This window comes from Microbacterium wangyouchuni, assembly GCF_051546305.1.
Taxonomy (GTDB): Bacteria; Actinomycetota; Actinomycetes; order Actinomycetales; family Microbacteriaceae; genus Microbacterium.
Map to the genome: position 1 here is coordinate 229247 of NZ_JBPTMA010000004.1, position 55655 is coordinate 284901.

A 55655-nucleotide genomic window follows, 5' to 3' on the forward strand; every position below is an offset into this window, starting at 1 on the left:
GCGGCGATCCTCGCATCGCTCGTCGACAGTCCCATCGACCTGGCATCCGACGGGACCGGCAGAGTGCAGCTGTGGCCGCACCGCAACGGCACCGACGCGATGTTCCTCGCGCTCCTGCAGCGCACTATGAGCTAGGAGAATGACCCCATGAGCCTTCCCTCGGCCCCGCGCATCAACCCCAGCATCCTGTCCGCGGACTTCGTCAATATGCAGGCGGATCTGGAGCGCATCGCATCCGCTGATTTCGTGCACGTCGATGTCATGGACAATCACTTCGTGCCCAATCTGACATTCGGGACGCAGATGGTGGAACGTATTCAAGCGACGAGCCCGGTGCCGCTGGATGTTCATCTCATGATCTCGGATGCCGATCGTTGGGCGCCGGGGTACGCCGAGCTGGGCGCAGCCAGCGTCACCTTCCATCTGGAAGCAACGGCCCGTCCAGTGGAACTTGCCCGACGCCTCCGTGAGATCGGCTCCCGCGCCGGGGTCGCCATCAAACCGGACACTGCCGGTGACAGCCTCTACGAGATCATGGATGAGTTTGATCAGATCCTCGTGATGACTGTCGAACCCGGTTTCGGCGGTCAGGGCTTCCTGTCTTCGACGATGCCGAAGCTGCGTGCGCTGGTCGAGGAAGCTCGGCGGCGCAACTCGACGGTCTGGTTCCAGGTCGACGGCGGCATATCACTCGACACGATTGCGCAGGCAGCCGAGGCGGGCGCCGACACATTCGTCGCGGGATCTGCCGTATTCGGTGCCGAGAACATCGAAGCGGCCATCCACGGGCTTCGAGAGCGTGCGCGAGCCGCTAGCCTGGAATCGTGAAGACTTTCGACGAGCTGTTCGCTGAGCTCAGCGTCAAGGCCGAGACCCGCCCAACCGGATCCGGAACCGTCGCCGAGCTCGACGGCGGTGTACACACGATCGGCAAGAAGATCGTAGAAGAGGCAGCCGAGGTATGGATGGCTGCCGAGTACGAATCAAACGATGAAACTGCCGAGGAGATCTCGCAGCTGCTTTATCACCTGCAGGTGATGATGATCGCGAAGGGACTGAGCCTTCAGGATGTCTACCGACATCTGTGAAGCGTTCCCGACCCTTCCCCTCTGATCTGAAAGCGCCCCATGCTTCGTATTGCTGTCCCCAACAAGGGCTCACTGTCTGAGACCGCCGCCGAGATGCTCGCCGAAGCCGGTTATGCCGGCCGCCGTGATTCCAAGACTCTCCACCTCGTCGACGCACCCAACGGCGTTGAGTTCTTCTTCCTCCGCCCACGTGACATCGCCACGTACGTGGCATCGGGTGCGCTCGATGTGGGCATCACTGGCCGTGACCTGCTGCGCGATGTCCCCCAGCAGGCCCGGGAGATCCAAGAACTCGGATTCGCGCGGTCGACCTTCCGTTTCGCTGCTCCCAGCGGGCAGTACTCCACGATCGAGGAGCTTTCGGGAGCGCGCATCGCCTCCGCCTATCCCGGTCTGGTGGACCGCTTCCTGCGCGAGCACGGCATCGAGGCCACCCTGGTGTCGCTCGATGGGGCCGTAGAGTCCGCTGTGCGCTTGGGCGTTGCCGATGCGATCGCCGATGTCGTGGAGACGGGCACCACCCTGCGGCAGGCGGGGCTGGAGATCTTCGGTCCGGTCATCATCGAATCCGAAGCCGTTCTCATCAGCCGTCCCGGCGACGCGGAGGGAACCGACAAACTACTGCGTCGACTGCGCGGTGTAATCGTCGCACGACGGTATGCACTTCTGGACTACGTGCTTCCGGTCGAACTGCTCGAAAAAGCCGTTGCGATCGCTCCGGGCCGCGAGTCGCCGACGATTTCGCCGCTGAAGGACGATTCCATGGTGGCCGTGCGTGTGATGATCCCGCAGAAGGGCATCAACGGTGTGATGGATGATCTGTACGCTCTGGGCGCCAGAGCGCTGCTGGTCACCGCGATCCACGCTGCGAGGCTCTGATGACTCTCACCAGCCGAGTGATCCCATGCCTCGATGTTGCAGCAGGTCGCGTCGTCAAAGGCGTGAACTTCGAGAACCTGCGCGACATGGGCGATCCTGTCGAACTCGCGGCGCACTACGCTGCGCAGGGAGCCGACGAGATCACCTTCCTCGATGTCACCGCCACGGTCGATGAGCGCGCGACCACCTATGACGTCGTTCAGCGCACCGCCGAACAGGTTTTCGTTCCGCTCACCGTTGGTGGGGGCATTCGCAGCGTTGAAGACGTCGCCCGGCTGCAGGGCGTTGGCGCAGACAAGATCGGTGTCAACTCAGCCGCGATCGCGCGACCGGATCTGATCGGCGAGATCGCGGATCGTTTCGGCTCGCAGGTGCTCGTACTCTCGCTGGACATCAAAAGATCGACGACTACGGCATCCGGCTTCATGATCACCACCCATGGCGGACGCACGGCGACAACGCTGGACGCACTGGACTGGGCACGTGAGGCGATCGAGCGCGGTGCCGGTGAACTGCTGGTCAACTCCATCGACGCCGACGGCACCCGCGACGGCTTCGATCTCGAGTTGGTGCGCCTGATGCGTGAAGTCTCGTCGGTTCCCGTGATCGCTTCCGGCGGCGCGGGCGCTGTCACCGACTTCGCGCCCGCGATCAAGGCCGGTGCGGATGCTGTGCTGGCCGCGAGTGTCTTTCACTCTGGGGCGTTCACCATCGGTGACGTCAAGGCCGCTATGCGCGCTGAGGGGATTCTGGTTCGAGACGCGGCATCTAGCGAGCGGGGCGATGCTGATGACTGATCTGGAAGCGCGTATCGCCCAGGTGGTGTGGAACGCCGACGGCTTGGCGCCCGCGATCGTGCAGCAGTGGGACACGCGTGAGGTTCTCATGCTGGCTTGGCTGGATGCTGAGGCTCTTCGGCGCACTCTGACTACCGGTCGCGTCACCTACTGGTCCCGCTCACGGCAGGAATACTGGCGCAAGGGCGATACCTCAGGCCACGTGCAGCAGGTGCGCGAAGCGCGTCTGGATTGCGACGGTGACGCCATCCTGCTGCTCGTCGAGCAGATCGGACCCGCGTGCCACACCGGAACACGCACATGCTTCGATGCGAACGACCTCGAAGCTGTCGCCTTTTCCGCTGAACAGGCGGAGTCAGGCACCCCAGAATGAACGCGGTCAAGCGCGGCCGCAGCACCGCGGCCATCGGATTTCTGCTCGCGGGCGGCATCGGAATCATCTCGTCTACGCAGACCTGGCTGACACTCCAGCGCTCCGATGGCGGTGAGCCGATTCTGATCCCCGGTGCGGATGCTCTCGCGCTGCTGGCACCTCTGAGTCTTGCCGTGCTCGCGCTCGGCGCGGCGCTGGCCATCGCCGGAGTGGTGCTGCGCTATGTCTTTGCGGCCATTGCGCTGCTCGCCGGAGGCTTTCTGACCTGGTGGACGGCCGAGATCCTCATCGAGGCGCCCGAGGCCGCGTACGCTCCGACGGTGACTGAGACCACGGGCCTTGCCGGCGGAACAGCCGTTGCCGACGTCATCCAAACGCTCTCTCCATCTCTGTGGCCGTGGGCTGCTCTGATCGGATGGGTGCTGTTGATAGCCACCGCGCTGTTCGTGCTGTCGACGGCGAGGCGGTGGAAGAGCGGGGGCAAGCGCTACCGCACCGACACCGTTCACGACGCTGAGGGCACCGTTGATGCCATTGACTCCTGGGATGACCTGTCGCGCGGGACAGACCCCACCCAGTGACCCGGATAGACTGATTGCAATACCCCATGACTGCCTCGGAGGAGAACATGACCAACCCCATTGCTGACCCCGGCCACGGACACTCGCCTGCGGCTTGGACCGCTGTGGTGGTCATGCTGATCGGCGTCGCGGCCGGCACGGTAGCGTTCTGCTTCGAAGCGCCGCTGTTTGTGTGGATCTCGGTCGGCATCATCGTCGTCGGCGCTCTTCTCGGCCCGATTCTGGCGAAAGCCGGATGGGGAGTGAACGGACCCAAGTACTCGCCGAAGGGCCACTGATGGTCCTCGCCGACCTGACGGCCGGCGCAGTTCAGGACGCTGAGCGTCGTGCGCTGACACGCCCCCTCGCCGAGGTCGAAAAGGCCGCGCTCGCGCGCCCAGCGGCCAGGGATGCGCTGGCCGCACTCGCTCCGGCAGAACGCGTCAAGATCATCGCCGAGGTGAAGCGCGCGAGTCCTTCTCGCGGTGCTCTCGCCGAGATCCCGGATCCTGCGCACCAGGCGGGCCTCTACGAGCTCGGTGGCGCCTCGGCGATCAGCGTGCTCACCGAAGAGCGCCGTTTCGGCGGAAGCCTGGCCGACCTCGTGGCCGTCACCGATCGCGTCTCGGTTCCGGTACTGCGCAAAGACTTCATCGCCACCCCGTATCAGGTGCTCGAAGCGCGCGCGGCGGGGGCCGATCTCGCCCTGCTGATCGTTGCAGGTCTGGAGCCGAAGGTGCTGCAGCAGCTCTACACGCTGATCACGGAACTCGGGATGACCCCGCTGGTGGAGACCCATTCGGCAGAGGAGCTCGAAGCAGCGATCGACCTGGGCGCAGCACTCATCGGAGTGAACGCTCGCAATCTCAAGACGCTGGAGCTGGACCGCGACCTGTTCAGCACTCTGGTGGACCGGATTCCTGCGGATGCTGTGAAGATCGCTGAGTCTGCTGTGCTCGAGCCCGCCGACGTCGCGCGCTACCGCTCTGCAGGAGCAGACGTGGTGCTGATCGGCGAAGCGCTGGTGACCGGGGACCCGGTCGCCACCCTGAAGAGTTTCCTGGAGGTGGGATGAGCCTGCGCGACCAGCCGGGTCCGTTCTTCGGCGAGTTCGGCGGCCGGTACATGCCGGAGTCGCTCATCGCAGCGATCGATGAACTGACCGTGGCCTACGAAGAAGCCATCGCTGACGAGGCGTTTCGTGCAGAGCTCGCCGGACTGCTGGGCAGCTACGCTGGCCGGCCCTCGGCGCTGACCGAGGTGCAGCGCTTCGCGGCCCATGCCGGCGGCGCACGGGTGTTCCTCAAGCGTGAAGATCTGAACCACACCGGCAGCCACAAGATCAACAACGTGCTCGGTCAGGCGCTGCTCACCAAGCGCTTGGGCAAGACACGCGTGATCGCCGAGACCGGAGCCGGTCAGCACGGTGTCGCCACAGCGACAGCGGCAGCGCTGTTCGGCCTGGACTGCACGATCTACATGGGCGAGGTCGACACCGAGCGTCAGGCATTGAACGTTGCGCGCATGCGTCTGCTGGGTGCCGAGGTCGTTTCCGTCACCACCGGTTCGCGCACCCTCAAGGATGCGATCAACGACGCGTACCGCGACTGGGTCGCCACCGTCGAGACCACCAACTACATCTTCGGTACCGCCGCCGGTCCCCACCCGTTCCCCGCGATGGTGCGTGACTTCCAGAAGATCATCGGAGAAGAGGCCCGCCAGCAGCTGCTGGACGAGGTCGGTCGTCTGCCTGACGCCGTCGTGGCGTGCGTGGGCGGCGGATCGAACGCGATCGGTATGTTTGACGCTTTCCTGGATGACGAGAACGTGAAGCTCTACGGTGTGGAAGCTGCCGGTGACGGCGTGGAAACCGACAGGCATGCGGCCTCGATCGAACGTGGTCGTCCGGGCGTGCTGCACGGTGCACGTACGTACCTGCTGCAGGATGAGGACGGCCAGACGATCGAGTCCCACTCGATCTCGGCGGGCTTGGACTATCCCGGCGTCGGCCCCGAGCACTCCTGGCTCGCCGATATCGGCCGTGCGGAGTACATTCCCGCAACCGATGATGAGGCGATGCAGGCGCTACGACTTCTGAGTCGCACCGAGGGCATCATCCCGGCGATTGAATCGGCCCATGCACTGGCCGGCGCGCTTCGGTTGGGTGCAGAACTCGGGCCGGATGCGATCATCGCGGTGTGCCTGTCCGGACGCGGCGACAAAGACATGGATACGGCCGCGCGCTACTTCGATCTGTATGACAGCGCCGCCGGTATGGAGACTGCCCGATGAGTCGTATCGAACGCGCCCTGCAAAAGGCTCAGGATGCTGGACGCGGTGCGTTCATCGGCTACCTGCCGGTTGGTTTCCCGGATCTTGAGACCAGCATCCAGGCCGCGATCACACTCGCTGAGAACGGCGCCGACGTCATCGAACTCGGTCCGCCCTACAGCGACCCGGTGATGGACGGACCAATCATCCAGGAAGCCACCCGCAGCGCCCTGGCAGCGGGTTTCAGAACCCGCGACCTGTTCACTGCGGTGAAGGCCATCGCGGCGGCCACTGATGTGCCCGTCGTGGTGATGACCTATTGGAACCCGATCGTGCAGTACGGCATCGACCGCTACGCCGATGACCTTCTGGCGGCCGGCGGTGCGGGGATCATCACTCCAGACATCACGCCAGAAGCGGCAGGGGAGTGGATCGCCGCCAGCGAACGCACCGGTCTGGATCGGATCTTCCTGGCAGCCCCCACCTCCACCGACGAACGCCTCGAGCTCGTCGTGAAGTCCTCGACCGGATTCATTTACACGGTCTCCACCATGGGCATCACGGGCGAGCGTGCGCAACTCGATAAGGCAGCGCGCACGCTGGTCAGCCGCCTGCGCACGCACGGCGCGACTCGCGCCTGTGTCGGCATCGGCATCTCCACCGCCGACCAGATCGCGGACGTCGTCGACTACGCCGACGGCGCGATCGTTGGAACCGCCCTCGTACGCGCTCTGCGCGACGGGGGACTGGATGCCCTGGCCGACGTCACCAAAACCCTCACCGCCGGCACTTCGTCGGCGGCCACCTCACACGGGAACTAGAATCGCACTCATGTCCCTCGCGCTCCACACAGCCTTCACCGGCGTGCTCACCAGCATCCCGAGCCCCGCTGTCAGCTACATCGACCTCGGTCCGCTGCGGATTCACTTCTACGCGCTGTGCATCATCGCCGGCATCGTGGTGGCCACGCTTCTGACTAATAACAGGCTGACCCGGCGTGGAGCAGAGCCGTGGGTTGTCATCGACATCGCGATCCTCGCCGTTCCGCTGGCGATCATCGGCGCGCGCATCTTCCACGTGCTCACGCATCCGAACTTCTACTTCGGAGAAGGCAAGAACACCTGGAATCCCTTGGAGCCGGGTTCGGTCTGGGCGATCTGGGAGGGCGGTATCGCCATCTTCGGTGCGCTTCTGGGCGGTGCCGTCGGCGCATACCTCGGCTGCAAGTGGACCGGCATCCGGTTCTGGACGTTCGCTGACGCTCTCGCGCCCGGCTTGCTGCTGGCACAGGCGATGGGTCGTTTCGGCAACTGGTTCAACCACGAACTGTTCGGCCTTCCCACCGATCTTCCCTGGGGCCTGGAGATCGAATCGGACAATGTAGCCTTCCCTCCCGGCCTTGCCGAGGGCACGCTATTCCACCCGACGTTCCTCTATGAGGTCATCTGGAACGTGCTCGGCGTCTTCTTCCTGCTGTGGATCGGTCACAAGCTCAGCCTGCAGTGGGGCAAGGTCTTCGCGATCTACCTCATCTGGTACAGCGCCGGCCGCATCCTCTGGGAATCGATTCGTATCGACCCGAGCGAGATCATCCTGGGTCTGCGCAGCAACGTGTGGGCAGCGATTCTCAGCGTCGTCGTCGGTATCGTCATCCTGATCGTGCAGAGCCGCCGTCACACCGGACGTGAGGCATCGCCGTACGTCCCCGGACGGGGCCGGAAGGATGCCGACGCTGTTGTAGAATCGCAGAACAATCTCGACGACTTCGTCGATGTGAGCGAGCCTCCCGTCGAAGTTTCCACCGGAGCCACCGCCACAAGCACCGCTCCCTGAGTGAGGGAAGCTCCCGAAGCCTCACTCGCCGAGTAAGGAATCCACTGCACTGAACGAGCGGGCCAACGTCGTCCCCAGTGTCACTTGAGTATCTGAGGACGGTACAGGTGTACTTTCAACCTCCCTATGGCGCATCAGGCGCTTACCCCCCGAAGCAGGGCATGTACAACCCGGCATTCGAAAAGGATGCCTGCGGCCTAGCCATGGTCGCAACGCTCCGCGGAAGCGCGGGGCACGACATCATCCAGTTAGCACTAGAGGCCTTACGCAACCTCGAGCACCGCGGCGCTATCGGTTCCGACTCCGGAACGGGCGACGGGGCAGGCATCCTCACGCAGATGCCAGATGCGTTCCTCCGCGAAGTTACCGACTTCGATCTTCCCGCCGCAGGCGAGTACGCCGCAGGCCTCACCTTCTTGCCGTTGCACGCCGCAGAGCGCCGCACCCAGAAGGCGGGCGTTGAGAAGATCGCTCGCGAAGAGGGCCTCACGGTGCTGGGCTGGCGAGTGGTTCCCACCGCCAACCAGAACCTCGGCAAGCTCGCCGACGAAGCGCGTCCTGCGTTCGAGCAGCTCTTCGTCGCCACGAATCCTGCTCCCGCGGATCAGCAGCGACTCTCCGGTATCGCGCTGGATCGCGCCGCGTATCGGCTTCGCAAGCGCGCGGGTCATGAGCTCGGGGCGTATTTCGTTTCCCTGTCCAGCCGAACCATCGGCTACAAGGGAATGGTCACCACCCTTCAGCTCGAGCCGTTTTACCCGGATCTGCAGGACGAGCGGTTCGCCTCGGAGCTTGCGGTTGTGCACTCCCGCTACTCGACGAACACTTTCCCGTCGTGGCCGCTGGCGCAGCCGCTGCGGATGCTGGCGCACAACGGCGAGATCAACACCGTCGGCGGCAACCGCAATTGGATGCGTGCACGACAGTCCCAGCTCGAATCGGAGCTGCTCGGAAACATTCGCCCGCTGCTGCCCATCTGCACCCCCGGAGCCAGCGACTCGGCATCCTTCGACGAGGTCCTGGAACTGCTGACTCTCACCGGCCGCAGCCTGCCCCACGCGATCATGATGATGGTGCCGGAGGCCTATGAGAAGCAGACGGACATCGCGCCGGACCTGCGCGCCTTCTACGAGTACCACTCCAATCACATGGAGCCCTGGGACGGCCCCGCCGCTCTCATCTTCACCGACGGCACACTGGTCGGCGCAACCCTTGATCGCAACGGGTTGCGCCCGGGCCGTTGGACCGAGACGACGGACGGGCTGGTCGTGATCGGCTCCGAGACCGGCGTCCTGGAGTTCGAGCCGGAGCGCATCAAGCGCCGCGGACGGTTGCAGCCGGGCAAGATGTTCCTTGTCGATACCGATGCCGGGCGGATCATCGAGGACGAGGAGATCAAGCACGACCTTGCGACGATGCATCCGTGGCAGGAATGGCTCGATCAGGGCACCGTGCGGCTAGCGGAACTTCCCGAGCGCGAACACATCGTGCACCCGCCGGCATCCATCACTCGGCGCCAGCGCACATTCGGCTACACCGAAGAAGAAGTGCGCATTCTGCTCACGCCGATGGGACAGCACGGCGCAGAGCCTTTGGGCGCGATGGGATCTGACACACCGATCGCCGTGCTCAGCGAGCGTCCGCGTCTGCTGTTCGACTACTTCACCCAGCAGTTCGCCCAGGTGACGAACCCGCCGCTGGATTCGATCCGGGAAGAGGTCGTCACCAGCCTTCGGCTCGGGCTCGGCCCGGAGCGGAACCTGCTGAGCTGGGGTCCGGAGCACACCCGTACCGTCACCCTCGATTTCCCGGTGATCGATAACGACGAACTGGCGAAGATCCGCTATATCGACCGGGCACTGCCGAATCGCTCGGCCGTCACGATCAGTGGCCTTTATCATTTCGACGCTGGCGCTCATACGATGCAGGAACGGCTCACCCAGATGTGTGCCGAGGTCGACGACGCGATCGCCAGCGGGGCCGAATTCATCATTCTTTCCGATCGGGACTCGAACAAGGACCTCGTCCCGATCCCGTCGCTGCTCATGGTCTCGGCGATCCATCACCATCTAATCCGGCGCGAGAACCGCATGAAGGTCGGCCTGATCGTCGAAGCAGGCGATGTGCGTGAGGTGCATCATGTGGCGACCCTGATGGGCTATGGGGCCTCCGCGGTGAACCCGTACCTGGCGATGGAAACTGTCGAGCATCTGGTTCGTACCGGCTTCATCACCGGGATCACCCCGGAGACGGCGGTCCGCAACCTGATCTACGCGCTCGGCAAGGGCGTTTTGAAGATCATGTCCAAGATGGGCATCTCCACGATCTCGTCGTACTCGGGCGCTCAGGTGTTCGAAGCAGTTGGTCTCGGCCAGGAGTTCGTCGACGCGTACTTCACCGGAACCGAGACCAAACTCGGCGGCATCGACATCGAAGACGTGTTCGCGGAGAATCAGGCCCGTCACGACTATGCATATCCGGAGGACGCGGCAGCGCGTGCACATGAGCGTCTGTGGACCGGTGGGGAGTACCAGTGGCGACGTGACGGCTCGCCTCACCTGTTCAACCCCGAGACGGTGTTCCGACTGCAGCACTCCACGCGTAATCGGCGATACGACATCTTCCGCGAATACACCAAGCTCGTTGATGACCAGGCTGCTGAGCTGAAGACGCTGCGCGGGCTGTTCCGGCTGCGTCAGGGAGCGCACCCTGCTGTGCCACTGGATGAGGTCGAATCCGTGAGTTCGATCGTGAAGCGATTCTCGACCGGCGCAATGAGCTACGGCTCTATCTCACGCGAAGCACATGAGACCCTGGCCATCGCCATGAACAGTATCGGCGGCAAGTCGAACACCGGTGAAGGCGGCGAGGACGTCGATCGGCTGCTGGATACTGAACGACGCAGTTCTATCAAGCAGGTTGCATCCGGTCGGTTCGGCGTGACGAGTCTGTATCTGACGAAGTCCGACGATATCCAGATCAAGCTCGCACAGGGTGCGAAGCCCGGCGAAGGCGGGCAATTGCCACCGGGCAAGGTCTACCCTTGGGTTGCGCGGACGCGTCATGCCACCGCGGGAGTCGGTCTCATTTCGCCGCCACCGCACCATGACATCTACTCGATCGAAGATCTGAAGCAGCTCATTTTCGATCTGAAACGCGCGAACCCCGGGGCGCGGATCCACACCAAGCTCGTGAGCCAATCCGGCATCGGTGCGGTTTCCGCCGGTGTCGCGAAGGCGCTCAGCGATGTCATCCTGGTTTCCGGACACGACGGCGGGACGGGAGCGAGTCCGCTGAATTCGCTGAAACACGCGGGGACACCCTGGGAGTTGGGCCTCGCTGAAACTCAGCAGACACTCATGCTCAACGGCATGCGCGATCGCGTTGTGGTGCAGGTTGATGGACAGCTCAAAACCGGACGCGACGTCATCATCGGTGCACTGTTGGGTGCGGAGGAATTCGGATTCGCAACCGCTCCGCTGGTCGTCAGCGGATGCATCATGATGCGCGTATGTCATTTGGACACCTGTCCAGTGGGCGTCGCGACGCAGAACCCGGCGTTGCGCGAGCGTTTCACGGGTAAACCGGAATTCGTCGTCAATTTCATGGAGTTCATCGCTGAAGAGGTGCGCGAGATCCTCGCCGAACTCGGTTTCCGTTCGCTTGATGAGATCATCGGCCGCGCCGACCTCATCGAGGCGAATGCGGCGATAGCTCACTGGAAAGCGGACGGTTTGGATCTTTCACCGATCCTGGAAGGACCGGAGTTCCCCGCATCCGAGCCTCGTCGGAGTGGACGCCCGCAAGAGCACGAACTCGATAAGCACTTTGATGTTCAGCTCATAGCGATGGCGAAGGATGCTCTCGAGGAGAAGGCTCCGGTCGTCGCCGCATTGCCAATTCGCAACACTGAGCGCGCCGTCGGCACCATGCTCGGTCATGAGGTGACCGCCCGGTTCGGCGCAGCGGGACTGCCGCGCGAGACGATCGATGTGACCCTGCACGGCACCGCTGGGCAGTCACTCGGCGCTTTCCTGCCTGCAGGAATCATCCTCCGACTCGAGGGCGACGCGAATGACTACGTGGGCAAAGGCTTGTCCGGAGGCGATATCGTCGTTCGCCCACCGCGCAGCTCGAGCTATGCCCCGCATGAGAATGTGATCGCCGGCAACGTCATCGGCTACGGCGCGACTTCGGGAGCGATGTTTATCTCCGGAGTCGTAGGGGAGCGGTTCCTGGTGCGAAACTCCGGTGCGACCGCGGTCGTCGAAGGAGTCGGCGACCACGCCTTGGAATACATGACCGGTGGTGTAGCCGTGATTCTGGGAAACACCGGGCGCAACCTCGGCGCCGGGATGTCCGGCGGTGTGGCTTATGTTCACGCGCTGCGTACCGAGAACGTCAACCAGCAGTCTCAGGAAAGCGGAGAACTGCAGCTGCGAGAGCTCGACCGGGCGGATCTCGAAGTACTGCGCGGCCTGCTCGCCGAGCATGCCGAGCGTACCGAGTCTCCATTGGCTCAGCGGATGCTGGACGGCTTCGATGTCGTGGCATCCGAATTCGTAAAAGTACTGCCGCGTGACTTCGCGGCGGTGCAGTCCATGCGCCAGGAAGCAGAGGCAGCCGGTATCGATCCGGATGGCGACGCAGTCTGGAGCCGGATCCTGGAGGTGACCGGTGGCTGATCCCAAGGGCTTTCTGAAGGTGACGGAGCGCGAGCTGCCAGCACGGCGCCCCGTTCCGGTTCGCATCATGGATTGGAAAGAGGTCTACGAGCCGGGGGAGACGGCGGTGCTGCGCCGTCAGGCAGGCCGCTGCATGGACTGCGGTGTGCCGTTCTGTCACCAGGGGTGCCCGCTCGGCAATCTCATTCCCGAGTGGAACGATCTGACTTGGCGCGGCGAGGATCGTTCGGCTATCGAACGCCTCCACGCGACGAACAACTTTCCCGAGTTCACGGGCCGGCTGTGTCCTGCACCGTGCGAAAGCGCATGCGTGCTGGGAATCAACCAACCCGCGGTGACCATCAAGCAGGTCGAGGTCTCGATCATCGACAACGCTTTCAACAGAGGGTGGGTGGAGCCGCAGCCGCCTGAGCGACTCACCGGGAAGACCGTCGCTGTCGTCGGCTCGGGCCCGGCGGGGCTCGCGGCCGCTCAGCAGTTGACGCGGGCCGGACACACGGTTGCTGTCTTTGAGAGGGACGACCGTATCGGCGGGCTGCTGCGGTACGGCATCCCGGACTTCAAGATGGAGAAGTCTCACGTCGAGGCCCGCCTGCATCAGATGCAGGAAGAGGGCACCCGCTTCCGCGCCGGAGTGGAGATCGGCCGGGACATCAGTTGGGCGGATCTGCGGGCACGTTATGACGCCGTGGTGATCGCCACCGGTTCGACGGTGCCACGCGATCTACCGTTGCCGGGGCGTGATCTGGACGGTGTGCACTTCGCGATGGAGTACCTCGTGGAGTCGAACCATGCCGTTGCCGGTGACACGGTGACGGATCAGATCACGGCCAAGGGCAAGCACGTCATCGTCATCGGCGGCGGAGATACCGGTGCTGACTGCATCGGAACCGCGCACCGGCAGGGGGCATTGAGCGTCACGAATTTGGCCATCGGCACGCAACCCGGCACCGAACGGCCCGATCATCAGCCCTGGCCGATGATGCCGAACATCTTCGAGGTGCAGTCCGCGCATGAAGAAGGCGGTGAACGTCACTACCTGGCATCCACTGTCGAGTTCCTCGCGAACGCGGCCGGCGAGGTGCGTGCGTTGCGCGTCGCTGAAACCGAGTACGTCGACGGCAAGCGTGTGCCCAAGAGCGGTACGGAGCGTGAGATCCCGGCGGACTTGATCCTGATCGCGATGGGATTCACCGGTCCCGAACACGATCTGTTCACCGATGAGCTGCGGCCAGAGGTGACGGCATCGGGTGGCTTCGAGCGCGATGGGGCGTACGCGTCTACGATTCCCGGCGTTTTCGTCGCCGGTGACGCTGGCCGCGGCCAGTCGCTCATCGTGTGGGCGATTGCTGAAGGGCGGGCTGCGGCAGCAAGTGTCGACCGGTTCCTGATGGGGGAGTCGGTATTGCCGTCGCCCGTTATGCCGAATGATGTCGCGATCGGCCTGCAGCCCGCGTAGGCTGGCTAAGGCAACGTCGCCAGTTCTGTTCCCTCACCTCTTACCCTGGAGAATTACTTGAGACGCGCGAAAATAGTCGCCACGCTGGGCCCGGCAACTTCAAGCTATGAAAATGTTCGAGCCATCATCGAAGCAGGAGTCGACGTTGCTCGACTGAACCTCAGCCACGGTGACTACTCGGTTCACGACGCCAACTACGCGAACGTTCGTCGCGCGGCGGATGACGCGGGCAAGGCTGTAGCGGTTCTCGTCGACCTTCAGGGTCCGAAGATCCGTCTCGGCAAGTTCGAGGGCGGCCCGTACGACCTCGCTGAGGGTGACATCTTCAAGATCACCACGGAAGACATCGTCGGAAACCGCGAGATCTGCGGAACCACCTTCAAGGGTCTCCCGAACGACGTCAAGCCCGGCGACTTCTTGCTCATCGATGATGGCAAGGTGCGCGTCGAGGTCGTCGAGACCGATGGCACGGTCGTGACCACCAAGGTGATCGTCGCCGGTCCCGTCTCTAACAACAAGGGCATCAACCTGCCCGGTGTCGCTGTCAACGTTCCCGCGCTGAGCGAGAAGGACGAGGCAGATCTTCGTTGGGGCCTGAACATCGGTGCCGACCTGATCGCGCTGTCCTTCGTGCGCGACGCCAGCGATGTCGAGCGTGTGCACGAGATCATGGCAGAAGAGGGCATCAAGGTCCCCGTCATCGCGAAGATCGAGAAGCCGCAGGCTGTCGACGCGCTCGAAGAGATCGTGGACGCCTTCGACGGAATCATGGTCGCCCGTGGCGACTTGGGCGTCGAGCTGCCGCTCGAGGCTGTGCCGATCGTGCAGAAGCGCGCAGTGGAACTGGCCCGTCGGAATGCAAAGCCGGTCATCGTCGCAACGCAGATGCTCGAGTCGATGATCTCGAGCCCGGTTCCGACTCGCGCTGAGACCTCCGACGTGGCGAACGCCGTGCTGGATGGTGCGGATGCTGTGATGCTCTCGGGCGAGACGAGCGTGGGCGAGTACCCGGTTGTCGTCGTCGAGACGATGGCACGCATCGTCGAGTCCACTGAAGAGCACGGCCTGGAGCGCATCGCACCGCTTACGAACAAGCCACGCACCCAGGGGGGTGCCATCACGCTGGCAGCTCTTGAGGTCGCCGACTTCGTCGATGCCAAGTACCTGTGCGTGTTCACCCAGTCCGGTGACTCGGCTCGTCGCCTGTCGCGTCTGCGCTCGCGCATCCCGATGCTGGCCTTCACGCCGGAGCCCGGCATTCGTCGGCGCATGGCGCTGACCTGGGGAATGCACTCGACGCTGGTGGACCCGGTGCAGCACACCGACCTGATGTTCCTGCAGGTAGACGAGTACCTGCTCAAGAACGGCATGGCCACGGAAGGGGACAAGGTCGTCGTGATCTCCGGTTCCCCTCCCGGAATCGTCGGATCGACCAACGACATCCGCGTTCACAAGGTCGGAGACGCCGTCAACGGCGCCGCGCCGATCTACAAGGAGAGCAAGTAACTCTCAGCGCGTTGAGGAAGGGGCGGTGCTTCGGTACCGCCCCTTTCGCATGCCCGGGCTGCAACCGCGGGCGGGATGTGAGCAATCTGTGAGGGCCATCCGGTAGACCGAGATCATGACGCATCCGCAGAAGCATTTGACCGACGCTCCTGGTTCTTTGGGATGGAAAGTGGCGCCCTCGAGATTCAGGTGGGGCCTCGCTGTCGGTTCGCTCGCCGTTGTGCTCGCGCTTGCGAGCTGCACCGTGCCCGCAGCATCCGAGGAAGCCGCGCCCGGTGGAGTCGCCGATGAGCAGGCCTCGGCTTCTGAACCAGCCACCGCGTCTGACGGCGGCTCCACGGCGGAGCCGGTCGAGAACACGCAGGAGGAGTCGTGTGATTGGAACTCACCGCGGATCACGGGCTCCGTCGACACCCCTCAAGAACACGGTCTGGAATTGTCCGAGGTACTCGTCGGAGCGTGGCAGCACACTCACACGGATGAGGGATCGGGCTTCGAGGAGGTGCCTAATGACCACAGGTTCGTGTTCCCCGCTTCGGATCGGCTGCTGTACTGCCAGCATGTTCCGGGAGCCACCGAGTACGCAGAGAACGCAGCGGATGTCACTCTGAGCGACACCACGATCGAGCTGCCGGGCGGTAAGTACGGCTATACGGTCACAGCCTGGGATGAAGACACCATGCTGTGGGACAACCCAGTCGGCGGCGGGTACGTCTACCTGCTGCAGCGACGTTAATACAAGTGGAGGCTCCTGACAGGCTAAAAGTCTTCACTGCAGGCGGTGATTATGGTGGGGGTATGGCGGACAGCGACGATCGAATGAACATGCCCTCTCATCTCGACCGAGCCATCATCTGGTCGGGCGTCGGAGCTGCAACGGCTCTCGCTGCGCTGCTGCTGATGTTCGGGGCTTTCGGATTCGCGAGTTCGGAGCCCCGCGCTGACAACGTCGGTGAAGAGGGTATCGGCATCATGTTTGGTGTCGTTGGCTGGGCCTTCGGGCTGCTGGTCGCCCTGCTCGCGGGCTCGGTGCTCGCACGATGTGTCGCCCGCAGGAGGTGGTGGCTGCGCCTGCTTCCGGCGCTCGTGAGCGTGGCGTGGATGTTGCTTGCACAGGCTGCGATGTACGGTCAGTGGTTCGAAGGGGCGGTCAGTGCGTGGCCGCTAATCGACGGCCTGCCCTCGGGGCTCAGCCTCTTGCTGTGGCCATTTCTCGTGTTCTCGATCTACACGCTCGGCGCGGTGCCAATCGGCATCGCGCTACTGATCATCTGGATCGTGCTGATCATCAGAGGTAGATCGCGTAGCTCGGCTGAACGTCAGGTCGGCACACCCACCCCGGTCGCGTAGCCGCGCGGCTCTGACTTCCCAGCAAGCCCACTCGACAATTTTGGCGACGGTTGGACAAAACGGTCTTGAGCGGTCATGTACATGGTGAATGCACTTATTGGAGGGCATACCATGGACACCACGGATCTCGAGCTATTGCTTCGCGAGACGGCACCCCAGCCGTCGCTGCCCGATCGGCTGGCTGCGCACCGGGAGAGGATCCTGGCCGGGGAGAAGTCACGTCGAACCCGTCGCTTGCGGATGTGGGCTGGCAGCACAGCCGTGGCCGCTGTGATTCTCGGCGGAGGGTCTGCGGCCATGGCGGCCAGCGGCATGGAAACGCCTTGGGGGTGGGTCGCGGACAATGTCTTCTCGGTGTCAAATGGTGCCGAGACCTGCGTCGCAGGATTCACTGTCAGCTTCTCGGAGGGCGTAGACGAGGACTCAGACATCGCGCGTGAAACACGAGCGTTCGTGGGCTCGCTCGACCTTCAGACGCTGGACACCGCGCAGATGGAAGCTGTGGTCCGTGAGTCGAAACCCACTGCTCAAAACGAGAGTGGCGATCCAATTCCGATCAGCATAAGCGATGCGGAGGTCAAGCAGTTTGCTGTGTGGCGGGTGTCCTCGGAGTTGATGTGGGAGCACCTGGAGGCAATGGGATACGACGCTCATCTCGTCGGCTTCAACATGGCCAACGATGAGTGTGCCTGGTGAGTGCTGCTGACAAGCAGGCCCACTTTGAGGTTGCTATCAGAGACTGCGAAGGTGACCTTGTCCGCTACTTCTTGCGCAGAATACCCAACCCGGCTGATGCCGCCGAAGCGCACGGCGAGCTACTCATCACGGCATGGAAACTCCATCGCAAAATGCCGGCCGACGCGACAGAAGCACGCATGTGGCTATTCGGTGTCGCTCACAACGTCTTGCGAAGCACCCGACGCAACTGCGCACGCCATTCGGCCGCGGTACAGAGATTCGCGGACGAACTGCGAACCACTCCGAAACCCCAGCCCGAAGACAAGGGTGTCGAGCTCCGAGATGCGATCGCATCACTTCCCGCAGGCGAAGCCGAACTAGTACGACTGGTTTACTGGGACGGCTTCAGATCCCATGAGGCAGCTGCGGTCCTCGGCATCAACGCGTCTACCGCGAGATCAAGAATGGCCAAGGCCAAGGCGCAGCTTCGGACGCTGATGGAACCAGCTAAGTCCGTCGTCGCTGATGCTGCGTATATTTCGCGGTAGCCAGGCCGAAGTCCGCTAGCGCGGCGAAGGCAGGATCCTGGAACTGGTGCGCTGGGACTAGCAGAAACCGCCGCTCAGGCCCGCTGGTGCGCATTGCAATTCAAGTGCCGGCGGTGGGACTCGAACCCACACGTCCTTGCGAACAAAGCATTTTGAGTGCTCCGCGTCTACCATTCCGCCACGCCGGCTCACATGTTGCGTATTCGACTTTAGCGCAGAGTGAGGGGTGATCCTGTCCACGCTCGGCGGGTGCGGCAGCGGCACAGCGAGTCTCGACTAGAATGTGTATGTGACCGAGCAAGAACTGTCTGAGCAGCCCACGGCATCCGCCCCGCGACGCGTCGTCGTCGCCGAAGACGAATCGCTGATTCGACTCGACATCGTCGAGATTCTTCGTGACAACGGCTTCGATGTCGTCGGTGAAGCAGGTGACGGTGAGACCGCTGTGGCATTGGCTACAGAGTTGCGTCCCGACCTGGTCATCATGGACGTCAAGATGCCACAGCTCGACGGCATCAGCGCTGCAGAGCGCCTGCACAAGGCGAACATCGCCCCCGTGGTGCTGCTGACGGCCTTCAGCCAGAAAGAGCTCGTCGAACGAGCCAGCGAAGCCGGTGCGCTCGCCTACGTCGTCAAGCCGTTCACTCCGAACGACCTTCTTCCGGCGATCGAGATCGCTCTCGCGCGTCACGAGCAGATCATCACGCTCGAAGCTGAGGTCGCCGACATGGTCGAGCGCTTCGAGACCCGCAAGCTCGTTGACCGTGCCAAGGGCCTGCTCAACGAGAAGATGGGACTGTCCGAGCCTGAGGCGTTCCGCTGGATCCAGAAGGCATCCATGGATCGCCGACTGACGATGCAGGATGTCGCCAAGGCGATCATCGAGCAGCTCGCGCCCAAGAAGGAATGACCGACCTCGGCGACGGAATCCGTCTCCGAGCGATCGAGGCGGGGGACGGCGCCGCGATGGTCGCCGCATATGATGCCAACAGAAAGTACCTGCGGATTGCGGGGGAGTGGCAGGACCACGTGTTGTTCCAGCGGATCCTCTAGTTGGTGACTTCTTCTGCACCGATTGCCTTCTATCGGTGGTCCTCCACAATTCTCGGCACCCGGGTTTCTCTCGTGATTGCTAAGGCGTAACCTCGTGTGCATGGCGATGAGCAACGCGGAGTTACAGCGTCGTGTCGAGCAGAACAAGAACGACGCAGAAGAGTTCTACGAGATCCTCAAGGCGCATACCTTGCGCTTCGATGGTGTTGACAAACGCTTCGATGGCATGGACAAGCGCTTCGATGGTGTTGACAAACGCCTCGATGGCATGGACAAGCGCTTCGACGGTGTCGACAAACGCCTCGATGGCGTCGGCAAACGCCTCGATGGCATCGAGGTCAAGCTGGACACCGTCATTGAAATCCTGACGGAGCGTTGACAGCGGACAGCGAAGACTACGAGGAGAGTCTCCCGATCCAGGGTTACGACCCCGCGGAGGCGTATGCCCAAATCATCACAATCGGGGAAACGCTGCTCCAGCAACGCGGCCGTTTTGAGCAGATGACGAACCGACAGCATCAGCGACGCTCGTTTTGGAGGAGTGGACCGGCGACTCAACAAGCTCGAAGACGTCGACGAGAAACTCGCCCGACTACTCGCGATACGTGACCGTGGCGAGGCCTCGTGATCAGGCGGGGAGGTCCTTGATCATGTTCGTGATGCGGACGGTCGAGCAGCGACGCCCCTGATCGTCTGTCACGACGATCTCGTGCACGGCGACGCTGCGCCCGAGGTGAATCGGCGTGCAGACGCCCGTCACGATTCCCGTGGTGGCGGAGCGCGTGTGGGTGGCGTTGATGTCAACGCCCACGGCGAGACGCCCGGGACCTGCGTGCAGATTCGCGGCCATCGATCCCAGAGACTCGCCGAGCACGACGTAGGCGCCGCCGTGGAGCAGTCCTACCGGTTGTGTGTTGCCCTCAACCGGCATCGTCGCGACCGCACGTTCGACAGTGAACTCGGTGAAGATGATCCCCATCTTGTCTGCGAGTGCGCCCAAGCCTCGCTGCATCGCCCAATCCAAACCGGTCATCTGGACGCTCTCACTCACGGATCCTCCTCAGCGGGTGTCCGTCGTCCTCGTTAGGCTTACTGTGTGACGGACTCCGCAAAGCCTACCCTCATGGTCGTTGACGGCCACTCGCTCGCCTATCGCGCATTCTTCGCACTGCCGGTCGAAAACTTCACCACGAAGGACAATCAGCACACCAACGCCATCTACGGCTTCTTGTCGATGCTGGTGAATCTCATCAAGGCCGAGAAGCCCACTCACCTGGCCATCGCCTTTGATACTTCCCGGCATTCGTTCCGCACGGATGAGTACCCCGAATACAAGGCGACTCGCTCCGAGTCTCCGCAGGAGTTCCGCGGTCAGGTTCCGCTGCTGCAGGACGTCCTCGCGGCGATGTCGATCCCGGTGCTGACGAAAGAGGGCTTCGAGGCCGATGACATCCTCGCCACGCTGGCGGCTCAGGGCGCTCAGGAGGGGTACGACGTCCTCGTCGTCTCGGGCGACCGCGACACGATTCAGCTCGTCACTGATGAGGTGACCCTGCTCTATCCATCTGTTCAGGGCGTCTCGCAGCTTAAGCGTTACGACCCTGCCGCAGTCATGGAGCGATATGGCGTGCGCCCGGAGCAGTACCCCGACATCGCAGCTCTCGTGGGCGAGACCAGCGACAACCTTCCCGGCGTGCCGAAGGTGGGGGAGAAGACGGCCGTCAAATGGCTCACGCAGTTCGGCACCCTGGATGACCTGCTCGAGCGGGCAGAGGAGATCAAGGGCGTCGTCGGAGGTAACCTCCGCGAGCACATGGATGCTGTGCGACGAAACCGCAGGCTCAACCGACTGCTCACAGATGTCGAACTGCCCGTTCTGCCGGGCGACCTCGCTGTCGCTCCGATCGACGCACAAGCCGTTCGCGACATCTTCGCACGGCTGGAGTTCCGGACCCTGCTGCCCCGAGTCTTCGACGCAGTCGGAGCAGGCGATGAGCCGACCCACGACGAACCCGCAGTGCAGATGCCCACGCCCAGCGAGGTCTCCGCGGTCGAACTCGCACAATGGATCACGAGCCAAACAGCTGAGCTCGGTCTTACGCTCGCCGTCGCCGCCGGGAAGATCAGCCGAGTCGGCGTTGCAAGTCTCACTGAACTGCGTGAAACTGACTGGTCTGAAGGCACCGTCGAGGCTCTGCGCTCGTGGCTCGAGTCTGACGCGCCCACGGTTCTGAACGACGCAAAGCCTCAGATCAAGGCGCTTCTGCGCGCAGGTATCCGGCTGGGTGGTGTGACGTACGACACGCTCTTGGCAGGTTGGCTGCTGCGGCCCAGCTTCCCCGACAAGACGCTCGCTCATCTCGTCGAGCGCTACCTGGGCGAGAAACTCCCGGTGGCTGATCCTTCGCAACTCGTCCCCGAGACTGATGGGGCAACGCCCGCGCAGGAGGCGTGGTTCACGTTGCGCACAGCGGCAGCTTTGCGCGACGACCTGCCTGAACCTGTGGCATCCGTTCTCACCGACATCGAGCTTCCGACGCTCCTGGCTCTGGCCGATATGGAAGAAGCCGGCGTCGCTGTTTCGCACGATGTGCTCTCCACTTTCTCCGGAGAACTCGCTCGTCGCACCGATGCGATCGCCATCGACGCGTTCGCGCTGGTCGGACGCGAGTTCAATCTGGGCTCACCGAAGCAACTTCAAGAGGTGCTGTTCGAAGATCTGCAGCTACCGAAGACCCGCAAGACCAAGACCGGGTACTCGACGGATGCTGCGGTTCTCGCCGATCTGCAAGAGAGCAACCCGCACCCGTTCCTCGACCTGCTGCTACAGCACAGAGAAGCGACGAAACTTCGCCAGATCATCGAGTCGCTCGACACCGCGATCAAAGACGACCACCGCGTTCACACGACCTATGTGCAGACAGGCAGCCAGACCGGTCGGCTCTCCAGCACTGATCCGAACCTGCAGAACATCCCGGTGCGCACCGAGGAATCCCGCCGCATCCGCAGCGCGTTCCAAGTCGGTGAAGGCTATGAGACTCTGCTGACCGCCGACTATTCGCAGATCGAGATGCGCATCATGGCGCACCTTTCCGGCGATGAGGGTCTGATCGAAGCTTTCAATACCGGAGAGGACCTGCACCGTTTCGTCGGCGCACGTGTCTTCGGCGTAACGCCGGAAGAAGTGACCTCGGCGATGCGCACCAAGGTCAAGGCGATGTCGTACGGTCTGGTCTACGGCCTCAGCGCTTTCGGCCTGTCGAAACAGTTGCGTATTGAGCAGTCCGAAGCGAAGAAGCTCATGATGGAGTACTTCGCTCGTTTCGGTGCGGTGCGCGACTATCTGCGCGCGTCGGTTCTGAAGGCGAAGGAAGACGGTTACACCGAGACGATCTTCGGTCGTCGTCGCCCGTTCCCTGACTTGAACAGCCCCAACCGTGTGCTGCGTGAGAACGCCGAGCGAGCCGCGCTCAACGCACCGATCCAGGGCAGTGCCGCCGACATCATGAAGATCGCACTGGTGGAGATTCATGATGACCTGCGGCGTGCACAGATGCGTTCGCGTGTGCTCCTGCAGATTCATGATGAGCTCGTGGTCGAGGTGGCGCCAGGGGAGTGGGATGCAACCGAGCAGATCGTTCGTGCGCGAATGGCGGATGCCGCGAGCCTTACTGTGCCGCTTGATGTGCAGGTCGGTCGCGGTCGTGACTGGAACGAGGCCGCGCACTAAGCCGCGAGAGACCGTGGCGGCGCTACGCTGAGGGCATGACGACTACCCCTCGCACACCCACTGCGATCGATCAGATCGCCGAAGATTGGGTGGATACTCTCGTAACGCTGGCCCCGACGCTGGGCACGTACATCGGTCGAAACGATGTCAACGCCCGTTACGGTGACCTCAGCCCCGACGGGCAGCAGCAATATGCGGCAGAGGCGACCAAGACACTCGCGGCGTTACAGGCGGCTGCCCCTGTCGACGCCGTGGATGAGGTCACGCAAACCGATCTGACGAGTGAACTACGGCTCGAGCTCGAGTTCCACGAGGCGCAGTGGCACCTGCGGGATCTGAATGTGATCGCCTCGGCCGTGCAGGACATCCGGCAGGTGTACGACCTGATGCCGACAGCGACAGCCGAAGACTGGTCGGTGATCGCCAAACGTATGGCTGCGGTGCCGGGCGCGCTGGAAGGTTACGCCGCCACCCTGGCCGAGGGCATCGCCCGGGGGGTCGTACCGTCGCAGCGACAGGTGCGCGAAGTCGCCGATCAGATCGTCCGCTACACCGCCGCAGATGGCTTCTTCACCGACTTCGTTGCTGGCGCAGCTCTAGACGGGGGCGAGATTCCGACGTCGCTCGCTGCAGATCTTGCCACGGGCGCGAATGCCGCCCGCACCGCCTACGACGAGCTGCGTAGATTCCTGACGGACACACTGGCACCGGCAGCATCCGATGTCGACGCTGTCGGCCGGGAACTCTACTCGCTGCACTCTCGCCGCTTCCTCGGAGCCGAGATCGACCTCGACGAGACGTATGAGTGGGGTCGCGACGAGCTTGCTCGCATGATCGCGGAGCAGACGGCGATCGCGAACGAGATCCTGCCGGGATCCACCGTCGAAGAAGCGGTAGCGCACCTCGAGGCTGATCAGTCCCGCAAGCTCATCGGTACCGATGCGCTGCAGCGGTGGATGCAGGAAACCAGCGACCGCGCCGTAGCCGAGCTCGGTGCAACGCACTTCGACATTCCGGAGGAGATTCGCACGCTCGAGTGCATGATCGCCCCCACGCAAGAGGGCGGAATCTATTACACCGGTCCCACCGACGATTTCTCACGTCCCGGTCGCATGTGGTGGTCGGTGCCGGAGGGCGTGACCGAGTTCGACACCTGGCGCGAGCTCACCACCGTCTACCACGAGGGGATTCCAGGGCACCACCTGCAGATCGGACAGGCGGTTTACAACCGCGCCGAGCTGAACTCCTGGCGGCGGCTCCTGGCTGGCACGTCAGGGCATGCGGAAGGCTGGGCGCTTTACGCCGAGCGTCTGATGCAGCAGCTGGGTTATCTCGATGACCCGGCCGACCGGCTCGGCATGCTGGACGGACAGCGCATGCGCGCGGCCCGTGTCGTGCTCGATATCGGAGTGCACCTCGGCAAGCCCCGCCTGGAGGGCACGGGGACCTGGGACGCTGATTACGCACTGAATTTCATGCGCCAGAACGTGAACATGTCGGACGAGTTCGTCCAGTTCGAGGTCAATCGGTACCTGGGCTGGCCGGGCCAGGCTCCGTCGTACAAGGTCGGCCAGCGCATTTGGGAACAGGTGCGCGACGGCTACCAAGCGCGGCAGGGCGACGCTTTCAACATCAAGGACTTCCACAAGCGCGCCCTTGATCTCGGTGGCGTCGGTCTAGACACGCTGCGCGCAGCCCTCCTCCAGAAGTAGGAAAGATGGCCCTCGAGTTCGGTCTCGACACCTTCGGCGACATCACGCGCTCAGCTGATGGCACCCTGCTCACCGGAGCAGAGACTATACGCAACATCGTGGCGCAGGCCGAGCTCGCGGACCGCGTCGGCGTGGACTTCTTCGGAGTCGGTGAGCACCACCGCGCCGAGTTTGCCGTATCCGCACCGGAAATGGTGTTGGCGGCGATCGCGTCGCGTACGGAGCGAATCCGACTCGGAACCGCTGTCACTGTGCTCTCCTCCGATGATCCCGTGCGCGTTTATGAACGCTTCGCGACGTTAGATGCCGTTTCGAACGGCCGCGCCGAGGTGGTGCTTGGACGGGGGTCCTTCACCGAGTCGTTCCCGCTGTTCGGATACGACCTGCGCGACTACGAAGCGCTGTTCGAAGAGAAGCTCGAGCTGTTCGTTGAGCTACTCAAGGAGAAGCCTGTGACGTGGTCGGGAACGATGCGCGCCTCGCTCGACAACGCAGACGTGTTCCCCAAGACCGAGAACGGGCTGCGCACGTGGGTCGGCGTCGGGGGCAGCCCCGAATCAGTCGTCCGCGTCGCGCGGCACGGTCTGGGACTCATGCTGGCAATCATCGGCGGACCGGCGGTACGGTTCAAGCCGTTCGTCGAGCTGTATCACCGCTCGATTGCGGCGTTCGGCACACCGGAGCATCCCATCGCCGTGCACTCTCCCGGGCATATCGCGGACAGCGATGAGGAAGCGTGGGATGGCGCCTACGCGGGGTTCGAAGCGATGAACAACACCATCGGCCGCGAACGCGGGTGGCCCGAGTACAGCCGCGCTCGATTCCAGAACGATGTCGGGCCTGCGGGAGCGATCTACTCCGGCTCTCCAGAACGGGTGGCGCAGAAGATCGCCGACACTGTCCGCACCCTCGGGATCAGCAGGTTCGATCTCAAGTACGCGACCGGAACACTCGGGCATGAGCAGATGATGCGGAGCATCGAGCTGTACGGCACCGAGGTCATCCCGCGCGTACGGGAGCTGCTGTCATGACCGATGTCGTTCCGAGCCGGTCTTCGCTGGCGGCCAGGCTCGATCAACTGCCTTTCACCCGTCGACACGGCCGGTTGCTCACCGGTTCGGGGGTGGGCTGGGCATTGGACGCGATGGACGTCGGACTCATCTCGTTCATCCTGGCAGCGCTCGCACAGCAGTGGGACCTCAGCAAGGCCGAAAGCGGCTGGATCGCGTCGGTCGGATTCATCGGCATGGCTCTGGGCGCGAGCCTGGGCGGTTTGTTGGCTGACCGCTTCGGTCGGCGACAGGTATTCGCACTGACGCTGTTGGTCTACGGCATAGCGACCGGGGCCAGCGCGCTGGCCGGCGGCATCACGGTTCTGCTGGCACTTCGATTCCTCGTGGGTTTGGGTTTGGGAGCCGAGCTTCCCGTCGCATCCACCTACGTCAGCGAGTTCGCCCCGGCACGCATCCGTGGGCGGCTGATCGTTATCCTCGAAGCGTTCTGGGCGGTCGGCTGGACGGCTGCAGCGCTGATCGGGTACTTCGTAATCCCGGCATCCGATGACGGCTGGCGATGGGCGTTCGCGCTCGGCGCGATTCCTGCGGTGTACGCCCTCGTCATTCGCTGGGGACTCCCGGAGTCACCGCGCTGGCTAGCCTCACGTGGGCGCCTGGCCGAGGCAGAGCGGATCGTTTCCCGATTCGAAGCGGATGCCGATATCGTCAGCGCACCCGCCACGCCTCCCGCCGCTCCGTCTCGCCCGGCTCTGACGACTGCCTCGCGGCTGAGCACGCTGTGGGCGAGCGAGTTCCGCGTCCGTACGTTGTGCCTCTGGCTGGTCTGGTTCTGCGTGAACTTTGCCTACTACGGCGCATTCATCTGGATCCCCAGCATCCTCGTGGATGCCGGATACGATCTGGTGCGATCCTTCGGATTCACTCTGCTCATCACACTCGCGCAGCTGCCGGGGTACGCGGTGGCGGCGTGGCTGATTGAGGTGTGGGGACGCCGGGTGACGCTTTCGGTCTTCCTCGTCGGCTCGGCTGCCTCGGCAGTGCTGTTCGGCAGTGCCACGGGGGATGCCGCGATCATCGGCACCGGAATGGCCTTGTCCTTCTTCAATCTCGGTGCCTGGGGCGCGCTGTATGCGGTGACACCGGAGATCTACCCGACGTCGGTGCGCGCCACCGGATCAGGGTGGGCCGCCGGCGTCGGACGGATCGCCTCTATCATCGCGCCGGTGCTGGTTCCGGTTTTGCTCGTCGCTGGGGGAGTGGAGCTTCTCTTCGTCGTGTTCGCTGCGTTCTTCATCGTCGCCGCGGTGGCGGCGTGGGGGCTCGTCGACAAGCGTGGCCAGTCGTTGGATGATCGGTGAGGCTGTTGGGGGCCGACCCGGCATAGGCTGGGGCAGTGACTGGTGTGAGATTTGTGGCGATCGGCGACTCTTTCAGCGAGGGCGTCGGCGATGAATTGCCCGATGGACGAGTGCGTGGCTGGGCTGACATCGCCGCCCAGGGATGGGCGGATGCTGCCGGACACTCGATCCAGTACGCCAATCTCGCCATTCGCGGAAAGCTTGCTTGGCCGATCCTCGAGGAGCAGCTGGAGCCGGCTCTGGCGTTGAACCCGACCCATCTCTCATTCAACGGCGGCGGAAACGATATGCTCCGGCCTCGCTCCGATCCCGAGCACATCGCGGATACGTTCTCGCGCGTGCTTCGTCGCTGTGATGACCACGGGGTGACGCTCATCCTGCTTTCCGGCGCCAATCCGGCAGGGCAACTTCCGCTCGGCTCCCTCATCCAGCGGCGCGGTGACGAACTGTCTGCCGCTGTGCTCCGACGCGTGGCAAACCGTCCGGACGTCGTTCGTGCGCTCAACTGGCCCGACCGCGAACTGTCAACGGCGCCCTACTGGTCAGAGGACCGGCTGCACATGAATTCCGCTGGCCATCACCGGGTTGCGGCTCGCGTGTTGCACGCCCTGGGGTATGAGCCGCCGGCCGAGTGGTGGTCACCGAGCGCCGCTGCCATTGCCGGTCCAGCGGGGATGGCCTATTACCGGCAGCATGTGGGACCGTGGGTGAAGCGGCGGCTCACGCGCAAATCCTCGGGTGATGGGCGCCAGGCGAAGTATCCGACGTGGGTGGAACGGTCGCCCCAGTGATCCGTGTTCGTGGCCGCCGTCTGCCACGACGCTCTGCGCAGCTGCTGATCGGACTGTTCCTCTACGGCGTCGGCATCGCGTTCATGCTGCGGGGCGAGGTCGGCGCTGCTCCCTGGGACGTCCTGTCCCAAGGGATCGCAAGACACATACCGCTGACATTCGGGGTGATCACGATTTTCGTGAGCATCGTCGTTCTGCTGTTCTGGCTGCCGTTGCGGCAGCGTTACGGTATCGGGACCTTGCTGAACGCGCTCCTCGTCGGCCCATCCGCAGACATCGGGCTGTTGCTGATTCCGACCGGGCAGCCGCTCTGGCTGCGTATCGGATTCTTCATCATCGGGCTGGTCGTACTCTCCGTCGCAACCGGGCTGTATATCGGCGCGCATTTCGGCCCTGGGCCCCGAGACGGCCTCATGACCGGGCTGCACGCGCGAACGGGGTGGCCGATCTGGGCGGTCAGGACCGGATTGGAAGTGACTGTGGTGCTGATCGGCTGGAGTTTGGGCGGGAATGTTGGCTTCGGCACCCTCGCCTTCGCGCTCCTGGTTGGACCGCTCTGCCAGTACTTCATGCGTATCTTCGCCATCCGGATGGATGTCGAACCACGCTCCTCGGCGGCACAATGAGCGACTTCGAGATGGCGCGGATTCCGGCCGGGTCGGTGCTCCTCAAGGACGCGCGGCGCAAGACTCAGCGCACCGTGCAGCTGGAACCGTTTGAGATCGGAATGTACGCGGTGACGCAGGAGCAGATGGCAGAGGTTCTCGGCATCGCTTCTCGTCATCCCCGTCGTCCGGCTGCGGACGTGAGCTGGTTGCGCGCCATTCGCTTCTGCAACGCAGCATCCGAATGGGAAGGTCTGGATTCTGCCTATACCTTCGACGGCGAAGAGGTGACCTGGCACGTTGACAGTGACGGGTATCGCCTGCCGACCGAGGCTGAGTGGGAGTACGCGTGCCGGGCGGGCTCAAGCGGACCTCACTACGGTCTGCTCGCCGACATTGCCTGGACCAGCGCAGATGGCGTGCCGCATCCGCAGCATGTCGGCGGCAAGATGCCGAATTTGAACGGGCTGTTCGACACGCTCGGCAACGTGTGGGAATGGTGTTGGGATCTGCTTGATCCGGCGCGGTATGACGACTACCGGGTCTTTCGCGGCGGTGGCTACGCTGACGACGCGTGGAACGTACGCGCTTCGGTACGGCGCGGGGGAGCGCCACGTATGCACCATGAAGACGTGGGGATGCGGTTGGCCCGAGGCGGGTTCGACTCTACGAATTCCGCTCAGGGCTGGTCAGCAGCGGTGGATCGCGAGCGCGCGGCTGCATCCGGTCCGCTACCGATGGGATGGACCCCTCGACGCGGGTGAACCCGTTCCGTGTCAACCCCTATGGTGCGGCTACACAACGCGCGGCATACTGGTGGTGGTGTTGACGCGATCGCGCTCGGCACCCTCGGCCGAAAGGTATGAATATGAGCATCGGAACTGGCGTCGTCCTCTTCGTGATCGGCGCAATTCTCACTTTCGCTATCAACATCCAGGTTGAGTGGGCGGACCTCGACTTGATCGGGTACATCCTGATGGGGGCAGGCGTCGTCGTGTTCATTGTGGGCTTGGTCCTGATGGCTCGACGCCGCAGGTCAGAAACCGTAACGCGCACGATTGCCCCCGCCGCGGGGGAGCAGGTCACGCGGAAGTCCACCCGCGCGGACGACCCTGGCGCGTACTGACTATCGAGTCCGGCGGGTCTTGGGTGCGATACCCATCCGCACGCGAGTCCGGCGCCGTTCAACAACTATGAAGGTTGCGCCAAGAAGCCAGACCGGTACCTGCGTGAGAAATGCCACGCGGAAGGCGCTCAGGGAGTAGGTCTCGGGGCTGCCTGCCCCTTGAAGGTCGAGTGCGAGTCCGATGAGGAACACTGCCAGCAGCGCCGCGATGAAGCCGCCGGCGTTCGTGAGGCCTGTTGCTGTGCTCAGCCGGTGTGACGGATTGTGTGTGCGGGCATGATCGAAAGCGATCATCGACGCAGGGCCGCCCGTTGCCAGAGCAACGGCCAATACATAAAGCAACCAGAGCGGCGCTGGCCCCGGCTGGGCGATTACCGCGATCCATGCCAGGAACTGGATGCTGACAGCGGGGAGGACCAACGCCAAGGAACGTTGGTTCGGCAAACGCTGGGAGAGGGTTCCGATCAGAGGTCCCAGCAACATTCCCGAAACGACATATATCGAGATGAGACCGGCTGCGGCGGTGTCCGACAGCCCTTCTCCGGCCGTCAGGAACGGCATACCCCAGAGCAACACGAACGCCGTTCCAGCGAACGGGGTCGTGAAGTGCGACCAGAATGCGAGTCGGGTGCCCGGGTGTGCCCAGGCGGCGCGGATGCCGACGCCCGTGTCGACTGTAGAGGTCACTACCCGCACAACACCGGTGTCGGTGTTCACTGAGACATCCGCGATCTGTTCCGGCGGGCGATTGCGGACGATGACGAAGACAAGAACTGCGAAAAGCATGCCCAGGCCCGCGATGCTCCCGAAGGTGATCGTCCAGGTTGTGGCATGCAAGAGCGCAGCCAGCGGGACCAGTGCGATCAGCTGACCGGCCTGCCCGATGATTCCGGTGAACTGCACCATGACTGGGCCGCGCTGGGCGGGGAACCATGTTGCCACGAGCCGGAGTACTGCAGGAAAGACGGCCGCATCACCCGCACCGAGAAGAATGCGAGCGAGGATCGCGATGCCGATGCTGGGGGAGAGGGCCATGACGAGTTGCCCCGCCGCCATAAGGACCATCCCTATCGTGATCATCGGCCGCGCACCGTACTTGTCCAGCAGCACACCAATGGGGATCTGCATCCCACCGTAGACAGCGAGCTGCACGACAGCGAACAGCGAGAGTGTCGACGCGTCGGCATGGAACCGGTTTGCGGCGTCAACTCCGACGGCGCCCAGTGAAGTGCGGTTCGCGACCGCCAGCATATAAGCGGCTACACCCACAGACCATATGAGCCATCCTCGCCAGCCGGGCGTGGAGTGCAGAGGCGTCGAGGAAACGGTCACCTGTCCACGCTACTGTGCGAGTCGCTCCACCCGTGCAACGAGCACCCGGAGGGCTGCTTCGACCGTGGCATCCAGGACTGCTGGGGGATCACCGGGCAACGCCAGACGCAGGTGCCCGACGGTCCCGCGCGCGGCCCAGCCAATGTATACCGTCCCCGGCTGGTGTCCGTCCTCGGGGTCCGGACCACCGACGCCGGTGGTGGATACGCAGACGTCCGCGTTGAGAACGGTAGCGGCACCGCGTGCCAGTTCCTCCGCGCACTGTGCAGAGCAGAGGTCGATGCCGGGCGTTACTCCGAGGAGTTTCTCCTTGACATCGCGGAGGTAAGCGACGATTCCACCGGCGAACCATTCGCCCGCTTTCTCGCCGGCACCTACCGTGTTGGCGAGTTGCCCCGAGGTGAGAGATTCTGCCACGGCAATTCGCAGTCCTGCGGTGCGCGCGGCTGCGCTGATGCGGGCGATGTCAGACATCTTCAAGCCCTCGTCACGGGTTGTGCGAACTGACGCTTCGTGCCGGCGCTGGTCGGCCCGAGCTTCAGCCCTTCCGGCATCGCAGTCTGCTCGTGGCGTACGCGCGGAATGATTCCCACTTGGAACTCGTCTTCGTAGATGAGTGGACCAGGATCGTTCGTCGTCACCACATCGTGAGGCACGCTGTGTGCGGTCAGGATCCGGCATAGAACGTCGATCCGTTCGGACATGGCTGCCGGGATCGGTGTCTTGAACCAGGTGACAGCCTCGATCGAGTTCCCGTCTTCGTAGAACGGGGGATTGGGCAAGTGCGTCTGGAACCAGTCGTCGATGTCGAAGTACTGATCTTCTTCATCGGGGCTGAGAACCGCGGCACGGCGCAGGTGATCAACGGCGACGAAGATGCCGACCTCGACACCGAGGCGACCGCGATAGCGAGCCTGTACGCGGACGTAGTCCTGATCAGTCGTCCGTGTTCCATCGTTCATGCGTCAATACTGCCTGACCTAGCGACTCTACTCAGCGTGCTTCCGCGCGCGCGGATGCCAGGGAAATGGAATGGACGGCGGTATTAGAGCGCGGCCGCCAGAACTTTGGCGTATTCGGCGAGTGCAGTAGGGCCGACAGGGATGCCTGGTTCGAACGGAAGTTCCATGCGGTCCTTACTTCTGTCGCGATAGCGCGGGATCACATGCAGGTGGAAGTGGAAGACTGTCTGCCAAGCTTCGATGCCGCAACAGTTGAGCAGATTGACCCCGTCAGCGCCGAGCTCGGATAGTACTTTCTTCGCGATGCGCTGGGCAGTCAGAATTGTGGCTGTGAGATCCTCGGCGGAGATATCCGTCAGGTCGGCACTATGTTTCTTCGGGACCACCAGCAAGTGGCCGTCCGACCCGGGATCAGTATCCATGAAGGCAAACGTTGTCGCATCCTCCATCACCACGGCGCACTGAACGCTTCCCGCAATGATTTCGCAAAATACGCACGGCACGGAGGAATCCGGTAGATCGTTCACACCGCCGATTCTAGATTGCTGCAGCCCAAGACGGGGGTTGCGCGCCCGTCACAGCTCCCGGGTGCGATAGAGCCGTGCGGAGATGATGACCGCGCAGATGATTCCGAGGATGCCGATCAACGCGCCGGCTCCGCAGATCGCCGCGACGGGGACTCGTTCGAAGGCCTGCTGAACTGGAACCAGTGCGCCTGTCGTCTGCAGAAGCCAGGCAATGCCCGCTACGGCGAACGCTGGGGTGTAAGCCATCAGCCGACCCCGCGTGTACCCGATACGGAAGAGAACCGGGAGCTGCAGCGCCATCGACAGCCCGACGAACGCCAGCGCGACGGTGTGGGCGATGAGAAGCAGTTTGGTCTCGATCTGCCCACCCCGCACTATCGCGCTGACGACGGTGACGGCTGTCGCCAACACTGCTGCCACGAGGTAGTAGGCGATGATCGACAGCGTGCGTCCGATCACAACGGTGCTGCGGGAAACCGGCAGCACTCCGTAGAGAGTGTCCAAGCGCCCCCGCTCATCGCCGAGGAACGGGGCCGACACCATCAATGAGGTGACCAGAGCGGCTGCGACGATCGCCATGCCGGGAACGGGAAGGAGCACGCCCACAACGACAACGAAGAGCAAGGTGAGGGCGGTCTGCGTGCGAGGGAACCAAGAGGACAGGTCCAGTCGGGTGAATGCGGCGATCATGCGGTGACCTCCCGCCGCTGAGACGCAAGGTGGATAACGATGTCGTCGATGCTTGCCGAATCGATGATCACCTCTTGGCCGAATGCCGCAGAGTCGGACAGGCGGATCAGCGCGGACCATTGCTCGCCCGCACGCTCCAGCCCGATGAGCGGGCCGGCGGGGGTGGTGCCGGAACCGCGAGCCATCGCGAACTCCTCAGCGGCGTCGAGGAGCGCACCCTGATAGGCGATCTGACCATCGACGAGGACGACGAGCTCGTCGGCGAGGCTGTCGAGATCTGTAGTGATGTGGGTCGAAAACAACACCGCGTGGGATGGGTCGAGCATGAACTCTCGGATGAGGTCCCCGATGATTCGGCGGCTGGCTGGATCGAGGCCGCTGGACGGCTCGTCGAGGATCAGTAACTCAGGAGACTGCGCGAGCGCCACGGCTAACGACAACTTCACGCCTTGCCCTCGCGACAGGTCACCTACGCGCTGACCCGACGACACCGAAAGCCGATCGAGCAACTCGCTGAACCGATCGCTGTTCCACCCTGGGTAGAACGGTGCGAGACGTCGCCCGAGTGAACTCACGCGCCACTCCGGGGCGGCGGTCGGCTGATCGAGGACGATGCCGGTGCGCGCGAGCGCGTGCGATGCGCCCGCAGGACGCCCGAAAACTTCTACCCCACCCGATTCGGGAATCAGCAGGCCGAGCAGGGCGCGAATGACCGTGGTCTTTCCAGCCCCGTTAGGGCCAACAAGGCCGACGACGGTGCCGCGAGAAAGTGTGAGTGAGACACCGTCGACCTCGAATGTGGGCCGTCGTACGTGCAGGTCCGTGATCTTCGCCACGTAATCAGTCATCTTTCCTCCAGATCTCATCGAGGTGGTTGTGGATGTCGGTCAGACTCAATCGGGCTTGTCGAGCGGCGATCACGACCTCGCGCAGCGCGTCATCAACCCGGACGCGTAGCGCCGCGGTTGCGATACCGGGCTCGACTTCCAAGACCACAAAGCCGCGACCATGCTCACTGTGCACGAGTCCCTCCGCAGCGAGGTCGTTGTAGGCGCGGGTAACGGTGATGACGCTCACACGGAGGTCTGCGGCGAGCTGCCGCAGTGACGGCAGAGTCTGTCCTGGCTGCACCTCACCCGAAAGGATCGATGAGCGCACCTGCCTCCTGATCTGCTCGTAGATCGGCGTAGCGGAGGCCGTCGACACCACAACGCGCATCGCACTCCCAACTGTTCATGTGATTAAGAACAGTAGATCACTTTTGGTGAGGATGCGAATTGCGATCCGCAGATCGCCGGGCACCGCTACGCGGCGTTAGCCGGCGAGCGCCCTCGTTATCCAGGCATTCCCGAGTACCCACTCGGCGTGACCCATACGTGAGCGGTCACGACCTTTCGTCCGCTTTCCTGCGCATTGCGCAGCGATGGGACGTTGTCGGGGTGGATGTGGCCCCACAGCAGATCGTTAGGGTTCGCAGGAACCTTCCTGCACAGCCGTTGCAGCGCAGCGATGCCTATCCGCTGTCCGCGATGTGCTGAGTCGATCACGATCTCCTGCATACAAAAACCAGTGAATCCGTAGGCATCTTCACGTGCCGCAGCGACGATACCCGCTGAGGTGCGGCCGACCAAGATGTCGAAGAGGAGGCCTTCTTCAGCAGCATCCGCTAGCGCGTCGACATCGGCTGGTGTAGCCCATTGATGGAGCTGAGGTCGCGACGGGGTGAGCTCTGCGTAGACAGCGGCGACACGTTGCGCTGCTCGTTCAGGGTCACACCTTTCGAGTGTGACATCGTCGTACCGCTGCGCGAGCGGCTGATCAAGCATCTCCACCACCGGTCGCGCGACGATCAGGAGATCCGATGTCGCGTGCCCAGCATCCACGGCAGTATCTGCAAGCGCCAAGAATCGTTCGTCAAGGGAAGGCAGATTCACACGGAAGCAGAGGGGTGAAAAATCATCGAAGTGCGGCAAAACTGCACTGAGCGCCGCGATCCCTTCTGGATTCGGCGCCAGAGATGTCGCAAGGACGTCCACGAAGGGCTTCTCGATGTCTTGCCCACGGAACCGAATGCCTACGATCGCCCAATGGCCATCCGCCAGCTCAACTCGCCTGTTCGCCCACGCCAGCGGATCCTGGATCGGAAGCTGAACCATGTCGCGGAACTGCCCGCCCCATTCGGCATCTCCCACGAGCGTGAGGCTTGGTTCCAACCACCCGGTCAGGTTCTCCCGCCACCTCGGCGACCATTCCTTGATCTGTGAAGAGGTCCATCTTGCAGCGGCTTCGATCGCGTCTACAGCAGGCGTTGTCATCGGGGGAGAGCCTATCAACGCCGTACAGCGATCCTCGCGCGGCCGGTCAGGGGAGGGGCCGTGTTTATGCACCTGTACGCACGCGCGTTAGTCGCGTAGCTGGAGCTCGGCGACGACCTTGATTACCTGAGCGCGGCTATTATCGCTGAGCCCGAGAACGGGCCGGGGGAGGCAGCCGGCGGCCACCAGGCCCAGATGTTCCGCAACTGCCGCTATAACGCGGAGACTGCCGTACTCGGCGAACAATGCCCAGAGCGGCTGCAGCCGTGCTGACGCTGCGCGTGCATCGGCGGCCTCTCCGATACGCGCTGCACGGGTGATCCGTTGCGCGAGGACGGGCAGCGTGCCGCCGATCGCGGAGTACCACGCGTCGCACCCGGCGTTCAGTCCCATCGCGGCCGAGGCATCTCCGGACACCCCGATGGTCACGGTTTCCGGGATGTGGTCGCGAATGCCGGAAACCCGCAATGCTGCGGCCGCAGAATCGTGGGGAACGCCAGGGATTTTGATGGATGCTACGTGGGGGAGCGCGGCCACACTGGCGTATAGGTCCTCAGAGAATCTCACGTGCGTGGTGCCGGGGTTGTCGTACACAACCAGCGGCACCGATAGGTCCGCGCTGACGTCGTCGAAGAGTGCGAACACCTCATCGTCCCCGAGGCTCTGATACGTGACCGGGGCCAACAAGACCGCGGACGCACCTGCCTCTTGGGCGTCGTCAGCAAGGCGCTGGACGAGGGAAGTGCGCAGAGCACCGATGCCAACCATGACGGGAACGCCCTCAGCGAGTTGTACCGTTGCTCGGGCGACCCGCGCGCGCTCATCACGGCTCAGATACATGTACGAGCCGGTAGAGCCCAACGCCGTGATCGAGTCCACTTCAGCAGCTACCAGCCGGCGAATCAGGCCCGCATAGGCCGCCTCGTCGAAGGTGTCATCACGAAATGGGGTGAGCGGGAATGCGCTGAGACCGGTGAACATGCTTTCCCTCCCAAAGAACCGCGTGCCAACGATCGTACTTTGCTGCGTACGCGGGGCTCGGTCAGGAGAGGAGAGCATTGCGAGTCTCGCAACAGACGATGTCGCTTTTACCTGACATAATGTGCATTATCGGCGTTCATTCGCGGGTCCAACTTCATTCAGAAGGTCGCTCACCACAGACGCTTTTCTGGCCGTGTAGTCACCCCAGTTGTTCGTTGCTGCAGCCGCAGCACGCTTGACCGCCAGATAACGTCGTCGTGCGGCCGGATCTCGACGCAGAAGGTCACGGAAAGCCAGGCGTCTACGCCATTGCTCACCGAGAAAAACGACGACATGAATGATCGCTGATCGATCTTGCCGATCCGGTGAACTCAACCACGCGTGCTCGCTGCGTTCACCTTCGAGATCAAAACCTGACGCGCTCAGCACGTTCGCGGCCTCCGAGACGGCCGCAGCGTGCACGCCGACGAGCACATCGACCACATCTTTGGACTCGAATCCCGCAACCGCCGTTGACCCGATGTGCCTGATCTCTGCGTCAGGCAGGACATCAGCGATGCGAGCAGCGATCGCCGTGTAACGTGCGGCCCACTCCCCATTACGTGCGTACACCAACTGCACGCGATCACCCATGCACGCGTCCGACGGCGAGTAGATGGCCGCTGAAGTCGCGGATGCCGGGCATCGCTGACGCGACAGACGCCAGGTGTGCCGCGGCCGCCCGTGTCTCGGGGTCGGTGTCAGCTGACAGCTGTTCTAGAAGCATCCCGGCGGGCCCTTCGACTCCATGAACAGTGACGTCCACGAATCCGGCGGTTGCGATTTCTTGTGCCAGCCCTTCGGCCGTGTGGAAGTGTCCAGCCGGAAACCGCATCCGCGGCGACGGCCGGCCATCCTGCAGCAATGCGATCCATTCGTCGGAATCCCCCGATTCCCGTTCGCGCGTAAGAAACACCTGCCCAAACGCGATATACCGCGAAATTGCACCAGCGAAAACGCTACCGCCCGGGCGCGTGACGCGCATTGCTTCCTGCAGCGCAAGCGCTCGATCCGCAGCATCAGCCAGATGGTACAGCGGGCCGAGCATGAGCGTGGCGTCGAACGATTCATCGGGGAAGGGCAGCTCGCGAGCATCAGCAATCGATGCCGTTACACCCGCGGTCTGCGCTGCTGTGACGTGCTGGGGAACGGGATCGACAAGCGTCACGGCATGACCGGCTGCTTGTAGAGCGACGGCGTGTGCGCCCGCTCCCCCGCCGATATCAAGAATTCGCGCATCAGGGTGAACGGTCGCCGCGATCAGCGCCTGTGTTCGTTGAAATTCCAGCGGCCCCTGAGCGGAGCGCGTCGAAAGGCGGGCGTTCTCGTCAAAAATGCCACCATAGTAAGCCTGGATCCGAGCGTCTATCTCGGATTGTTTCGGGCCGTCACTCACCGACATAAGCCGCGAGGTGCTCGCCGGTCAGGGTCGATTTCTGGGCGACCAGATCTGCTGGTGTGCCCTCGAAAACGATCGTTCCCCCCTCGTGGCCCGCGCCGGGGCCGACATCGATGAGCCAGTCAGCATGTGCCATGACTGCCTGGTGATGTTCGATCACGATCACAGTCTTTCCAGCATCCACCAGACGATCGAGGACTCCAAGAATCGTGTCGACATCCGCGAGATGCAGACCGGTGGTCGGTTCGTCAAGCACGTAAACGTCACCGTCCTCCGCCATCTGAATGGCAAGCCGCACGCGTTGTCGTTCACCGCCGGACAACGTTGACAGCGGCTGGCCGAGCGACAGATACCCGAGGCCGACATCGTTGAGTCGCTGCAGAATCTTTACTGCGGCCGGAATCTTCGCCTCCCCCTCCGCAAAAAATCCCAACGCTTCCGAGACCGGCAGATCCAGCACTTCGGTGATGTCTTTACCCGCGAGCTTGTACTCGAGCACGCCAGCCTGGAACCGCTTGCCCCCGCAGTCCTCACACGGCGTCTCGATCGTGTCCATGAACCCGAGCTCGGTGATGATCACACCCGCACCTTTACATGAGGGACAAGCGCCCTCCGAGTTAGCACTGAAGAGCGCGGGTTTGACACCGTTCGCCTTTGCGAAAGCCTTACGAATCGGCTCCAGCATTCCCGTGTAGGTGGCCGGGTTGCTGCGCCTGGATCCCTTGATCGAACTCTGATCGATAGCCACGACGCCGTCACGCTTCGAGACCGAACCGTGAATGAGCGAGCTCTTGCCGGAACCGGCCACCCCGGTGATCACCGTGAGCACGCCAGTGGGAATGTCAACGTCGACATTCTGCAGGTTGTTCGTCGACGCGCCGCGCACCTCGATCTTCCCGTTACCGGTGCGGACCGCATCCTTCAACGTAGATCGATCATCCAGATGGTGTCCGGTCAATGTGCCGCTGGCACGCAGCCCTTCGACGGTGCCCTCGAAACAGATTTCACCGCCGTGGTTGCCAGCACCCGGCCCGAGATCGACGACATGATCGCCGATCGCGATCGTCTCGGGTTTGTGCTCGACGACCAAGACTGTGTTGCCCTTGTCTCGTAGCTGCAACAACAGGGAGTTCATTCGCTGGATGTCATGCGGATGCAACCCGATTGTCGGCTCGTCGAATACATACGTCACATCGGTGAGCGACGAACCGAGATGACGTAGCAGCTTGATCCGCTGGGCCTCTCCCCCGGACAACGTCCCGGACGGACGATCCAGACTGAGGTAGCCGAGCCCGAGCGTCACGAACGAGTTGAGATTCGCGCGCAGCGCGTCCAGCAGCGGCCCTGCCCCGCGCAGTTCGAGTCCATTCACCCATGCGGCGAGGTCGGTCACTTGCATGCGGCAGGCGTCCGCGATGCTGATGCCGGCGATCTTCGACGACCGCGCACCTTCGGTGAGACGAGTTCCATCGCACTCGGGACATGTCGCGAAGGATGCCACACGCTCGACGAACGTACGAATATGGGGCTGTAACGCATCGAGGTCTTTCGACAGCATCGACTTTGTGATCTTCGGAATCAGCCCCTCATAGGTCATGTTGATGCCACTGACCTTGACCTTGGTGACTTCGCCGTAGAGAAAGAGATGCCGCTGCTTCTCCGTGAAGTCTTCGATGGCCTTGTTGGCGGGGTAGAAACCCGACTGGGAGAATGCCTTCACCATCCATCCATCAGCCGTGTAGCCGGGCACCATAATCGCGCCTTCATCTAGCGACTTCGACTCGTCCACGACCTGGGCGAGGTCGATGTCGGAGACCGCTCCCCTGCCCTCGCACCGCGGACACATGCCACCGAGATATATCGTGTCTTTGACGATCTTCTTCTCACCGCCGGGCCCGATCATCACCCCGCTCGCTTTCTGGGTGGGAATGTTGAACGAGAATGCCGTCGGGCCGCCGATGTACGGATCCCCGAGCTTTGAGAAGAGGATCCGCAGCATCGCGTTGGCATCCGTGACCGTGCCCACCGTGGAGCGCGGGTTCGCGCCAAGCCGCTCCTGATCCACGATGATCGCCGTCGTCAATCCTTCAAGCACGTCAACATCCGGGCGCGGCACCGACGGCATGAAGCCCTGGACGAACGCGCTGTAGGTCTCGTCGATCATGCGGCGGGACTCTGCCGCGATCGTGTCGAAGACCAGCGAGCTCTTCCCTGAGCCCGATACTCCGGTGAAGACAGTGAGGCGCCGCTTCGGTATGTCGACGCTGACATCTTTGAGATTGTTCTCTCTGGCGCCCTGAACTCGGATCAGATCATGAGCGTCGGCGACGTGGACGGATTCGGACATCAGCTTCCTTCCGGAGAGGTTCAAGCGGCTTGGTTGAGCGCAGCAAGATGTCGACACCATGATCGCAGCCTCGGCATCCTTTGATCCTGCCACGGGGTGCTGACATAGCCGATGGCTGAGCGCTACGCTGAGCACATCATGCACGACCTCGATCGAAGGACTCCCTCTCATGTCTGAAGCCACTGCCGACGTCAGCTCATTGTTCAAGTCGATCCGTGTCACGCTGGCGGTTTCCGGCATCGTCGCCCTGATCGCCGGAATCGTGCTTCTCGTGTGGCCGCTCAAGACCGCGATGATCGTGACCGCGATCATCGCGTCGTACCTGATCATCGCCGGGCTGGTCTACATCGGACTCGGCATCTTCTCGGGCAAGAAGGGCGGCTGGGTTCGGGTCGGCCACATCCTGCTCGGTCTCCTCTATATCGTCGCGGGCATCATGGCCTATGTGAACCTGCAGGCGGCAACCGTCACCCTCGCCCTCGTCACCGCCATCTTCCTCGGTGTCAGCTGGATCGTCGACGGCATCGTCTCGCTCAGCCTGCTGAACCGGGACGGGTCGAAGGCGTGGACGATCATCTACGCGATTCTGAGCATCGCTGCTGGCGTGATCGTCATCTTCTCGCCGCTCCTTGCCGCCGTTGCACTGTGGTGGGTGCTCGGAATCACCTTGGTGGTCCTCGGCATTCTGCAGATCGTACGAGCGATCACGCTCGGCCGCGGTCAGACTCCCGACGCTGCAGCATTCGAGTCCAGCGTCACTGCGTGACGAAGCCGCTCGTGTCGCCCACGAGGCGCGTGTTGTCCGCCGGCACCGGCTCGACAGCGGCACGAGCAACTTCGGCAGCAAACTCGGAGACGTTGTAAAGCTTCCCCGCCGACTCCCGGCGACCAGCGATGGCGCCCGGGTTGGCGCGCTCGAGCAGCGTGGCCGTGATCGTTCCCTCGATCATGTCTCCGGACACGATCGTGAAGCCGATTCCCTTCTCCTCAAGAGCAGGGATCAGTTCGCGCAGCGCATCCTCGCCGGCACGCTTCGACAGCGCGACCTGCTCGTACTCGGGCATGGTCGGCGTCGTGCGGATGAAGTGCGCCTGATGGCTTGTTACGAAAACGACGCGTGAACCCTCCCCCATCAGCGGCAGTGCAGTGTTCAGAACGCTGAGCTGCGCATCCCTGTTGAGCGAGAGCGCATAGTCCTCGGCCATTCCTGCTTCCATACCGCCGGAGGCGTTCAGCACCAGAATATCCAGGCGACCGTATTCTGCCTTAATCTGGTCAATCATGGTACTGACGGATGCCGGATCCGTAAGATCCGCGCCGACAACAAGTGCACGGCCACCCAGTTCACGCAGCTGCGCGGCCAGCTTCTCAGCGCGCGGTGCCTTGTTGCGGAAGTTGATGACGACGTCCGCGCCTGCTTCGGCGAAATAGCGAACAGTGTCCGCGCCGATGCCGCGCGAAGAACCGGTCACGAGCGCAACCTTGTCGGTGAGTGAACCTGAAGGCAGAACGTCGGTCACGGTGGCTCCTTATAAGACGGGGAATGCCGCGAAACACGCGGCCACACCACTTTAGCAATGCGCTCTCGGACTACCGGTCTACGTGCACGGTGCGTGGTAAGTTGACGACAAAGGAGGGCGCATGAACGACGCTTCCGTATTCATCGAACTGGTCACCGAATGGTCGTGGATTGGTTGGCTGGTGCTGATCGCTGTCTTCCTGGTGATCGAAATGCTGACCCTCGACTTCACCTTCCTGATGCTCGGACTGGGCAGCGCCGTCGGCCTGGTCACCGGTCTGGTCGGGTTGCCGCTGTGGGCGCAGTTGATCGTGGCCGCCGCGGCCGCCGCATTGCTCATTCTCTTCATCCGTCCGCCATTGGTTCACCGCCTGCACCGCGGGGAAGACCCGACGAAATCCAATGTCGAGGCTCTGATCGGTCTGCGCGGCACCGCTCTGTCTGACATCACTCAGATCTCCGGCCAGGCGAAAATCAGCAACGGCGACACCTGGACCGCGCGTGCCGCAACGAGAGCCACCATTCCTCAGGGCGCACCGATCATGATCAGCTCGATCAACGGTGCCACCGCCATCGTCCAACCTGTCAACGACTAGGAGACCTCGTGAACGACTCCTCGTTCATCCCCACCGCCATCGGGTGGATCCTCGCGATCGCCGTCATCATCTTCGTGGTGGTCACGGTTGCGCGCTCGGTACGCATCATCCCGCAGGCGACTGCCGGTGTTGTGGAGCGTCTCGGCCGATACCACAAGACCCTTACTCCGGGACTGAACATCCTCGTCCCCTTCATCGACCGGTTGCGTCCGCTGATCGACATGCGTGAGCAGGTCGTTTCGTTTCCCCCGCAGCCCGTGATCACCGAGGACAACCTTGTGGTGTCGATCGACACCGTCGTCTACTTCCAAGTGACCGACGCCCGCGCCGCCACGTACGAGATCGCGAACTACCTGGGCGCTGTCGAGCAGCTCACCACCACGACTCTTCGTAATGTCGTGGGTGGCCTGAATCTGGAAGAGGCCCTCACCAGTCGCGACAACATCAACGGCCAGTTGCGCGTTGTCCTCGACGAGGCGACGGGCAAGTGGGGCATCCGCGTCGGACGCGTCGAGCTCAAGGCTATCGACCCGCCGCTGTCGATCCAGGATTCTATGGAGAAGCAGATGCGCGCGGAGCGAGACCGGCGCGCGGCTATCCTGACCGCCGAAGGAACGAAGCAGTCGGCCATCCTGGAAGCGGAGGGTGCTCGCCAGGCCGAGATCCTCCGCGCCGAGGGCGACAAGCAGGCGGCCGTTCTCCGCGCCCAGGGCGAGGCAGAGGCGATCCAGAACGTGTTCGCCTCGATCCACCAGGGCGCCCCCGATGACAAGCTGCTCGCCTACCAGTACCTGCAGATGCTGCCGAAGATCGCAAACAGCGAATCCAGCAAGTTGTGGATCATCCCCAGCGAGCTCACCGAAGCGCTGAAGGGCCTGGGCAGCGCGTTCACGCCACGTCCGGATGCGCCCCCAGCATCGGGTACACCCCGGGCGTGACCCACCCCTTCTTCGCCGGTACCCGGCGACCCAGAGTCCTCGCCCACCGCGGGCTCACTCTTGCGACGGATGGGGACTCTGACGCCTGGGAGAATACGGCGGCCGCGTTCGCCCGTGCGCATGCGGCCGGAGTCGAATACATCGAGACGGACTGTCGTGTGACGGCCGACGGCGATGTCGTGCTGTTTCATGACGAGACATTGACGCGTCTGCTCGGTGATGACCGACTCATCCAAGACGTGCGCACCGCGGAGCTGGTCGAACTGCTCGCGCCGCACGGCGGGCTGCTCACCGTTCGGGAAATGCTTGAGATGTTTCCTGAGACACGATTCAACATCGATGTGAAGACGGATGCCGCCGTTGCTCCGCTCGGGGCGATCGTTGCGCCGCACGCGCAACGCGTGCTCCTGACGAGCTTCTCGGATGCCCGTCGGGTCAGTGTGGTCGAAGCAGTGATGGCCGCCGGAGCGAAGCTGCGGCCCGCCACCTCGGCCGGCCGATCGAGCATGATCCGAGTGCGTGCCCTCAGCGTCCTCCGACTCTCCTCCACGAGGTTCTTCCGTGACATCGATGCCCTGCAGATTCCCGAGCGCCACGGCCGGTTGCAGGTGCTGACACCGGCTCTTTTGAGGGCCGCGCATCGCCATAATGTTGAGGTCCACGTGTGGACGATCAATGACACCGAAGCGATGCAACGGCTCATTGCCGGAGGTGTGGATGGCATTGTGACGGACCGGGCAGATTTGGCGCTCAGCACCCTTTTCTGACCCGGAAACTCGCGGGACTGAGATTCGTCTGTGAATACCGCCGAGAAGGCGCGGACGTTGAGCGTGCGCACAGACGAGCCCGGTATACCTGACAGCGACGAGAGGACCACAAAATGGCAGATCGCAGCCTGCGCGGCATCAGACTCGGCGCCCAAAGCCTACAGAGCGAAGAGGGCGTCGTTTTCATGGAACGCCGCGAGACCACCTATAAGTGCGACGAGTGTGGTCATGTGACGACACTGATGTTCGCAGCCGATGCAGAACCGCCGCAGAAATGGGAATGCCGGGCATGCAACGCCGAGGCAGTGCTCATTGTCGATGGCAAGACCATCACGCCGGATGCTACCGACGAGAAGGTTGCACGCACCCACTGGGACATGTTGCTCGAACGTCGTAGCCGTGACGAACTGGAGGAACTCCTCGAGGAGCGCCTCGCGTTCATCCGTGCGCGTCGTGGAGCTGGCGAGCAGAAGATCGGCGCCTAGCGCCGTCGACGGGCTCGCCACCACCCGAACAGGAGCGCGCCCAGTCCACCCCACAACAGCATCTGCTGCAGCCAGGGACCAAGAAGCACACCCGGAGTGAGGCCGGTGCGAAGCTCGACACTTTCGAGCATCGCACCGGCCTCATCGGCGTTCAGAGCGGCGATTGTGGAACCGTCGGCACGAATCATCTGGCTGGTGCCGACCGTTGAGATGTTGACAACACTGCGCCCGGTCTCGATCGCTCGCATGCGCGCGAATGCGAGCTGCTGCAGGTTCTCATCGGTCTCGCGGAAATCGGCGTTGTTCGTCTGGAAGACGAGCACCTCCGCTCCCCCGAGCACCCCCTCGGTGATCACTTCGTCGTAGATCACATCGAAGCAGATCGCGAGACCGACAGCCACGCCGTCGACATCGACAAGGGGCGGATTCGTGCCGTGGGTGTACTCACGGCCGATCAAGCCGATCAAGTCGGGCACGATCGCGTTATAGAACTCCCGGTCGGGAACGTACTCACCGAAAGGCACCGGGTAGCGTTTGTCGTGCGACTGCTCTGCCGTGCCATCGGGCATCCACAGCATCGAGGTGTTGAAGTACAGATCTCCCCGCGCTGTGGCCGCGTTGGCGAGCAGTGGGGCTCCGATTCTCGTCGCTGTCCTGGTCATCTTGCGGGCAGTGTTCTTGTCCTGGAACGGGTCGTAGCCGGTCGCGCCCTCCGGCCAGATCAGGAGGTCGACGTCTTCCCCGATCAGCGGTTCGGTGGCATCGATCTGCGACTGGATGACGGCGTAAGGCTCGCGGTCATCGAAGTAGCCTGTCGGACCGTTGCCCTGCACCGCGCCGATTCGCATGGTACCGACTGGCGTGGTGGGAAACGCCGGTGTGACCAGCAGGATGAGAACCAGTGCAGCCGGCAGCACCAGGCGAATCGGTCTCTCCCATATCCGGAGCCGCACGCCTTCGATAAGCATCGCGACGGCAAAGACGATGAGAAAGCTCAGCCCGCTCACCCCTACCCATGACGACAGGGACGCCAGTGGACTCTCCGACTGGGTCATCCCCAAACGTGCCCAGGGGAAGCCCGTGTAGGGCCACGACCCCAGGAGCAGCTCTCTGCCCACCCACAACGCGGCAACAACGGCAGGGAGGGTGACCAGGCGCCCCACAAAGCCTGGGAAGGCGCGCGGCAGCCATCGGTAGGCCAGAGCGATGGGAATGACTCCGACAGCGGTCAGTACGCCCTCGACCGTGGCGAGGGCCGCCCACGGGATGGCGCCGAGATAGCGGCTCGTCCACGACACCAGCAGGAAGAAGAACACAGCACCGTAGACGAGTCCGACCAGCAGCGCTCCCCCGGCCCGACGCCCGATCAGCGCCAGCAGCAACAGTGCGACAGCGGGGAAAGCCAGCACCCAGATCGCAGCCGCCGGATAGGCAAGATCCATCAGCACACCCGACAGTGCGGCCGCGATCACGGCGAGCCACAATGGCAGAATCGGGCGCGGCATCCGTGCGGTGGGGTGTTTCGGCATCCGTTTGATTCTTACATTGCCGAGTAGGCGACGATGCCGCGTCGTACGCCATCCAGCGCTTGACGAGCAGTACGCGCGATCGAGATGTCTTCCGCGACAAGCGAGAGCTGATCCAACAGGTCGATGGTCTGCTTCGCCCACCGGACAAAGTCTCCGGCGGCCATATCGGCATCGACGAGCACTCGATCCAGCAGCGCACCCCGAGCCCAGGCGTGCATAGGACCGGCCAAACCAGCAGATAGCGGTTCAGACCCGGGTAGCTGATGATCTTGCTCGAGATCGTCCAACCGTGCCCACAGATCACTGGTCTTCTCGTACGCGACACGGAATGCCCCGCGGGGCAATCCGCGCTCCCCCGAGTTCGCCTCGTCACGGCGAGGCTCGTACACGAGGCAGCACGCCATAGCCGCCAGCGAGGGCGCGTCGAGTCCCTTCCAGAGTCCCTGTCGCAGTGATTCTGCGACGAGCAGGTCGCGTTCGCCGTAAATGCGACGCATCGTTCTTCCGGCGTCCGTCAACGAGATGTCGTCTCCTGCCCCGGTGACGTAATCGAGAGTGAAGAGAACGTCGACAACACGGTCGAAAACGCGCGCCACGGTGCCGGTTCGCGTCTCGATCTGCTTACGGGTGCGATCGGTCTGGCGCTTCAGCTTCCAGTAGCGCTCCGCCCACCGTGCGTGTGACTCGCGATCCGGGCACCCATGACAGCCGTGGCGCTGCATTCTGGTGCGCAATGACTGGATGCGCTTCATCCGCTTGTCACGCGCACTGCGCGGCGCGTGTGAGTCCTGCCGGTTCTTTTTCTCGAGGTCGCTGAGCTCTCGGCGGATGCTGGCGTAGTCGAGGAAATCGCTGTGTTCGCAGTCCATCGCCGACAGGTACCCCGCCAGCGACTCTTCCGCCTCGCGAACCTGCCGCGCAAGGCCGACGACCGCCCGGTCTGCCTGGAACTGTGCGAACGACGACTCCAGAATCTGTCGCGCACGAGGACGCCCGAACATGTCGATCAGGTTGACCGCCATGTTGTATGTCGGTCGGAAGCTTGAATTCAGCGGGTAGGTGCGTCGCGATGCCAACGCGGCGACAGCCTGCGGATCCATTCCTTCGGTCCATTGGACGACCGCGTGTCCTTCGACATCGATTCCCCGCCGCCCGGCACGTCCGGTCAGCTGCGTGTACTCCCCCGAGGTGATCGCGACGCGGGCTTCGCCATTGAACTTCTCCATCTTCTCGAGCACCACAGTGCGCGCTGGCATGTTGATGCCGAGCGCCAGTGTCTCAGTGGCGAAGACGACCTTGACGAGTTTTCGTCGATAGAGCTCCTCGACGACTTCCTTGAAGGCGGGCAGCAGTCCTGCGTGATGGGATGCGACACCGCGTTCGAGGTTGTCTACCCACTCGAAGTATCCGAGCACGCCAAGGTCCTCGTCCTGCAGGGTGCGCGTGTGCTCTTCGACGAACTCCCGGATCTCTGCGCGCTCCTCAGGAGTCGTCAAGCGGATGCCGGAACGCCGAACCTGTTGCACGGCGGCGTCGCAGCCGACACGGCTGAAGATGAAGAAGATCGCCGGTAACAGGTTGGTACGCTCAAGCAGTTGGATGACATCGGGGCGATCCATCCGTTCGATCCGCTGCACGTTCGCTGAACGGACGGGGCGGCGCCCACCGCGCGGCGGCCGCGGGCTCTGTCGCCCTGCATGCCGGTCGCTGCGGTACGCCTGCGACTTCTTGTTGTTGTCATGGCGGGAGCCGGTGGCAGAGCGGATGCGCATGAGTTCCTGGTTGACCGTCGCCGTGGCGATTCCTGCGCGGTCATCGAACAGCGGCAGCAGGTCGTCGCGGACGAGAACGTGCTGCTCCAGCGGCACCGGCCGAATCTCCGAGACGATGACCTCTGTGTCACCGCGCACAGTGTCAAGCCAGTCCCCGAACTCTTCGGCGTTCGAAACGGTGGCGCTCAGTGAGATCAGCCGGACCGAGGCCGGCAGGTGGATGATGACTTCTTCCCACACCGCCCCGCGAAAGCGGTCTGCCAGGTAGTGAACCTCATCCATGACGACGTAGCGAAGGTCAGTAAGCGCCGCAGAATCCGCGTAGATCATGTTCCGAAGCACCTCGGTGGTCATGACGACGATGCGGGCGTTGCCGTTGATGTTGGTGTCACCGGTGAGCAGCCCCACGTCATCAGGGCCGTAGACGCTGACGAGCTCCCGGAACTTCTGATTCGACAGCGCCTTCATCGGCGTGGTGTAGAACGCTTTGTCAGACGGGGTCTGCATGGCGAGATGGATCGCGAACTCGCCGACGATCGTCTTACCGGCACCCGTGGGAGCCGCCACGAGCACGCTGTGTCCGCGCTCAAGCGCGTGGCACCCCTCGATCTGGAACGGGTCGAGGTCGAATTTCTGCGTTGCAGCGAAGGCAACCGTCTCTGGATGCGCTGCTGCGTCACGCGCCGCGGCATACCGCTCGGCCGGGGACGTCATGCCGCAGCGTCCGGAAGCAGGCCTTCGGCCTTGAGCCGCTTGTTCTTGCGGCGGTCGAACAACAGGGACAGCAAGCTGGCTGCGAAGTACAGGACGACCAGGATTCCTGCGAGCAGGAGCATGGAGAAGATATCGGCCGCAGGGGTCGCAATCGCTGCGAACAATGAAGCCACGAGCACCGCGACACGCCAGCCTTTGAGGAGCGATCTTCCGGTGACAATTCCCGCGGTGTTCATAGCCACCATGAACACCGGCAGCACGAACGCAATACCGATGACGATGATGAACTTGAAGATAAAGTCGTAATACTCTTTCGCGTTGAAATAGTTCACTCCCCCCTCTGGTACGAAGCTCGACATAACTTCGATGACGTGTGGAGCGACCATGACTGCCACGTAGGCGCCGCCGAAGAAGAGCGGAATCGCTGCCGCGACGAACCAGATGGTGTACTTGATCTCCTTGCGGGTCAATCCCGGCATGATGAACGCCCAGATTTGCCACAGCCAGACAGGTGCGGAAAGCACCATGCCGATCGCGAAGGCGATCCGCAGTCGCAGATCAAATGCCGATGAAACCCCGGAGAACACGAACTGCGCAAAAGGAGTCTCTGTGCCGCGCTGCTCATCGAGTATGCGGATCGGAGACGTGATGTACCAGATGATCGGGTCGGTCACAATGAACGCGATGACCATGCCGATAACAAGCCCGATCACCGCAATGATCAGCCGTCGACGGGCTTCTTTAAGATGCCCTCCCAGCGACATCCGCCGCTCGCGAGTGGTGTTCTGCGGCGCAGGCGTGTCCAGCTCGGTCACAGCCTAAGAACTGCGTGGAGGCGTGTCCTGGTCCGCAGGACGAGAAGTCGTCGGTTGGACAGGCTTCACCGTAGGAACGTCGGCAGCGTCTGAGGTGGCGGCCGGAGCATCGTCCTCCTTGAGCGCCTTCATCTCACCCTTGAACAGCCGCGCGGACTGACCAAGACTCTTCGCAAGCGCAGGCAACTTCGCTGCGCCGAAGAGCAGGACGATGATGATCAGGATGATCCACAGGTGTGGCCCTGCGAAAAGATTGCCCATGGATTGCTCCTCAATATGGGTTGGCTTGGTGACAAGTCTAACCGAGGGATGAAACTTACGGCTGGCCATACAGCGTGAGTCCGGCTGCTGCCCATTCCCTCGCGGCCGTGCGCGCGATCACTGGATCCTGCACTTCCAATGCGCCGCCAAAGCGGCCGGCGATGCGCTTGACACCGCGCGGGTCCGACATTCGGATACGGATGGTCGCGCGTCCGTTGTACGACTCTGAGTTGTCCGCGTGCACATAAGCGCCCAGAAGCGGGACGAGCCGCTCCGGCAGTTGTACTGTCACCTCGTCATCGTCGCTGATTCCGATGAATGAGTCTGGGAGGTGCTCGTCACCGTGCGTGATCGGAATATCGGTGAGCTCAGGATCGCTCACCCGATCGAGGTGGAACGTGCGCATCGCCTCACGAAGATGGCACCAGCCCTGCAGATACCACTGCCCGTCCGTGATGAGCACTTGCACCGGGTCGACGGTGCGGGTGGTGGCTGCAGCATCCGGCGCCTGATAGCGGAACGACAGCGCAACCTGCTGATCAACCGCTGCTGAGACAAGATTGCGGACATTGTCGACGCGTGTCGGCGCAATGACAACTTCGGCCGGGGCGTCCGCAGCCGCGCGCGAGAGTTTCGCCAGCAGCCCGGCGACGAGCCCGGAGCCCGCAACCGCTGGCACAGCAGCGACCATCTGCAAACCGGTCAGCAGTGCGGCAGCCTCGCGAGCGGTGAATCGGGGCACACGGCGGAGTCCGACCTCGTTCGTGATCTCAATGATGTCTTCCTGGTCGAGCAGGTCCCAGTTGATGTCGAACATCTCCTGCGGCTGCTGCCAGAACCCGTCCTCGCCCGGGAGGCCGATGACCGTGAGCTTCTCGACCATCGTGCGCATTTCCGCGGTGCTCACGCCGAACTCATTCGCCGCGTCCTCGAGCGACACCTGGCCGCGCTCAAGAAGGTACGGCACGAGGGTCAGGTAGGCGCGCACCCGGTCAGCGGCCAGAAGCGGCTGGGCTTTCTCGCTCATCACCCCATGCTCCCTTCCGGATGCGCGGCGATGATCGCCTGAAGCCGAGAGATCACGGCATCCCGCAGATCCTCGGGGCTGACCACGCGGACTTCGGGGCCGTATGAGGCAAGCTCATCCGCAAAGACATGCACATCGACGAAGGGCACAGTGAACCCCTGGGTCGCCGCAACAGCGCGCCTCCCGAGGCGCAGAGATGCTTCGGTTCCCGGGGTTATCTCCAGCAATGCGGAGTTACGCGCCGCCACCGCTTCCAACCCTGCAAGCGCTCGATCGCCGGCGCCCTCCCGCAGGCCGGCGTCAAAGGTCTGTTTGGCCACCGTGACATCGCCCACGATGCGGCTGAGCAGGAACGTTCGCTCGTCATCGGCATCCAGATCGATGCCGTACACGTGCCAGCGAGCTTCATACTCCAGCAGTGCGAGCGGTTCAATCCGGCGTCGGCGCGGCGACTGCTCCCCCGGCTTCAGATAGTCGAAGGTCACAACGCGGCAGCGCTCGATCGCGCCCTGCAAGGGTGAGAAGCTCACCTCGCGGGTGGTGATGCGCGGAGCAAAGCCGATGATCGGCTCATCGCCATCGATGCCCAGAGCACGGATCTTGCGAACCCCGGCTTGCGCATCGGCCGACGCAGACTCCGCGCTCCATACGCTCCCCGCCAGTTGAAGCACCGCGAGCTCAGCCGGGCTGAACTCGATGTCGGCAGGCAAATCGTATTCCGCTTTAGGAATGCGATAACGCGCTTCCCGAAGGTCATTGGGGTCCCCGGCGTCGCCAATGGTCTCGATCGGGACACCGAGCGTGCGCAGCTCGTCCTTGTCGCGCTCGAACATCTTCTCCAGGGCATCCGTTCGCGCACCGGCATCGGCACGCTGTCGGTACCCGGAGATGTTGTCCAGGATCTGCTGTTTCGTGAGCCCGATCTCCGTGGCCATCAGCGCCACGACGAGATTCGTCTGACGCTCTTCCGGCGGGATTCGGGCGGCCATCACTGCTGCGGTGCTGCCGGCGGATTGATACCGAGGATGTCGACGACGAACACCAGCGTCGCATTAGCCGGAACGGCGCCGGAGCCCTGCTCGCCGTAACCCAGCTCCGGTGGGATCACGATGAGTACCTGTGAGCCGACGGTCTGACCGACCAGGCCCTGGGTGAAGCCCGGAATCAGGCTCGCGAGGTCGAATGTCGCCGGGGTGCGATCCCACGAAGAATCAAAGACCGTCCGCTCGTCCCACGTGACCCCGGTGTAGTTGACGAGTACCCGGTCGTCTTCGGCGATCTTGGCGCCATCGCCCTTGAGGAGCGTCTGCACGTCGAGTTCGGTGGGTGCCGCACTTGCCGGAACGATGATTCCCGGGCGGCCGTCGGATGCCCGCACCACGGTCGGCATGCCCGCGGCGTCGTTGTACTGCGGTGCGCCGTCAGCCTTCGCCGGATAGGTCTTGGTCACGTCGAACACCGCGACCACGGACTCATCTTCCTGCAGACCGAAACCGCTCAAGTTCTGTGCGCCGAAGTCTTCGGGAGTGATGACAGCAAGCACCCGGCTGCCGCCCGTCGCGCACTCAAGCGCTTCGCCGAATGCCGGAACACGCTGAGCCCAGTAATCGATGCTCACGAGCTGTTGCTGTTCGTCGTCGTAGGCCGTGCCGGCGATCTTCTCACCGGTTTCCCCGGAGAAGATCGAGAATTCCACAACGGCGCCCTGCGTGGGGCTGGTCAAAGCGACGCCGTCACCGACGACGATATCTCCGAACGAGCTCTCCTCAGCCCCGATCGGGGAGAAGACCTCAACCTTCGGTGTGTCTCCGACATCGCCCGTGATCGTCGCCAAGTCTTCGATCCCACTCGTCAACGCTGCGCGGTCGCAGGCAGCACCGTCGAATGCGGGCGCGGCCGTGCATCCGGTCAGGGCGACGAGGGCGAGACTGAGGGAGGCCAGGGCGGCAGAGGTTTTACGCACGCTTTCCAGTCTATTGCGAACGATGCTCGGCGTCGCGCGATGCCGCGGCTTGGCGTGCCCCTTCAGCGGCTTTTGTCGCTTCACGCACGCGTTTGCGCAGGTTTTTGTCGGTGATTTCACGGTCTCCGACCGCGCCGGGCGTCCAGAGCTCCACATCTTCATCGCCGTAACTGGACTTCGACGCACGACGCTTCACCTCAGGGGCGATAGTGCCTGGTGCCAACCGTCGGGCAGTGATCAGAAAACCTGTGTGTGCGACCATCCGGTGATCCGGGCGCACTGCAAGTCCTTCGACGTGCCATCCACGCACCATCGTCTCGGAGGCGTCCGGATCCGTGAACATCCCCATCCCCCGGATGTACTCGGAGACGCGTGAAAGCTGTGTGGCGGTGGCCACGTAGCAGAGCACGACGCCTCCGGGGGTCAGAGCGTCCGCGACGACCTCCATCACTTCCCATGGCGCGAGCATGTCGAGCACAACCCGGTCGACGGTTCCTGCCGGCAACTGGGTGGGAAGTGCGTCCAACAGGTCGCCGACAACGACGCGCCAGGTGTCGGGGGTGCCGCCGAAGAACGTCTCCACATTGGCCCTGGCGACGTCAGCGAAGTCGTCGCGGCGCTCGAACGAGACGAGTGTGCCAGTGGAACCGACGGCCCGGAGCAGAGACAGCGAGAGGGCGCCAGATCCTACGCCTGCTTCGACGACGGTCGCGCCGGGAAAGATGTCGGCCTGCATCACGATCTGCGCGGCGTCCTTGGGGTAGACGATCGCTGCGCCGCGCGGCATCGACATGGCGAAGTCTCGCAGCAGCGGGCGCAGCGCAAGATACTCATGCTCAGAGCTGTTCAACACGACTGAGCCGTCTGGCAGCCCGATTAGATCGCGGTGAAACAGAACGCCATGGTGAGTGTGCAGTTCGCCGTCTGCCGTGAGAGTGACCGTGTGCATCCGATTTTTCGGACCGGTCAGCTGCACACGGTCGCCCTCGCGAAACGGTCCTCGCGCTCGGGTGGATGCTGCGCTCATCGGCGGGCCCCTTCGGCTGCGGTGACAGTGGTGTCGTAGAGATCAATGATGTCGGCGGCGCTGCGCCCATCAAGCGTCGGCCACAGCGCATGTGCGCCATGCCCATCCAGCGGAATCATGTGCGGCACGCCGAGGGTGACCGCGCCGGACGCAATTCCCGATCGGAGGCCGGTAACTGAATCTTCGATGACCAGGGCCTGGGTGATGTCGATGTCCATGAGGGACGCCGCCTGCAGATAGGGAGCCGGGTGCGGCTTCGGGTGTTCGACCTCGTCTCCGGCGACGATGTACTCGAACGCATCGAACTCGATCAGATCCACCACGCTCTGAGCCATCCGGCGCAGCGACATGGTCACCAGCGCGGTGCGGATGCCTGCCGCTTGAAGATCGCGCAACAGTTCCTTGGCTCCAGGGCGGAAGGGGACGCCCTGGGTGGCGAGAGCTGTTCGGACGTCATCGGTGAGCTTGTCCACGATCGGCTCCGGCGCCATGTCGACTCCCACTGCCCGCAGCAGCATCGCGCTGTCCATCAGACCGTTGCCGACAAGCTCCAGTGCCTGCTCGTGTGACCACGTGCCTCCGAACGATTCGACGAGCGTCGTCTCAGCAGCCATCCAATACGGCTCAGTGTCGACCAGTGTTCCATCCATGTCCCACAGGACTGCGCGAGGCTTTTGAGTCACTCGACCATGCTAGCCCGGCGCTGTCTCCCACACCGGCCGAGGGCCGACTAGCCTGGAACGATAGCTAGAACTTGGACGGGAGAAGAATTCTCGATGGATGCACTCGGAGACCGCATCGTCGTTGTCGCATTCGACGGGTGGAACGACGCTGGAGAAGCCGCCAGCGGCGCGATCGACGTGCTGCGCGACAACGGCGACTATGAGCTCGTGCACTCCGTGGACCCTGAGCTGTACTTCGACTACCAGTACACCCGGCCGTCGTCGCAAATGGACGCAACAGGTCGGCGTGAGCTGCGCTGGCCGGAGGCAGCGCTCTGGCGACCAGCTGTTTCTGCGGGCGATGGCACACCCGAGTTCTGGCTGCTCACCGGAGTCGAGCCTGCACGCACCTGGCAGGCTTTCGCCAACGAATTCATCGACATCGCATTGCGCGATGATGTGACCGGTTTCATCACGCTCGGCGCGATGCTGTCGGACGTACCGCACACCCGTCCCATCTCGATCTTCGCGGCCAGCTCGAATGAGCAGGTGCGAGAAGCGCTCGACATCGAACGTTCACTGTACGAGGGGCCCGTAGGCATCCTCAGCGTCTTCGAGCATTTTGCTGAGCGCGCCGGAATCCCCACCGCCAGTCTCTGGGCGAGCGTGCCGCACTACGTGGCAACCGCCACCCCATCCCCGAAGGCAACGCTCGCTCTGCTGGACCGTCTGGAAGAGCTCACGGGCGTCGACACCCCGCGCGAACGCCTGCGCACGGATGCCGCGACCTGGGAGGCGTCGATCGACGCTGCGGCAGCTGACGATGAGGATATGACCGAGTACATCCATCAGCTCGAGCGCACCCGCGATACCTGGGACTCCCCCGATGCCTCGGGCGATGCGATCGCCCAGGCGTTCGAGCGGTACCTCAAGCGCCGCGGCGACGGCCCCGGCGACCACAAGCGCTAAGCCGCGATAGCACCTGTCGACAGCAGGATCAGCAGCGTGCCGCCGAGCAGGATGCGGTAGATCACGAACGGCAGGAAGCTGCGCTTGGAGATCCAGCTCATGAAGAATGCGATCACGCCCAGTGCGACGACGAAGGCGATTCCGGTGGCTGCGACTGTCTCGCCCAGCGTGAAGTACTGATCCGGCGCATCCCAGCTCTTAATCAGTTGATAGAAGCCGCTGCCGAATACGGCGGGGATTGCCAGCAGGAATGCGTACCGCGCGGCCGCAGCGCGCTCGTATCCGAGGAAAAGTCCCATCGTGATCGTTCCACCGGATCGAGACACTCCGGGAATCAGCGCCAGTGCTTGGGCGAAGCCGTACAGGATGCCGTGCGGGTAGGTGATCTGGTCGAGTTTGCGCTGTTTAGCACCGACGTAATCGGCGATGCCGAGCAGAATTCCGAAAGCGATGAGCATAATCGCAACGATCCACATCGACCGCAGCACGGTCTCGATCTGGTCCTGGAACAACAAGCCCAGAACGACGATCGGGATGCTGCCGATAATGATCAGCCAGCCCATTTTGGCATCGGGGTCATTACGGGGAACGCTGCCGGCCA

General features: G+C 63.1%; 60 protein-coding genes and 1 tRNA gene (2 of these 61 running past the window's edge). 36 read left to right on the top strand and 25 right to left on the bottom strand.

Annotated features, from left to right (window positions below; genetic code table 11):
• The 19 genes from ACSS7Z_RS10225 to ACSS7Z_RS10315 all read left to right on the top strand — a co-directional run.
• Window positions 1–135 carry the 3' portion of an RsmB/NOP family class I SAM-dependent RNA methyltransferase gene (locus tag ACSS7Z_RS10225; RefSeq protein ID WP_438254558.1) on the top strand. 1218 nt of this gene lie to the left of the window's left edge, so only the last 135 of its 1353 coding nucleotides appear in the window; its start codon lies off the left edge, out of view; it ends in the stop codon at window positions 133–135.
• 12 nt (window positions 136–147) lie between these two features.
• Entirely contained in the window at window positions 148–828 is a 681-nt protein-coding gene (rpe, locus tag ACSS7Z_RS10230; protein ID WP_438254559.1) for a ribulose-phosphate 3-epimerase, read from the top strand.
• Window positions 825–1088, top strand: coding sequence for a phosphoribosyl-ATP diphosphatase (locus ACSS7Z_RS10235; protein WP_438254560.1), 264 nt, complete (start codon window positions 825–827; stop codon window positions 1086–1088). The genes rpe and ACSS7Z_RS10235 overlap by 4 nt, the downstream gene beginning before the upstream one ends.
• A 39-nt stretch (window positions 1089–1127) precedes the next feature.
• A complete protein-coding gene (gene hisG, locus ACSS7Z_RS10240; RefSeq protein ID WP_438254561.1) occupies window positions 1128–1967 on the top strand; it encodes an ATP phosphoribosyltransferase in 840 nt (279 codons plus the stop codon).
• Window positions 1967–2764 (top strand): imidazole glycerol phosphate synthase subunit HisF, encoded by a 798-nt coding sequence (gene hisF, locus ACSS7Z_RS10245; RefSeq protein WP_438254562.1) that lies wholly within the window; start codon window positions 1967–1969, stop codon window positions 2762–2764. The genes hisG and hisF overlap by 1 nt, the downstream gene beginning before the upstream one ends.
• A complete protein-coding gene (gene hisI / locus ACSS7Z_RS10250; RefSeq protein WP_438254563.1) occupies window positions 2751–3137 on the top strand; it encodes a phosphoribosyl-AMP cyclohydrolase in 387 nt (128 codons plus the stop codon). Before hisF ends, hisI begins: the two co-directional genes overlap by 14 nt.
• The gene (locus ACSS7Z_RS10255; protein ID WP_438254564.1) at window positions 3134–3718 is read left to right on the top strand and encodes a Trp biosynthesis-associated membrane protein; all 585 of its coding nucleotides are present in this window, start codon (window positions 3134–3136) and stop codon (window positions 3716–3718) included. The genes hisI and ACSS7Z_RS10255 overlap by 4 nt, the downstream gene beginning before the upstream one ends.
• 47 nt (window positions 3719–3765) lie before the next feature.
• The gene (locus tag ACSS7Z_RS10260; protein WP_438254857.1) at window positions 3766–3996 is read left to right on the top strand and encodes an HGxxPAAW family protein; all 231 of its coding nucleotides are present in this window, start codon (window positions 3766–3768) and stop codon (window positions 3994–3996) included.
• Window positions 3996–4772: an indole-3-glycerol phosphate synthase TrpC gene (gene trpC / locus ACSS7Z_RS10265; protein ID WP_438254565.1), complete on the top strand. Its 777-nt coding sequence runs from the start codon at window positions 3996–3998 to the stop codon at window positions 4770–4772. Before ACSS7Z_RS10260 ends, trpC begins: the two co-directional genes overlap by 1 nt.
• Complete coding sequence (gene trpB / locus ACSS7Z_RS10270) at window positions 4769–5989, top strand: tryptophan synthase subunit beta (RefSeq protein ID WP_438254566.1); 1221 nt, start codon at window positions 4769–4771, stop codon at window positions 5987–5989. Before trpC ends, trpB begins: the two co-directional genes overlap by 4 nt.
• Complete coding sequence (gene trpA, locus ACSS7Z_RS10275) at window positions 5986–6789, top strand: tryptophan synthase subunit alpha (RefSeq protein ID WP_438254567.1); 804 nt, start codon at window positions 5986–5988, stop codon at window positions 6787–6789. The genes trpB and trpA overlap by 4 nt, the downstream gene beginning before the upstream one ends.
• A 10-nt stretch (window positions 6790–6799) precedes the next feature.
• Window positions 6800–7801: a prolipoprotein diacylglyceryl transferase gene (lgt, locus tag ACSS7Z_RS10280; RefSeq protein WP_438254569.1), complete on the top strand. Its 1002-nt coding sequence runs from the start codon at window positions 6800–6802 to the stop codon at window positions 7799–7801.
• A gap of 161 nt (window positions 7802–7962) precedes the next feature.
• On the top strand, window positions 7963–12486 hold the full coding sequence (gene gltB, locus ACSS7Z_RS10285) for a glutamate synthase large subunit (protein ID WP_438254570.1): 4524 nt from the start codon (window positions 7963–7965) through the stop codon (window positions 12484–12486).
• Window positions 12479–13945, top strand: a complete 1467-nt coding sequence (locus ACSS7Z_RS10290) for a glutamate synthase subunit beta (RefSeq protein WP_438254572.1) — start codon at window positions 12479–12481, stop codon at window positions 13943–13945. The genes gltB and ACSS7Z_RS10290 overlap by 8 nt, the downstream gene beginning before the upstream one ends.
• 57 nt (window positions 13946–14002) lie before the next feature.
• Window positions 14003–15451 carry a pyruvate kinase gene (gene pyk / locus ACSS7Z_RS10295; protein ID WP_438254573.1) on the top strand — a complete coding sequence of 483 codons (1449 nt, stop codon included), beginning with the start codon at window positions 14003–14005 and terminating at the stop codon, window positions 15449–15451.
• A gap of 115 nt (window positions 15452–15566) precedes the next feature.
• Window positions 15567–16187: a hypothetical protein gene (locus tag ACSS7Z_RS10300; protein WP_438254574.1), complete on the top strand. Its 621-nt coding sequence runs from the start codon at window positions 15567–15569 to the stop codon at window positions 16185–16187.
• Window positions 16188–16249: 62 nt separating this feature from the next.
• Window positions 16250–16801: a hypothetical protein gene (locus ACSS7Z_RS10305; protein WP_438254576.1), complete on the top strand. Its 552-nt coding sequence runs from the start codon at window positions 16250–16252 to the stop codon at window positions 16799–16801.
• Between the two features lie 111 nt (window positions 16802–16912).
• Window positions 16913–17497, top strand: coding sequence for a hypothetical protein (locus ACSS7Z_RS10310; RefSeq protein WP_438254577.1), 585 nt, complete (start codon window positions 16913–16915; stop codon window positions 17495–17497).
• A complete protein-coding gene (locus ACSS7Z_RS10315; RefSeq protein WP_438254578.1) occupies window positions 17494–18027 on the top strand; it encodes an RNA polymerase sigma factor in 534 nt (177 codons plus the stop codon). The genes ACSS7Z_RS10310 and ACSS7Z_RS10315 overlap by 4 nt, the downstream gene beginning before the upstream one ends.
• 105 nt (window positions 18028–18132) lie before the next feature.
• Here the strand turns inward: ACSS7Z_RS10315 and ACSS7Z_RS10320 are convergent.
• Window positions 18133–18215 (bottom strand) — tRNA-Leu (locus ACSS7Z_RS10320).
• Between the two features lie 101 nt (window positions 18216–18316).
• On the opposite strand from ACSS7Z_RS10320, the gene ACSS7Z_RS10325 reads away from it, so the two are divergent.
• The 3 genes from ACSS7Z_RS10325 (at window position 18317) to ACSS7Z_RS10335 (ending at window position 19459) form a co-directional block, all read left to right on the top strand.
• A complete protein-coding gene (locus ACSS7Z_RS10325) occupies window positions 18317–18937 on the top strand; it encodes an ANTAR domain-containing response regulator (protein WP_438254580.1) in 621 nt (206 codons plus the stop codon).
• On the top strand, window positions 18934–19080 hold the full coding sequence (locus ACSS7Z_RS10330; protein WP_438254581.1) for a hypothetical protein: 147 nt from the start codon (window positions 18934–18936) through the stop codon (window positions 19078–19080). Before ACSS7Z_RS10325 ends, ACSS7Z_RS10330 begins: the two co-directional genes overlap by 4 nt.
• 100 nt (window positions 19081–19180) lie before the next feature.
• Complete coding sequence (locus tag ACSS7Z_RS10335; RefSeq protein WP_438254582.1) at window positions 19181–19459, top strand: hypothetical protein; 279 nt, start codon at window positions 19181–19183, stop codon at window positions 19457–19459.
• Between the two features lie 249 nt (window positions 19460–19708).
• Here ACSS7Z_RS10335 and ACSS7Z_RS10340 read toward each other — a convergent pair whose 3' ends face one another.
• Window positions 19709–20113 (bottom strand): hotdog fold thioesterase, encoded by a 405-nt coding sequence (locus tag ACSS7Z_RS10340; RefSeq protein WP_438254858.1) that lies wholly within the window; start codon window positions 20111–20113, stop codon window positions 19709–19711.
• Between the two features lie 63 nt (window positions 20114–20176).
• Between ACSS7Z_RS10340 and polA the strand changes: the two genes are divergently transcribed.
• From polA to ACSS7Z_RS10380, 8 genes are all read left to right on the top strand, one after another.
• On the top strand, window positions 20177–22810 hold the full coding sequence (gene polA, locus ACSS7Z_RS10345; RefSeq protein WP_438254583.1) for a DNA polymerase I: 2634 nt from the start codon (window positions 20177–20179) through the stop codon (window positions 22808–22810).
• Between the two features lie 35 nt (window positions 22811–22845).
• The gene (locus ACSS7Z_RS10350) at window positions 22846–24522 is read left to right on the top strand and encodes a DUF885 domain-containing protein (RefSeq protein ID WP_438254584.1); all 1677 of its coding nucleotides are present in this window, start codon (window positions 22846–22848) and stop codon (window positions 24520–24522) included.
• 5 nt (window positions 24523–24527) lie between these two features.
• The gene (locus tag ACSS7Z_RS10355) at window positions 24528–25553 is read left to right on the top strand and encodes an LLM class flavin-dependent oxidoreductase (RefSeq protein WP_438254585.1); all 1026 of its coding nucleotides are present in this window, start codon (window positions 24528–24530) and stop codon (window positions 25551–25553) included.
• Complete coding sequence (locus tag ACSS7Z_RS10360; protein ID WP_438254586.1) at window positions 25550–26896, top strand: MFS transporter; 1347 nt, start codon at window positions 25550–25552, stop codon at window positions 26894–26896. The genes ACSS7Z_RS10355 and ACSS7Z_RS10360 overlap by 4 nt, the downstream gene beginning before the upstream one ends.
• 44 nt (window positions 26897–26940) lie before the next feature.
• A complete protein-coding gene (locus ACSS7Z_RS10365) occupies window positions 26941–27687 on the top strand; it encodes an SGNH/GDSL hydrolase family protein (protein ID WP_438254859.1) in 747 nt (248 codons plus the stop codon).
• Window positions 27684–28313 carry a membrane protein YczE gene (gene yczE, locus ACSS7Z_RS10370; RefSeq protein ID WP_438254587.1) on the top strand — a complete coding sequence of 210 codons (630 nt, stop codon included), beginning with the start codon at window positions 27684–27686 and terminating at the stop codon, window positions 28311–28313. Before ACSS7Z_RS10365 ends, yczE begins: the two co-directional genes overlap by 4 nt.
• Window positions 28310–29056 carry a formylglycine-generating enzyme family protein gene (locus tag ACSS7Z_RS10375; protein ID WP_438254588.1) on the top strand — a complete coding sequence of 249 codons (747 nt, stop codon included), beginning with the start codon at window positions 28310–28312 and terminating at the stop codon, window positions 29054–29056. Before yczE ends, ACSS7Z_RS10375 begins: the two co-directional genes overlap by 4 nt.
• Before the next feature lie 104 nt (window positions 29057–29160).
• Complete coding sequence (locus tag ACSS7Z_RS10380; RefSeq protein ID WP_438254589.1) at window positions 29161–29418, top strand: DUF6458 family protein; 258 nt, start codon at window positions 29161–29163, stop codon at window positions 29416–29418.
• Here ACSS7Z_RS10380 and ACSS7Z_RS10385 read toward each other — a convergent pair whose 3' ends face one another.
• The 12 genes from ACSS7Z_RS10385 to ACSS7Z_RS10440 all read right to left on the bottom strand — a co-directional run bounded on the left by ACSS7Z_RS10385 (window position 29419) and on the right by ACSS7Z_RS10440 (window position 40010).
• Window positions 29419–30669 (bottom strand): MFS transporter, encoded by a 1251-nt coding sequence (locus ACSS7Z_RS10385; protein ID WP_438254860.1) that lies wholly within the window; start codon window positions 30667–30669, stop codon window positions 29419–29421.
• A 90-nt stretch (window positions 30670–30759) separates the two neighbouring features.
• Complete coding sequence (locus ACSS7Z_RS10390) at window positions 30760–31224, bottom strand: CinA family protein (protein WP_438254590.1); 465 nt, start codon at window positions 31222–31224, stop codon at window positions 30760–30762.
• Window positions 31225–31226: 2 nt separating this feature from the next.
• Window positions 31227–31712, bottom strand: a complete 486-nt coding sequence (locus ACSS7Z_RS10395; protein WP_438254591.1) for a hypothetical protein — start codon at window positions 31710–31712, stop codon at window positions 31227–31229.
• An 83-nt stretch (window positions 31713–31795) separates the two neighbouring features.
• Complete coding sequence (locus tag ACSS7Z_RS10400; protein WP_438254592.1) at window positions 31796–32239, bottom strand: HIT family protein; 444 nt, start codon at window positions 32237–32239, stop codon at window positions 31796–31798.
• A gap of 48 nt (window positions 32240–32287) precedes the next feature.
• Window positions 32288–32929, bottom strand: a complete 642-nt coding sequence (locus tag ACSS7Z_RS10405) for an ABC-2 transporter permease (RefSeq protein WP_438254593.1) — start codon at window positions 32927–32929, stop codon at window positions 32288–32290.
• Entirely contained in the window at window positions 32926–33777 is an 852-nt protein-coding gene (locus ACSS7Z_RS10410; RefSeq protein WP_438254595.1) for an ABC transporter ATP-binding protein, read from the bottom strand. The genes ACSS7Z_RS10405 and ACSS7Z_RS10410 overlap by 4 nt, the downstream gene beginning before the upstream one ends.
• Entirely contained in the window at window positions 33770–34147 is a 378-nt protein-coding gene (locus ACSS7Z_RS10415) for a GntR family transcriptional regulator (protein WP_438254596.1), read from the bottom strand. Before ACSS7Z_RS10415 ends, ACSS7Z_RS10410 begins: the two co-directional genes overlap by 8 nt.
• A 116-nt stretch (window positions 34148–34263) precedes the next feature.
• Complete coding sequence (locus ACSS7Z_RS10420) at window positions 34264–35244, bottom strand: hypothetical protein (RefSeq protein ID WP_438254597.1); 981 nt, start codon at window positions 35242–35244, stop codon at window positions 34264–34266.
• 87 nt (window positions 35245–35331) lie between these two features.
• Window positions 35332–36225 (bottom strand): dihydrodipicolinate synthase family protein, encoded by an 894-nt coding sequence (locus ACSS7Z_RS10425; protein ID WP_438254598.1) that lies wholly within the window; start codon window positions 36223–36225, stop codon window positions 35332–35334.
• A gap of 126 nt (window positions 36226–36351) precedes the next feature.
• Window positions 36352–36846, bottom strand: a complete 495-nt coding sequence (locus ACSS7Z_RS10430; RefSeq protein WP_438254599.1) for a GrpB family protein — start codon at window positions 36844–36846, stop codon at window positions 36352–36354.
• Between the two features lie 4 nt (window positions 36847–36850).
• Complete coding sequence (locus ACSS7Z_RS10435) at window positions 36851–37666, bottom strand: class I SAM-dependent methyltransferase (protein WP_438254600.1); 816 nt, start codon at window positions 37664–37666, stop codon at window positions 36851–36853.
• Entirely contained in the window at window positions 37653–40010 is a 2358-nt protein-coding gene (locus ACSS7Z_RS10440) for an ATP-binding cassette domain-containing protein (protein WP_438254602.1), read from the bottom strand. The genes ACSS7Z_RS10435 and ACSS7Z_RS10440 overlap by 14 nt, the downstream gene beginning before the upstream one ends.
• 169 nt (window positions 40011–40179) lie before the next feature.
• Here ACSS7Z_RS10440 and ACSS7Z_RS10445 point away from each other — a divergent pair, with 169 nt between their 5' ends.
• On the top strand, window positions 40180–40776 hold the full coding sequence (locus tag ACSS7Z_RS10445) for an HdeD family acid-resistance protein (RefSeq protein WP_438254604.1): 597 nt from the start codon (window positions 40180–40182) through the stop codon (window positions 40774–40776).
• Here ACSS7Z_RS10445 and ACSS7Z_RS10450 read toward each other — a convergent pair.
• Complete coding sequence (locus tag ACSS7Z_RS10450) at window positions 40766–41530, bottom strand: SDR family oxidoreductase (protein WP_438254606.1); 765 nt, start codon at window positions 41528–41530, stop codon at window positions 40766–40768. The genes ACSS7Z_RS10445 and ACSS7Z_RS10450 overlap by 11 nt on opposite strands.
• A 121-nt stretch (window positions 41531–41651) precedes the next feature.
• Here ACSS7Z_RS10450 and ACSS7Z_RS10455 point away from each other — a divergent pair, with 121 nt between their 5' ends.
• The 4 genes from ACSS7Z_RS10455 to ACSS7Z_RS10470 all read left to right on the top strand — a co-directional run bounded on the left by ACSS7Z_RS10455 (window position 41652) and on the right by ACSS7Z_RS10470 (window position 44315).
• Complete coding sequence (locus tag ACSS7Z_RS10455; RefSeq protein WP_438254608.1) at window positions 41652–42125, top strand: NfeD family protein; 474 nt, start codon at window positions 41652–41654, stop codon at window positions 42123–42125.
• A gap of 8 nt (window positions 42126–42133) precedes the next feature.
• Window positions 42134–43063, top strand: coding sequence for an SPFH domain-containing protein (locus tag ACSS7Z_RS10460; protein WP_438254610.1), 930 nt, complete (start codon window positions 42134–42136; stop codon window positions 43061–43063).
• Complete coding sequence (locus ACSS7Z_RS10465) at window positions 43060–43830, top strand: glycerophosphodiester phosphodiesterase family protein (RefSeq protein WP_438254611.1); 771 nt, start codon at window positions 43060–43062, stop codon at window positions 43828–43830. The genes ACSS7Z_RS10460 and ACSS7Z_RS10465 overlap by 4 nt, the downstream gene beginning before the upstream one ends.
• Before the next feature lie 113 nt (window positions 43831–43943).
• On the top strand, window positions 43944–44315 hold the full coding sequence (locus ACSS7Z_RS10470; protein WP_438254613.1) for an RNA polymerase-binding protein RbpA: 372 nt from the start codon (window positions 43944–43946) through the stop codon (window positions 44313–44315).
• Here the strand turns inward: ACSS7Z_RS10470 and lnt are convergent.
• Genes lnt through ACSS7Z_RS10515 form a run of 9 tightly spaced genes read right to left on the bottom strand, consistent with a single transcriptional unit; the run spans window position 44312 to window position 54106 of the window.
• Window positions 44312–45844, bottom strand: coding sequence for an apolipoprotein N-acyltransferase (gene lnt / locus ACSS7Z_RS10475; RefSeq protein WP_438254615.1), 1533 nt, complete (start codon window positions 45842–45844; stop codon window positions 44312–44314). The two genes, ACSS7Z_RS10470 and lnt, sit on opposite strands and share 4 nt — an antisense overlap.
• Before the next feature lie 11 nt (window positions 45845–45855).
• Window positions 45856–48330 carry a DEAD/DEAH box helicase gene (locus tag ACSS7Z_RS10480; RefSeq protein ID WP_438254616.1) on the bottom strand — a complete coding sequence of 825 codons (2475 nt, stop codon included), beginning with the start codon at window positions 48328–48330 and terminating at the stop codon, window positions 45856–45858.
• A complete protein-coding gene (gene tatC / locus ACSS7Z_RS10485; protein ID WP_438254862.1) occupies window positions 48327–49094 on the bottom strand; it encodes a twin-arginine translocase subunit TatC in 768 nt (255 codons plus the stop codon). The genes ACSS7Z_RS10480 and tatC overlap by 4 nt, the downstream gene beginning before the upstream one ends.
• A 54-nt stretch (window positions 49095–49148) precedes the next feature.
• Entirely contained in the window at window positions 49149–49406 is a 258-nt protein-coding gene (locus tag ACSS7Z_RS10490) for a twin-arginine translocase TatA/TatE family subunit (RefSeq protein WP_438254617.1), read from the bottom strand.
• 55 nt (window positions 49407–49461) lie between these two features.
• Window positions 49462–50433: a helix-turn-helix transcriptional regulator gene (locus tag ACSS7Z_RS10495; protein ID WP_438254618.1), complete on the bottom strand. Its 972-nt coding sequence runs from the start codon at window positions 50431–50433 to the stop codon at window positions 49462–49464.
• Window positions 50433–51422 carry a helix-turn-helix transcriptional regulator gene (locus ACSS7Z_RS10500; protein ID WP_438254619.1) on the bottom strand — a complete coding sequence of 330 codons (990 nt, stop codon included), beginning with the start codon at window positions 51420–51422 and terminating at the stop codon, window positions 50433–50435. The genes ACSS7Z_RS10495 and ACSS7Z_RS10500 overlap by 1 nt, the downstream gene beginning before the upstream one ends.
• Window positions 51422–52396, bottom strand: a complete 975-nt coding sequence (locus tag ACSS7Z_RS10505) for an FKBP-type peptidyl-prolyl cis-trans isomerase (RefSeq protein ID WP_438254620.1) — start codon at window positions 52394–52396, stop codon at window positions 51422–51424. Before ACSS7Z_RS10505 ends, ACSS7Z_RS10500 begins: the two co-directional genes overlap by 1 nt.
• A gap of 10 nt (window positions 52397–52406) precedes the next feature.
• Window positions 52407–53423, bottom strand: coding sequence for a tRNA (adenine-N1)-methyltransferase (locus tag ACSS7Z_RS10510; RefSeq protein WP_438254621.1), 1017 nt, complete (start codon window positions 53421–53423; stop codon window positions 52407–52409).
• A complete protein-coding gene (locus ACSS7Z_RS10515; RefSeq protein ID WP_438254622.1) occupies window positions 53420–54106 on the bottom strand; it encodes an HAD family hydrolase in 687 nt (228 codons plus the stop codon). The genes ACSS7Z_RS10510 and ACSS7Z_RS10515 overlap by 4 nt, the downstream gene beginning before the upstream one ends.
• 93 nt (window positions 54107–54199) lie before the next feature.
• On the opposite strand from ACSS7Z_RS10515, the gene ACSS7Z_RS10520 reads away from it, so the two are divergent.
• Window positions 54200–55054 carry a PAC2 family protein gene (locus ACSS7Z_RS10520; protein WP_438254623.1) on the top strand — a complete coding sequence of 285 codons (855 nt, stop codon included), beginning with the start codon at window positions 54200–54202 and terminating at the stop codon, window positions 55052–55054.
• Here ACSS7Z_RS10520 and ACSS7Z_RS10525 read toward each other — a convergent pair.
• On the bottom strand, window positions 55051–55655 hold the 3' portion of the coding sequence (locus tag ACSS7Z_RS10525) for an undecaprenyl-diphosphate phosphatase (RefSeq protein WP_438254625.1). It continues 223 nt past the right edge of the window; only the last 605 of its 828 coding nucleotides appear in the window; the start codon falls outside the window, past its right edge; it ends in the stop codon at window positions 55051–55053. The two genes, ACSS7Z_RS10520 and ACSS7Z_RS10525, sit on opposite strands and share 4 nt — an antisense overlap.

Excerpts from the sequence above, each read along its gene's own strand:
- hisG (WP_438254561.1), top strand. The coding sequence starts at position 1,128 with ATGCTTCGTATTGCTGTCCCCAACAAGGGCTCACTGTCTGAGACCGCC.
- ACSS7Z_RS10425 (WP_438254598.1), bottom strand. The coding sequence starts at position 36,225 with ATGTTCACCGGTCTCAGCGCATTCCCGCTCACCCCATTTCGTGATGAC.
- ACSS7Z_RS10380 (WP_438254589.1), top strand. The coding sequence starts at position 29,161 with ATGAGCATCGGAACTGGCGTCGTCCTCTTCGTGATCGGCGCAATTCTC.
- ACSS7Z_RS10495 (WP_438254618.1), bottom strand. The coding sequence starts at position 50,433 with ATGAGCGAGAAAGCCCAGCCGCTTCTGGCCGCTGACCGGGTGCGCGCC.
- ACSS7Z_RS10395 (WP_438254591.1), bottom strand. The coding sequence starts at position 31,712 with ATGAACGATGGAACACGGACGACTGATCAGGACTACGTCCGCGTACAG.
- ACSS7Z_RS10520 (WP_438254623.1), top strand. The coding sequence starts at position 54,200 with ATGGATGCACTCGGAGACCGCATCGTCGTTGTCGCATTCGACGGGTGG.
- trpA (WP_438254567.1), top strand. The coding sequence starts at position 5,986 with ATGAGTCGTATCGAACGCGCCCTGCAAAAGGCTCAGGATGCTGGACGC.
- ACSS7Z_RS10455 (WP_438254608.1), top strand. The coding sequence starts at position 41,652 with ATGAACGACGCTTCCGTATTCATCGAACTGGTCACCGAATGGTCGTGG.
- ACSS7Z_RS10510 (WP_438254621.1), bottom strand. The coding sequence starts at position 53,423 with ATGAGCGCAGCATCCACCCGAGCGCGAGGACCGTTTCGCGAGGGCGAC.
- tatC (WP_438254862.1), bottom strand. The coding sequence starts at position 49,094 with ATGTCGCTGGGAGGGCATCTTAAAGAAGCCCGTCGACGGCTGATCATT.
- ACSS7Z_RS10500 (WP_438254619.1), bottom strand. The coding sequence starts at position 51,422 with ATGGCCGCCCGAATCCCGCCGGAAGAGCGTCAGACGAATCTCGTCGTG.
- gltB (WP_438254570.1), top strand. The coding sequence starts at position 7,963 with ATGTACAACCCGGCATTCGAAAAGGATGCCTGCGGCCTAGCCATGGTC.
- ACSS7Z_RS10410 (WP_438254595.1), bottom strand. The coding sequence starts at position 33,777 with ATGACTGATTACGTGGCGAAGATCACGGACCTGCACGTACGACGGCCC.
- ACSS7Z_RS10390 (WP_438254590.1), bottom strand. The coding sequence starts at position 31,224 with ATGTCTGACATCGCCCGCATCAGCGCAGCCGCGCGCACCGCAGGACTG.
- ACSS7Z_RS10435 (WP_438254600.1), bottom strand. The coding sequence starts at position 37,666 with ATGTCGGTGAGTGACGGCCCGAAACAATCCGAGATAGACGCTCGGATC.
- ACSS7Z_RS10360 (WP_438254586.1), top strand. The coding sequence starts at position 25,550 with ATGACCGATGTCGTTCCGAGCCGGTCTTCGCTGGCGGCCAGGCTCGAT.
- ACSS7Z_RS10470 (WP_438254613.1), top strand. The coding sequence starts at position 43,944 with ATGGCAGATCGCAGCCTGCGCGGCATCAGACTCGGCGCCCAAAGCCTA.
- ACSS7Z_RS10385 (WP_438254860.1), bottom strand. The coding sequence starts at position 30,669 with ATGCTGGCGGTCGCGAACCGCACTTCACTGGGCGCCGTCGGAGTTGAC.
- ACSS7Z_RS10300 (WP_438254574.1), top strand. The coding sequence starts at position 15,567 with ATGACGCATCCGCAGAAGCATTTGACCGACGCTCCTGGTTCTTTGGGA.
- ACSS7Z_RS10355 (WP_438254585.1), top strand. The coding sequence starts at position 24,528 with ATGGCCCTCGAGTTCGGTCTCGACACCTTCGGCGACATCACGCGCTCA.
- rpe (WP_438254559.1), top strand. The coding sequence starts at position 148 with ATGAGCCTTCCCTCGGCCCCGCGCATCAACCCCAGCATCCTGTCCGCG.
- ACSS7Z_RS10305 (WP_438254576.1), top strand. The coding sequence starts at position 16,250 with ATGGCGGACAGCGACGATCGAATGAACATGCCCTCTCATCTCGACCGA.
- ACSS7Z_RS10420 (WP_438254597.1), bottom strand. The coding sequence starts at position 35,244 with ATGACAACGCCTGCTGTAGACGCGATCGAAGCCGCTGCAAGATGGACC.
- ACSS7Z_RS10310 (WP_438254577.1), top strand. The coding sequence starts at position 16,913 with ATGGACACCACGGATCTCGAGCTATTGCTTCGCGAGACGGCACCCCAG.
- lnt (WP_438254615.1), bottom strand. The coding sequence starts at position 45,844 with ATGCCGAAACACCCCACCGCACGGATGCCGCGCCCGATTCTGCCATTG.
- ACSS7Z_RS10335 (WP_438254582.1), top strand. The coding sequence starts at position 19,181 with ATGGCGATGAGCAACGCGGAGTTACAGCGTCGTGTCGAGCAGAACAAG.
- trpC (WP_438254565.1), top strand. The coding sequence starts at position 3,996 with ATGGTCCTCGCCGACCTGACGGCCGGCGCAGTTCAGGACGCTGAGCGT.
- ACSS7Z_RS10375 (WP_438254588.1), top strand. The coding sequence starts at position 28,310 with ATGAGCGACTTCGAGATGGCGCGGATTCCGGCCGGGTCGGTGCTCCTC.
- hisF (WP_438254562.1), top strand. The coding sequence starts at position 1,967 with ATGACTCTCACCAGCCGAGTGATCCCATGCCTCGATGTTGCAGCAGGT.
- ACSS7Z_RS10415 (WP_438254596.1), bottom strand. The coding sequence starts at position 34,147 with ATGCGCGTTGTGGTGTCGACGGCCTCCGCTACGCCGATCTACGAGCAG.
- ACSS7Z_RS10490 (WP_438254617.1), bottom strand. The coding sequence starts at position 49,406 with ATGGGCAATCTTTTCGCAGGGCCACACCTGTGGATCATCCTGATCATC.
- ACSS7Z_RS10350 (WP_438254584.1), top strand. The coding sequence starts at position 22,846 with ATGACGACTACCCCTCGCACACCCACTGCGATCGATCAGATCGCCGAA.
- ACSS7Z_RS10440 (WP_438254602.1), bottom strand. The coding sequence starts at position 40,010 with ATGTCCGAATCCGTCCACGTCGCCGACGCTCATGATCTGATCCGAGTT.
- ACSS7Z_RS10260 (WP_438254857.1), top strand. The coding sequence starts at position 3,766 with ATGACCAACCCCATTGCTGACCCCGGCCACGGACACTCGCCTGCGGCT.
- ACSS7Z_RS10340 (WP_438254858.1), bottom strand. The coding sequence starts at position 20,113 with ATGACCGGTTTGGATTGGGCGATGCAGCGAGGCTTGGGCGCACTCGCA.
- ACSS7Z_RS10255 (WP_438254564.1), top strand. The coding sequence starts at position 3,134 with ATGAACGCGGTCAAGCGCGGCCGCAGCACCGCGGCCATCGGATTTCTG.
- ACSS7Z_RS10330 (WP_438254581.1), top strand. The coding sequence starts at position 18,934 with ATGACCGACCTCGGCGACGGAATCCGTCTCCGAGCGATCGAGGCGGGG.
- hisI (WP_438254563.1), top strand. The coding sequence starts at position 2,751 with ATGCTGATGACTGATCTGGAAGCGCGTATCGCCCAGGTGGTGTGGAAC.
- ACSS7Z_RS10445 (WP_438254604.1), top strand. The coding sequence starts at position 40,180 with ATGTCTGAAGCCACTGCCGACGTCAGCTCATTGTTCAAGTCGATCCGT.
- ACSS7Z_RS10480 (WP_438254616.1), bottom strand. The coding sequence starts at position 48,330 with ATGACGTCCCCGGCCGAGCGGTATGCCGCGGCGCGTGACGCAGCAGCG.
- ACSS7Z_RS10405 (WP_438254593.1), bottom strand. The coding sequence starts at position 32,929 with ATGATCGCCGCATTCACCCGACTGGACCTGTCCTCTTGGTTCCCTCGC.
- lgt (WP_438254569.1), top strand. The coding sequence starts at position 6,800 with ATGTCCCTCGCGCTCCACACAGCCTTCACCGGCGTGCTCACCAGCATC.
- trpB (WP_438254566.1), top strand. The coding sequence starts at position 4,769 with ATGAGCCTGCGCGACCAGCCGGGTCCGTTCTTCGGCGAGTTCGGCGGC.